Annotated in this window: 44 protein-coding genes and 1 tRNA gene (1 of these 45 cut by a window edge); 16 read left to right on the top strand and 29 right to left on the bottom strand. The window is 65.7% G+C overall.

Going from position 1 to position 57,671, the window contains the following annotated elements:
• From V5B60_RS11390 to V5B60_RS11375, 4 genes are all read right to left on the bottom strand, one after another.
• Positions 1-1,277: the 5' portion of a fused MFS/spermidine synthase gene (locus V5B60_RS11390; protein WP_332347108.1), read on the bottom strand. Its footprint begins 67 nt before the window's first position; the window shows 1,277 of its 1,344 coding nt (coding positions 1-1,277); the start codon lies at positions 1,275-1,277; its stop codon lies off the left edge, out of view.
• Positions 1,278-1,313: 36 nt separating this feature from the next.
• Positions 1,314-2,192 carry an HDOD domain-containing protein gene (locus tag V5B60_RS11385; protein WP_332347107.1) on the bottom strand — a complete coding sequence of 293 codons (879 nt, stop codon included), beginning with the start codon at positions 2,190-2,192 and terminating at the stop codon, positions 1,314-1,316.
• Positions 2,193-2,324: 132 nt separating this feature from the next.
• A complete protein-coding gene (locus V5B60_RS11380; protein WP_332347106.1) occupies positions 2,325-3,146 on the bottom strand; it encodes a pseudouridine synthase in 822 nt (273 codons plus the stop codon).
• A gap of 584 nt (positions 3,147-3,730) precedes the next feature.
• Complete coding sequence (locus V5B60_RS11375) at positions 3,731-4,309, bottom strand: YMGG-like glycine zipper-containing protein (RefSeq protein WP_332347105.1); 579 nt, start codon at positions 4,307-4,309, stop codon at positions 3,731-3,733.
• Positions 4,310-4,770: 461 nt separating this feature from the next.
• On the opposite strand from V5B60_RS11375, the gene V5B60_RS11370 reads away from it, so the two are divergent.
• A complete protein-coding gene (locus V5B60_RS11370; RefSeq protein WP_332347104.1) occupies positions 4,771-6,672 on the top strand; it encodes a flagellar assembly protein A in 1,902 nt (633 codons plus the stop codon).
• Positions 6,673-6,711: 39 nt separating this feature from the next.
• Here V5B60_RS11370 and cphA (V5B60_RS11365) read toward each other — a convergent pair whose 3' ends face one another.
• From cphA (V5B60_RS11365) to V5B60_RS11325, 9 genes are all read right to left on the bottom strand, one after another.
• Entirely contained in the window at positions 6,712-9,294 is a 2,583-nt protein-coding gene (gene cphA / locus V5B60_RS11365) for a cyanophycin synthetase (RefSeq protein ID WP_332347103.1), read from the bottom strand.
• 78 nt (positions 9,295-9,372) lie between these two features.
• Positions 9,373-11,544 (bottom strand): cyanophycin synthetase, encoded by a 2,172-nt coding sequence (cphA, locus tag V5B60_RS11360; RefSeq protein ID WP_434735326.1) that lies wholly within the window; start codon positions 11,542-11,544, stop codon positions 9,373-9,375.
• Positions 11,545-11,707: 163 nt separating this feature from the next.
• Complete coding sequence (locus tag V5B60_RS11355; protein WP_332347102.1) at positions 11,708-12,181, bottom strand: DUF1854 domain-containing protein; 474 nt, start codon at positions 12,179-12,181, stop codon at positions 11,708-11,710.
• Positions 12,178-14,502: an ABC transporter ATP-binding protein gene (locus V5B60_RS11350; protein ID WP_332347101.1), complete on the bottom strand. Its 2,325-nt coding sequence runs from the start codon at positions 14,500-14,502 to the stop codon at positions 12,178-12,180. Before V5B60_RS11350 ends, V5B60_RS11355 begins: the two co-directional genes overlap by 4 nt.
• A gap of 61 nt (positions 14,503-14,563) precedes the next feature.
• Complete coding sequence (locus V5B60_RS11345; protein ID WP_332347100.1) at positions 14,564-15,319, bottom strand: fused MFS/spermidine synthase; 756 nt, start codon at positions 15,317-15,319, stop codon at positions 14,564-14,566.
• Positions 15,320-15,637: 318 nt separating this feature from the next.
• Positions 15,638-16,138, bottom strand: coding sequence for a TPM domain-containing protein (locus V5B60_RS11340; protein WP_332347099.1), 501 nt, complete (start codon positions 16,136-16,138; stop codon positions 15,638-15,640).
• 5 nt (positions 16,139-16,143) lie between these two features.
• Positions 16,144-17,241, bottom strand: a complete 1,098-nt coding sequence (locus tag V5B60_RS11335; RefSeq protein ID WP_332347098.1) for a TPM domain-containing protein — start codon at positions 17,239-17,241, stop codon at positions 16,144-16,146.
• Positions 17,242-17,274: 33 nt separating this feature from the next.
• Positions 17,275-17,895: a LemA family protein gene (locus V5B60_RS11330; protein ID WP_332347097.1), complete on the bottom strand. Its 621-nt coding sequence runs from the start codon at positions 17,893-17,895 to the stop codon at positions 17,275-17,277.
• Positions 17,896-18,115: 220 nt separating this feature from the next.
• Entirely contained in the window at positions 18,116-19,168 is a 1,053-nt protein-coding gene (locus V5B60_RS11325; RefSeq protein WP_332347096.1) for a helix-turn-helix transcriptional regulator, read from the bottom strand.
• Between the two features lie 240 nt (positions 19,169-19,408).
• Here V5B60_RS11325 and V5B60_RS11320 point away from each other — a divergent pair, with 240 nt between their 5' ends.
• The 5 genes from V5B60_RS11320 to V5B60_RS11300 all read left to right on the top strand — a co-directional run bounded on the left by V5B60_RS11320 (position 19,409) and on the right by V5B60_RS11300 (position 28,201).
• Positions 19,409-25,213 carry a beta strand repeat-containing protein gene (locus V5B60_RS11320; RefSeq protein ID WP_332347095.1) on the top strand — a complete coding sequence of 1,935 codons (5,805 nt, stop codon included), beginning with the start codon at positions 19,409-19,411 and terminating at the stop codon, positions 25,211-25,213.
• Positions 25,214-25,281: 68 nt separating this feature from the next.
• On the top strand, positions 25,282-25,566 hold the full coding sequence (locus tag V5B60_RS11315) for a hypothetical protein (protein WP_332347094.1): 285 nt from the start codon (positions 25,282-25,284) through the stop codon (positions 25,564-25,566).
• 5 nt (positions 25,567-25,571) lie between these two features.
• Positions 25,572-25,883 (top strand): hypothetical protein, encoded by a 312-nt coding sequence (locus V5B60_RS11310; RefSeq protein ID WP_332347093.1) that lies wholly within the window; start codon positions 25,572-25,574, stop codon positions 25,881-25,883.
• 127 nt (positions 25,884-26,010) lie between these two features.
• Positions 26,011-27,549: a murein biosynthesis integral membrane protein MurJ gene (gene murJ / locus V5B60_RS11305; protein WP_332347092.1), complete on the top strand. Its 1,539-nt coding sequence runs from the start codon at positions 26,011-26,013 to the stop codon at positions 27,547-27,549.
• Positions 27,550-27,571: 22 nt separating this feature from the next.
• Positions 27,572-28,201 (top strand): YbhB/YbcL family Raf kinase inhibitor-like protein, encoded by a 630-nt coding sequence (locus tag V5B60_RS11300; RefSeq protein ID WP_332347091.1) that lies wholly within the window; start codon positions 27,572-27,574, stop codon positions 28,199-28,201.
• Between the two features lie 116 nt (positions 28,202-28,317).
• On the opposite strand, the gene V5B60_RS11295 is transcribed toward V5B60_RS11300, so the two are convergent.
• The 7 genes from V5B60_RS11295 to V5B60_RS11265 all read right to left on the bottom strand — a co-directional run bounded on the left by V5B60_RS11295 (position 28,318) and on the right by V5B60_RS11265 (position 34,818).
• Positions 28,318-30,738 carry a sodium-translocating pyrophosphatase gene (locus V5B60_RS11295; RefSeq protein WP_332347090.1) on the bottom strand — a complete coding sequence of 807 codons (2,421 nt, stop codon included), beginning with the start codon at positions 30,736-30,738 and terminating at the stop codon, positions 28,318-28,320.
• A gap of 263 nt (positions 30,739-31,001) precedes the next feature.
• Complete coding sequence (adk, locus tag V5B60_RS11290) at positions 31,002-31,655, bottom strand: adenylate kinase (protein WP_332347089.1); 654 nt, start codon at positions 31,653-31,655, stop codon at positions 31,002-31,004.
• 131 nt (positions 31,656-31,786) lie between these two features.
• On the bottom strand, positions 31,787-32,551 hold the full coding sequence (kdsB, locus tag V5B60_RS11285; protein WP_332347088.1) for a 3-deoxy-manno-octulosonate cytidylyltransferase: 765 nt from the start codon (positions 32,549-32,551) through the stop codon (positions 31,787-31,789).
• Positions 32,552-32,574: 23 nt separating this feature from the next.
• Complete coding sequence (locus tag V5B60_RS11280; protein ID WP_332347087.1) at positions 32,575-32,751, bottom strand: Trm112 family protein; 177 nt, start codon at positions 32,749-32,751, stop codon at positions 32,575-32,577.
• A complete protein-coding gene (gene lpxK, locus V5B60_RS11275; RefSeq protein ID WP_332347086.1) occupies positions 32,732-33,778 on the bottom strand; it encodes a tetraacyldisaccharide 4'-kinase in 1,047 nt (348 codons plus the stop codon). The genes V5B60_RS11280 and lpxK overlap by 20 nt, the downstream gene beginning before the upstream one ends.
• Entirely contained in the window at positions 33,778-34,194 is a 417-nt protein-coding gene (locus V5B60_RS11270; protein WP_332347085.1) for an ExbD/TolR family protein, read from the bottom strand. Before V5B60_RS11270 ends, lpxK begins: the two co-directional genes overlap by 1 nt.
• A gap of 15 nt (positions 34,195-34,209) precedes the next feature.
• Positions 34,210-34,818, bottom strand: coding sequence for a MotA/TolQ/ExbB proton channel family protein (locus tag V5B60_RS11265; RefSeq protein WP_332347084.1), 609 nt, complete (start codon positions 34,816-34,818; stop codon positions 34,210-34,212).
• A gap of 294 nt (positions 34,819-35,112) precedes the next feature.
• On the opposite strand from V5B60_RS11265, the gene xseA reads away from it, so the two are divergent.
• Together xseA and V5B60_RS11255 are read left to right on the top strand one after the other, a co-directional pair.
• Entirely contained in the window at positions 35,113-36,483 is a 1,371-nt protein-coding gene (xseA, locus tag V5B60_RS11260; RefSeq protein ID WP_434735325.1) for an exodeoxyribonuclease VII large subunit, read from the top strand.
• Between the two features lie 233 nt (positions 36,484-36,716).
• Positions 36,717-37,304: a Fe-Mn family superoxide dismutase gene (locus tag V5B60_RS11255; RefSeq protein WP_332347082.1), complete on the top strand. Its 588-nt coding sequence runs from the start codon at positions 36,717-36,719 to the stop codon at positions 37,302-37,304.
• A 120-nt stretch (positions 37,305-37,424) separates the two neighbouring features.
• Here V5B60_RS11255 and ssb read toward each other — a convergent pair whose 3' ends face one another.
• Together ssb and V5B60_RS11245 are read right to left on the bottom strand one after the other, a co-directional pair.
• On the bottom strand, positions 37,425-37,901 hold the full coding sequence (gene ssb, locus V5B60_RS11250; RefSeq protein WP_332347081.1) for a single-stranded DNA-binding protein: 477 nt from the start codon (positions 37,899-37,901) through the stop codon (positions 37,425-37,427).
• A 49-nt stretch (positions 37,902-37,950) separates the two neighbouring features.
• Positions 37,951-39,132: an MFS transporter gene (locus tag V5B60_RS11245; protein ID WP_332347080.1), complete on the bottom strand. Its 1,182-nt coding sequence runs from the start codon at positions 39,130-39,132 to the stop codon at positions 37,951-37,953.
• Positions 39,133-39,227: 95 nt separating this feature from the next.
• Between V5B60_RS11245 and uvrA the strand changes: the two genes are divergently transcribed.
• A complete protein-coding gene (gene uvrA, locus V5B60_RS11240) occupies positions 39,228-42,131 on the top strand; it encodes an excinuclease ABC subunit UvrA (RefSeq protein WP_332347079.1) in 2,904 nt (967 codons plus the stop codon).
• 238 nt (positions 42,132-42,369) lie between these two features.
• Complete coding sequence (locus tag V5B60_RS11235; RefSeq protein WP_332347078.1) at positions 42,370-42,654, top strand: HU family DNA-binding protein; 285 nt, start codon at positions 42,370-42,372, stop codon at positions 42,652-42,654.
• A 214-nt stretch (positions 42,655-42,868) separates the two neighbouring features.
• Here the strand turns inward: V5B60_RS11235 and V5B60_RS11230 are convergent, their stop codons facing one another.
• Entirely contained in the window at positions 42,869-44,161 is a 1,293-nt protein-coding gene (locus V5B60_RS11230; protein WP_434735324.1) for an ISNCY family transposase, read from the bottom strand.
• 219 nt (positions 44,162-44,380) lie between these two features.
• Between V5B60_RS11230 and V5B60_RS11225 the strand changes: the two genes are divergently transcribed.
• Entirely contained in the window at positions 44,381-44,980 is a 600-nt protein-coding gene (locus V5B60_RS11225) for a hypothetical protein (RefSeq protein ID WP_332347077.1), read from the top strand.
• A 69-nt stretch (positions 44,981-45,049) separates the two neighbouring features.
• On the opposite strand, the gene V5B60_RS11220 is transcribed toward V5B60_RS11225, so the two are convergent.
• Together V5B60_RS11220 and V5B60_RS11215 are read right to left on the bottom strand one after the other, a co-directional pair.
• Positions 45,050-46,018 (bottom strand): ISKra4 family transposase, encoded by a 969-nt coding sequence (locus V5B60_RS11220; protein WP_332347076.1) that lies wholly within the window; start codon positions 46,016-46,018, stop codon positions 45,050-45,052.
• Positions 45,972-46,406 (bottom strand): hypothetical protein, encoded by a 435-nt coding sequence (locus tag V5B60_RS11215; protein ID WP_332345299.1) that lies wholly within the window; start codon positions 46,404-46,406, stop codon positions 45,972-45,974. Before V5B60_RS11215 ends, V5B60_RS11220 begins: the two co-directional genes overlap by 47 nt.
• 168 nt (positions 46,407-46,574) lie before the next feature.
• Here V5B60_RS11215 and V5B60_RS11210 point away from each other — a divergent pair.
• Positions 46,575-46,650 (top strand) — tRNA-Ala (locus tag V5B60_RS11210).
• A gap of 218 nt (positions 46,651-46,868) precedes the next feature.
• On the opposite strand, the gene V5B60_RS11205 is transcribed toward V5B60_RS11210, so the two are convergent.
• From V5B60_RS11205 to V5B60_RS11190, 4 genes are all read right to left on the bottom strand, one after another.
• Positions 46,869-47,222 carry a hypothetical protein gene (locus tag V5B60_RS11205; protein ID WP_332347075.1) on the bottom strand — a complete coding sequence of 118 codons (354 nt, stop codon included), beginning with the start codon at positions 47,220-47,222 and terminating at the stop codon, positions 46,869-46,871.
• Between the two features lie 68 nt (positions 47,223-47,290).
• The gene (locus tag V5B60_RS11200) at positions 47,291-47,551 is read right to left on the bottom strand and encodes a hypothetical protein (protein WP_332347074.1); all 261 of its coding nucleotides are present in this window, start codon (positions 47,549-47,551) and stop codon (positions 47,291-47,293) included.
• Positions 47,548-47,892, bottom strand: a complete 345-nt coding sequence (locus V5B60_RS11195) for a hypothetical protein (protein ID WP_332347073.1) — start codon at positions 47,890-47,892, stop codon at positions 47,548-47,550. The genes V5B60_RS11200 and V5B60_RS11195 overlap by 4 nt, the downstream gene beginning before the upstream one ends.
• 190 nt (positions 47,893-48,082) lie before the next feature.
• A complete protein-coding gene (locus tag V5B60_RS11190; protein WP_332347072.1) occupies positions 48,083-48,517 on the bottom strand; it encodes a DUF5681 domain-containing protein in 435 nt (144 codons plus the stop codon).
• 723 nt (positions 48,518-49,240) lie between these two features.
• Between V5B60_RS11190 and V5B60_RS11185 the strand changes: the two genes are divergently transcribed.
• From V5B60_RS11185 to pglX, 4 genes are read left to right on the top strand one after another with little or no spacing between them, the layout of a single operon-like run.
• On the top strand, positions 49,241-49,837 hold the full coding sequence (locus tag V5B60_RS11185; protein WP_332347071.1) for a DUF1819 family protein: 597 nt from the start codon (positions 49,241-49,243) through the stop codon (positions 49,835-49,837).
• Positions 49,834-50,412 carry a DUF1788 domain-containing protein gene (locus V5B60_RS11180; RefSeq protein WP_332347070.1) on the top strand — a complete coding sequence of 193 codons (579 nt, stop codon included), beginning with the start codon at positions 49,834-49,836 and terminating at the stop codon, positions 50,410-50,412. Before V5B60_RS11185 ends, V5B60_RS11180 begins: the two co-directional genes overlap by 4 nt.
• Positions 50,413-50,437: 25 nt before the next feature.
• The gene (brxC, locus tag V5B60_RS11175; RefSeq protein WP_332347069.1) at positions 50,438-54,052 is read left to right on the top strand and encodes a BREX system P-loop protein BrxC; all 3,615 of its coding nucleotides are present in this window, start codon (positions 50,438-50,440) and stop codon (positions 54,050-54,052) included.
• 9 nt (positions 54,053-54,061) lie between these two features.
• On the top strand, positions 54,062-57,658 hold the full coding sequence (gene pglX / locus V5B60_RS11170) for a BREX-1 system adenine-specific DNA-methyltransferase PglX (RefSeq protein WP_332347068.1): 3,597 nt from the start codon (positions 54,062-54,064) through the stop codon (positions 57,656-57,658).
• Positions 57,659-57,671: the final 13 nt, after the last annotated feature.

Genomic DNA, 57,671 nt, shown 5'->3' with positions numbered 1-57,671 from the left:
GGCTCGTCGCCATTGCGACAGGTGACGATGACATTGGCCAGCACCTGCCGCTTCTGCAGCACCTCGACCGCGCAGCGACCGTACACGCTCTCGATCGTCGCCAGAAGGTTGCGCGCATAGGGGGTGGCGAGCGCGCTGTCGAGAATCAGGTTGGCGATCAGCAGACCCTGCGGGTCGAGAATGCGGCGCGTCGCCTGCCAGAACTCGCGGGTCACCAGATGCCCCGGGATCGATGAGTGGGCGCCGTAGACGTCGACGATGACGGCGGCGAAGCGCTGCTCGCTGCGGACGACGAAGCGGCGCGCGTCGTCGGCGACGAAGTCGCCGTTTGCCTTCTCGCGCAGGAAGTGCTTCTCGGCAATCTCGCGCACCGCCGGGTCGATATCGACATAGGTGTAGTGATTGGCCGGCTCGCCGTGCGAGACGGTGAAGCCACCGGCACCGAGGACCAGGATCCGGCGCCCGCGAAACTGCAGGTCGTCGAGGAGCATGCCGCGGATATGCCTGATGTAGCGCGCGTAGCGCGGCGGCTCGGACTCGTCGATCAGCGAGGCAAAGGAGTTGTTGTTGCGCAGCGCACGACCATCGATGGCGCCCTCGTAGGCTGCGGGCTCGACCAGATAGCTGGCGTAGGCCGTCTCGATCTGCGGCCGCAGCCAGGCGTTGGCCGTCACCGCCGCGACTCCGACCAGCAGCGCGACGAGCGCTGCCGACCAGGCGCGCGCGCACAGCAGGGCGTGCCCGGCGAGCAGCAGCAGCGCACAGAATGCGACCGCAGCCGAGACGCCCAGCCACTGCATCAACACCAGCGACAACGACAGCGAGCCGAGAAAGGAGCCAAGCGTCGAGTAATAGAGCGCCTCGCCACTCGCCTCGCCAACGCGCTCGTGCTGCAACAGGTTGCTGAGGATCGGCACTGTCTGCCCAAGCAACCAGGCCACCGGACAGAGTACGCCAGTGATCAGCAGGAGATAGGCGATCTCCGGCGGGTTGATCGCGGTGAAGACGAGGTCTACGGCGGCGCCCGACAGCCCGACGCCGATCAGCAGGGCGGCCAGCAGGAAGTTCCTCGCGACGACGGCGCGGTAGCCGGCGGCGACGCGGCCGCCGGCGTGATAACCGAGGGCAAGCGCGAGGAGGAAGAAGCCGATCGTCGGCGCGGTGACGACGATCGAACTGCCCATGTGCGGGATGATCTGGCGCAAGGCGATGACTTCGGCGCCGAGCGAGCAGAATCCTTCGATGAAGACGACGGCAAACAGCAGGAAGCGGGGCATCGGCAACTCACCGCGTTGCCGGACGGAGTTCGCCAACTAGAGCCCCGATCCGCCTGGCCCGCGTTCGTCTTCGAGGAAACGCGGCACCACATCCGGTGGCAGTTGCAGGCGATGCAGCAGCGTCTCGCGGCTGATGTGCAGCAGATGCTGCACGGCGTCCAGGTCATCCGCGATCGCCGGGTCGCCCCAGCCATCGGCCGTGTGGCGGGCGAGATCGACCGCCAGCTTGACGTTGCGCACGCGCGGCAGGTGCGCGTTGCCGTCGTCCATTATGGTGAGCAGCAACTCCGGCAGCCGCCAGGCGTGACAGAGCGCGAGTTGCAGTTCGGCCAGAGGAAAACCGAGTACGGCCTGCTGCACCGCGCCGCTGCGCAGGCTGCGGTCGGCCTGCTGCCGCTGGCGCATCGTGATCGCCAATTCGGGTGCGGTGCACCAGACGAGGATCTCCGCGGTGTCGTGCAGCAGCGCCGCGAGGGCGACCTCCTCGACGTTCATGTCATGGCGGGCGAAAGCCCATTCATGGGCATAGCGCGCCGCCCGCTGTGCGCGCAGGACGACCTGCAGGACGCCGAGCAGGGCAGCCGGCTGCGCGCCAAGCCTGTTCTCGAGCGTCTGCGGTCGGTCGAAGGCGCGAAAGAACGGCTCGACACCGAGCATCATCACCGCGCCGGCAATGTTGGTGATGTCGCCACGCAGGCGGCGGCTGCCGACCGACTGGATGTAGGCGAGAACACGCGCAGCCAGCAGCGGATCCTGCAGCACGATGTCGGTGATTTCGCGACCGCCGACGCGCTCGCGGTTCTGTCGCGCCTCGTCGAGCCGGCGGACGGTCTGCCGTAGCACGGGTATCTCCTGGCTGGCGATCAGACTGAGCCAAGCTGCGAGATCACGGGGGGGGCGCTTGTCGAGCATCATGGCTGCCTCCAAGTCCTGACGACTTGCTGCGAAAGGGTGCTGCCGAACGGGCGACGGCGCGATGGCCCGGATGGTAGCCGCAGCCGCCGCGGCTCGCAAGCGCGGCGGCGTCCGCCATCGCTGGCGTACGGATCAGAAGCGCTCGTCGGCGCGCAGGTAGCGCCAAGCGCCCGGCGGCAGCCTACCGAGCGAGACGCTGCCGATGCGCACGCAGCGAAGTTCGCGCACGCGCAGTCCGAGCAGCGCGCACATGCGCGGGATCTGCCGCGGCAGGCTCTGGCGCAGGACGATGCGCAGGCGGTTCTCGGCGAGCCAAGAGACGTCAGCCGGCCGCAGGCGGATGCCGTCCAGCACCAGCCCATGCCGCAGGCGCTCGATCCCGCCCGCTGCCAGCGCGCCCTCGACCAGCACGTGGTACTCCTTCTCGACGCGGGCATCGCCGCCGGCCAGGCGCCGCGCCACGCTGCCCTCCTGGGTGAACACCAGCATTCCGCCGGCGCTGGCGTCGAGCGCGCCAGCCGGCGCCAACCCGCGCAGGTGGGCAAGGACGAAACGCTGCGCAGGGTCGTCTTCGACCCACCGATTGTCGCCACGGATGCGGCCAACAGCGGTCTCGCGCCCCGTCGGCGCCGGTGCATCGCCGGCAGGAGTCGGCTTGTGGAACAGGATGCTGACGCTCGCGCTGCGGTGCTTGCTCGCCGCGTCCCTGATCTCGATTGCCGCTTTCGGGCTGACGCGGGCGCCAAGGCGGTCGATCACCACGCCATCGACGCTGATCCAGCCGTTCTCGATCCATTCGTCGGCCTCGCGGCGTGAACATCCAGTCAGTTCGCTGACCAGCCGGGACAGCCGCGGCGGCTCCTTGGCCAAGCCGGGGCGAACCGATGCCACCGCCGGCTGGCTCGGCGGCGGCTCGGCGGCAGGTTCCGTCAGTCTCGTCCCCGGTTCAGCCATGCCGCCGCTGGCTGCCGCCGCCGAAGCCGCAGGCCGCGACGGTGGGCAGGCGCGTGCGCCGGTGCTGCGCGCCACGCCGCGTGGCGGATGCTGCTTCCTCGGTGCGTCCGGCTGTGGTCCAGCCGGCCGCCCGCCAGCCGCCGCGCCGCCGCTTGGCTGACTGCTGCTCGCGCCGCCTGCGTCACGCCCTTCTGGCGGCGATGCGCCGGCGCCACGTCCGGCGCTTGGCGGCAGCGCGCGAGCGTCGTTCGCCTTGCCAGGGAACGCCACACCTCGCGCCATATCCGGACGCTCCGGCTGCGTCCTCGGCGAGCGCCGGGGCGAAGCCGTCACCGGTTCCGGCCGCGGCAGGGGCTGGCTGGCCGCTGCCGGCGGCGCATCGGATTCGGAGCGCCGCCGGCCAGCATGCTTGGCCACCGCCCCCTGCCCACGGATCGGCCGCCGGGGACGGCCGCTCGCTTCGCCGGCAGCGACATCGGCAGCAGTCTTTGCGGGCAGCTTGAGGGTCGAGCGGGACATGGCTGGAGCTTTCGTGGCGACGAGTGCTCCAGTTTACGCCAGAAGTCTCCCAGCGTCGTGCGGCTTCAACGTGCCGGGGGGGGTGCCGGTGGCGCGCCGCGCGGCGGCAGTGGCGCGGCTGCCGCTGGCGGGGGCGGCGGCGCTCCACGCGGCGGCGGTGGCGGCGGCGGCAGGGCCACGGCCGGCGGACCGCCAGCGCCGGGCCGCAGCGGGTAGCCACCGACGACCGGAACCCTGTGGCCACGACCATACATGCACTGCACATAGCTCTGGTCGTAACGCCGCTGCAGCTCGTAGGCCGATGCATTCGCGGCAGCGGCACCGGTAACGCTGCCGGCGAGCAGGCCGACACCCGCTCCAACCGCGGCGCCGCTGGAGCCGTCGATCGCAGCCCCGACGGCGGCGCCGATTGCCGTTCCCAGGACGGCGCTTCCGACCGCCGAGTCGGCGGCCGCGCCTTCCGGTGTCTGCGGACCGATCGAGCGCCCGGCGTAGGCCCTGCAGAGCTGGTCGTCAATACGGAACTGCTCGAAAGTCCGCCCGGATCCCGGCAGCGCCATGACCGCCGGCCCTTCGGGCGGCAGGCTGACGCAGGCGCCGAGAAGCAGCGCTGAAAGCAGTGGAGCGCAACGGCAGCAATGCATGATCGCAGGCGTGATGGTGGCGAGTCAGGGAGCGCTGCCCGTCTTGCTCTCACCGGCACGGACACGCTCGACAACCTGCATAACGCGGGTCGAGTGCAATGGCTGACATGCCTCCCCCAGGGATCGCCGTCCGTCGGCGGACTGCTGCCAGGCTCCGGCTGGCAGCTGCGGTCTGGAGCCCGTCGGGTGCCGGCAGGAATGCGGCGGGAGGTGCTGCAAACCGCTGCCGCCGGACGGCATGTAGCCGACGGCGCTTTCTGGTACGCTAGGGGCAACGGTTCGGACGACAGGCAGTCCGCACAGTCGTGCCCCGAACCGCGATGCTCGCCATCGATGAACCGCTCGTCCTCCACCCTCTGCGAAGAATGGCGTGCAGGCAAGCGGCAGCGGGTGGCACCGTGCATGCAGGAGCAGGCGCCCGCATTGCGGCGCAGCGAATTGACCGGGATCTGACTGCCAGAATGCCACAACATCCGGAAAGTGCCATCGGCAACCTCGCCGACCTGGAGGCCGGGCAGATTGCCCTGTCGCGCTTCATCGCCCAGCGCGCCGACGGGCTTTACGTGCAGCCGAACCGACTCGACTCGGCAGCAGACTTTGCCGACTTCGTCAATCGCGTCTTCGACACCGGACTCTATTTCCGTGGTCTGGACTACGCCCATTTCGCGTGGCTGCTCTACGGTATCGCCAGCGGCCTCGACCGCGAACCGGTGGAAGAGGTGCTGCTGGCTGCCGACATCACCTTCTTCCGACCGGAACGCCGCGCACTCTACAGCGCAATGCTGATCGACGGCGACGAGGCTGCCTATCTATTCGAGCCGCTCTACCGCGACGCGGGCGACGGCGAAACGGTGGCCGAAACCCGCATTCGGCTGGATATCGACGAGTTCATCGCCACGGCCTGGACGCAGGGGGTGCGTTTCGGCATCGACATCGCCGCGACCTGCGCCGGGTTCGAGGTAGACAAGGCCGAGCGCCGGGTGATCGCCCACAGCCTGCCCTTCGTACCGGGCAAGGACGCAGAGGTGTGCGAGCTGGCGCCGGGACTGCACCGCAACAACGCACCCCGCCGCCTGTTCGGCGACCGGGTCGATCTGCGCCAGTTCGAGACGCGCTATCCGCAGGTCGCCGCCGGTCTGCGCCTGGTGCGGAAGAACCCGCGCGTTGCGGGCGTCGATGGCCGCAGGCTCGATGGCGAGGTGCTGCCGGCGCCGATGCCAAAGGACTTCGATCTCGCGACCCTGGCCGGACCTGGCACCCGCATCAGCCACGAGGACGGCGCCGAATACCTGCTGGCGACTGTCTGCGGCTTCCTCAGCATCGACCGCCAGAGCAACCAGTTTTCCGTGACCGACAAGATCGTCAGCCACGAGGGCGTCAGCGTCCGCACCACCGGTGACCTTCTGCTGACTGGCGAGGAGTACGAACAGCACGGCGAGATTCAGGAGAAACGCGTCGTCCAGTGTCGCAGCATCACTGCCTACGCCGACGTATACGGCAGAATCATCTCCAGCGGCGGCGTCGTGCGGCTGAAGCGCAACCTCGTCGGCGGCAGTGCGAGCAACGAGGACGGGGACATCACCGTCGAGGGCATGGCTTCCGGCGCCACCCTGACCGCGCTGGCCGGCTGCATCAACGTCAAGCGGGCAGACAACTGCGTCCTTGCCGCTCGCCAGGTGGTCGTCGGACAGGCGACGAACTGCCACATCGTCGCCGAAGAACTGACGGTCGAGGTCGCCGAAGCGAGCGCCCTGGCGGCCCGGACGGCAAGCCTCGGCGCTGCGCGGGCACGACGCGAACTCGATACCGTGCTGCTGATGCTGCTGCCCGACCTGAGCACCTTCGATGCCACGCTGGCCGGCCTGCGCGGCAGGCGGCTGGCGACGGAGAAGGCGATCACCGCGCACCGCGCCCGCATGGATGCCCTACGCAGCGACAAGGAGGTCGCCAATTACCTGGCGCTCGCGCAGCGGCTGCGCAATCACGAGGCGACGCTGACCGCCGAACAGCAGGTGGGCTGGCGCCGGCTGTCGGCACTGGTCGCCCCGACCCTGCGCTCGCTGTCGCAGTTGTCCGATCTGGTGAAGGAACTGGCCACCGAGTCGGACGCCTGCGGCAAACAGATCGATGCCGTGCTGGCGGCCCGGGAAGAGGCGTGCAGCAAGGTCAACTGCACGATCGCCCAAGTCGAAGGAGAAACCCGTGTCAGTGCGCTGCTGCCGCGACCTGCCGAACCGCACCTGCATGCCCTGCCGGTCAAGGAACTGAAGGCGCGCATGCGCCGCACCGATGCGGCAACCCGGCTGCTGTTCGCCGGCCATACCGGCCCGTTCTCGTGGAGCTACCGCAGCCGTCCCACCTGAGGCGCAACGCCCCCCGGCGGCAGGCGCGGCATGCCTCGCCTAGCCTTCCCGCAACCGCTGCTTGATGTGCTCGAGGGCTTCCTCGATCTGGTCGATCAGGATCAGGCAGAGATCACCGGCGGCAAGCTCCGCCAGTGCGCTGTCGATCGCCAGGAATTCGCCATGAATCTCCCGGATGTGCCTGGTTCGCGTCGCCTGCTGCAGGCCGGCACGCAACAGCGCCAGCACTTCACCATCGGCACGGCCACGCTGGCACTGATCCTGGTAGAGAATGACGCGATCGAAGGCACCGCCGAGAATCTCCGTCTGCTGGCGAATGTCCTCGTCACGCCGGTCACCGGCGCCGCTGATGACGACCGAACGCTTGCTGCCCGGCGCTGAAGGCATGTTGTCGACGGCGTCGACGAGAGCCTGGATGGCGTCCGGATTGTGCCCGTAGTCGGCGATCAGCTTCGCCCCGCGGTAGTCGAAGAGGTTGAAGCGTCCGGGAGCGGTCTGCACGTCGCTGACGAAACTCGCCAGACCGCGTTCGATCGTCTGCCAGTCGAGTCCCAGCGCCCAGGCGGCGGCGATTGCCGCCATCGCGTTCTGCACCTGGAAGCCGATGGCTCCGTCCTGCGTCAGCGGGATCCGGGCGAGCGCGATGCGATGTTCCATGCCGCCGCCCGAGGCGACGAGAGACGCACCGTCGCGGTAGACCACCCGCTTGCGCTGTGCGCGGTGCATCGCCATCACCGGATGATTGCGGTCGTTGGCGAAGAAGCTGACGCTGCCCGGGCAGGAGTCGGCCATGCGCGCCACCATTGGGTCGGCGGCGTTGAGTACGGCGACGCCGCGTCCCGGTCTGACGTTCTGCACGATCACCCGCTTGACGACCGACAGCTCCTCGACGCTGCTGATGTAGGATAGGCCGAGGTGATCGCCCAGCCCGATGTTCGTCACCACCGCCACATCGCAGCGATCGAAGCCGAGACCCTCGCGCAGGACACCACCACGTGCCGTCTCCAGGACCGCTGCATCGACGCGCGGATGGAAGAGCACATTGCGCGCGCTCTTCGGACCGGAGCAGTCGCCGGTGTCGATCCGCCGCCCCTCGACGTAGACGCCGTCGGTCGTCGTCATGCCGATGCGCAGACCCTGCTGCGCCAGAATGTGGGCAATCAGGCGAACGGTGGTCGTCTTGCCATTGGTGCCGGCAACGGCGACCACCGGGATGCGCCCGTCCTCGCCAGGGGCGAACAGGTTGGCGATGATCGCCTCACCAACCGGACGTCCCTTGCCGAAGGACGGCTGCAGGTGCATGCGCAGCCCCGGCGCGGCGTTGACTTCGACGATGCCGCCACCCTGCTCCTCGAGCGGCCGCAGGACGCTGTCGCAGACGACGTCTACACCGGCGATGTCGAGGCCGATGGTCTGCGCCGCGGCGACCGCCTGCGCGGCAAATTCGGGATGCACGTCGTCGGTGACATCGGTCGCCGTGCCACCGGTTGACAGGTTCGCATTGTTGCGCAGAACGACGCGCTTGCCGCGCGGCGGGACCGAATCGGGAGTCAGTCCCGCCTTCGTCAGGCGGGCGATCGCCAGGTCGTCGAGGCGGATCCGGGTCAGCGACGTCGCGTGCCCGTCGCTGCGGCGCGGGTCGCTGTTGACCCGATCGACCAACTGCCGGACGCTGTGCACGCCGTCACCGATGACCAGCGGCGGATCGCGTCGGGCAGCGGCGATCATCCGGTCGCCGACGACCAGCAGCCGGTAGTCATGGCCGGGCAGGAAGCGCTCGACGAGTACCTCGTCGCTGATCGCGCTGGCAATCTCGTAAGCGTCCTCGATCTCCTCGCGGCGCGTCAGGTTGACCGCCACGCCCTTGCCCTGATTGCCGTCCTGTGGCTTGACGACGACCGGCCCGCCGATTTCGCAGGCGGCGGCCCAGGCATCCTCGGCGCCGAGAACCGGCCGGCCGAAGGGAACCGGGACACCGGCGGCATGCAGGAGAACCTTGCTCAGTTCCTTGTCCTGGGCGATCGACTCGGCAACGGCGCTGGTCCTGTCGGTTTCCGCGGCCTGAATCCGGCGCTGCCGGCTGCCCCAGCCGAACTGCACCATGCTGCCTTCGGTGAGTCGACGGTACGGTATGTTGCGCGCCACGGCCGCGTAAACGATGGCGCCGGTGCTCGGACCCAGGCGGACGTCCTCGTCAAGCTCGCGCAGGCGCTGCAGCGCGCCGTCGAGCGCGAAATGACGATCTTCGACGGCAGCGCGGCAGAGATCCTCGGCCAGCTCGAAGGCGAGACGGCCCACCGCTTCTTCACTGTACTCGACGACGACCTGGTAGGTGCCGGCTTCGACCGTCTCGGTGGTCCGGCTGAAGGTGACCGGGCAGCCCGCCTGCGCCTGCAGGCCGAGGGCGGCAAATTCGAGCGCCTGCGCCATCGATACCGCCTCGTCGTGGCCGAGCGGCCGCAGCATGTCCAGCTCGGGAAAGCGCTCGCGCAGGCGGTTCTCGAAGGCCGGCATGTCGTCGATGTTGCGCTCGCCGTCGGCACAACGGACGATCGCCTCGATCGCCGTGTGCCGGCTCCACAGGTTGGGACCGCGCAGGGCGCGGAGACGCGAGACTTCCATGAATGACTCCCTTCGAGAAATTGCCTGTCAGAAGTGCTGCGGCGGAGTACCGGTTCGCTGCCGTCCCACCGCCGCTGCTCAACCAGCGGTCGCCGTTTCGAGAGCGGTGCGGACGATCTCGGGAGCGATGCCGAGAGCCCAGGCAGCCGCCGCAGCCGCGAGCACGTGGTCCACCTGCGGCGCGCTGCGTCCGGCATCCGTGAGCGGGATCAACCGCAGGCTGGTGATCACGGTGTCGCGCTCGCGGCTGCCGAAAACCACCTCGCCAGCACGCACGAAGACCGCCCGGCCACCCCGCCCGCGGTGCTCGACGACCGCCGGCAGGTCGCCGTCAGGAGCAAAGAAGATCACTTCCCCATCACACAGTGGCGCCATGTCGACGAGCATCGGCTGGCTGGCATTGAGAACGGCTGCACCGCCGGGCAGGACGACATCCACCTGCGTGCGCAGGATGGTGAAGACTTGTTCGGCGGTGGCCACATCGTGGTGGCCGAAGTGCCGCTCGGGTTCGACGTTGGTGACGATGCCGACCTGACAGCGGTCGTAGGCCAGCCCGTCGTCGAGAATGGCGTCACAGCCGTTCTCGACGATGGCAGCTTCCACCGTGCGGTTCATCAGGATCCGGTTGGCCGATCCCCAGTTGGCGGCATCGCCCGGATCGATGCAACGGCGGCCGACGAACAGGCCGCTGCTGCACGCCAGCCCGGTGTTCCTGCCGCTGAGGCCGACGATGGCAGCGAGCAGACGGGAGACCGCGGTCTTGCCGGTGCTGCCGCTGACACCGACCACGGGAATGCGACCGTCGTCACCGTTCGGGAACAGTTCGTCGACGATGGCCCGTCCGACCGGGCGCGGCTGGCCATTCGCCGGTTTCAGATGCATCAGCAGACCCGGGCCGGCGTTGACTTCGACGATCGCACCGCGCTGCTCGTCGAGCGGGCGCGAGATGTCCTCGCAGACGAGGTCGACGCCGCAGATGTCGAGACCGACGATGCGCGCGGCGAGCGCGGCGGTCGCTGCCGTCTCGGGATGGACGAGATCGGTGACATCGTCGGTATGGTTGCCGCTGCGCACGATCAGGACCTCGCGGCCGGCCGCCGGCACCGAGTCGGGAGTGAAGCCCTGACGCGTCACCTCGAGGCGGGCTACCGGATTCTCGGCGAGGAGGATTACGTCGAGCGGGAATTCCTCGGCGGCACCACGCCGTGGATCGGAGTTGATCTGCAGGTCGATCAGTTCGTCGATCGTCGACCGACCGTCACCGACCACCGTTGCCGTCTCACCACGCGCGGCGGCGGCGAGCTTGCCCCCGATCACCAGCAGACGGTGCTCGGAACCCCGCACGTAGCGCTCGACGATGACCCCGCTGCCCTCCTCGACGGCAGCGGCGTAGGCCGATTCCACCTCTGCGCGCGCCATCAGGTTGGTGAACACGCCGCGGGCGTGGTTGCCGTCCGACGGCTTGACGACCACCGGCAGGCCGATCTCCTCGGCGGCGTCCCAGGCGTCAGTGGCGCTCTCCACCAGACGCCCCTCGGGTACCGGCACACCACAGGCGCCGAGCAGGGTCTTCGCCAGGTCCTTGTCACGTGAGATGCCCTCGGCGATGGCGCTCGTCCGGTCGGTCTCCGCCGTCCAGATGCGCCGGCTGCGGGCGCCGTAACCGAGTTGCACCAGGTTGCCCGTCGGCAGCAGGCGGATGAACGGAATCCGCCGGTCCTTGGCCGTTGCCGCCTCGACGATGCACCCGGTGCTCGGTCCGAGCAGCCGACGCTCGGCGAGGTCGGCCAGGCGCTCGACGGTGCCGGCGACATCGAAGGCTTCGTCATGGATCGCCGCCAGCAGCAGTTCGCGACCGGCGTACAGGCAGCTGCGCGTCACCTCCTCATGCCAGGCGCGGACGACCACCTTGTACACCCCGCGCGTCGAGGTTTCCCGCGCCTTGCCGAAGCCACCCGGCATGCCGGCCAGATTCTGCAGCTCGAGCGTCACGTGCTCGAGGATGTGGGCCGGCCAGGTGCCCTCCTGCAGCCGCCGCAGGAAACCGCCCGGCTCGCCGTAGCTGCAGCGGTGGTCGGCGAGGGAAGGCAGAAAGCCCGCCAGTCGCTCGGGAAAGCCGGGGATCCTGTTGGAGGGAAAGTCCTCCAGGTCGCCGATATCGACCAGCGCTTCGATCACCGGACGGTAGGTCCAGATGTTCGGACCGCGCAGATGGCGGATTTCGAGAAACTTGATGTCTTTGCTTTTCATGGCGTCGGTCCAGGGACGAAAGGGTTGGCGCGCGCTGGCGCGGACGGGATGGCAAGCCGGCACAGCGGACCGTCGCACCGGTACGATCCGCCGGGCATCGCGGTATCAACGCGGGACGCGACGATCGGCTGACCCGCGGCACGGGCAACGGGCATCGCCCGGCTCACAGGAAGCGATCGAGGATCCGCCGGCTGTGCTGGTCGAGCGCATGGCGGTCGCGGATGAGGAAGTGGATGCCGTGACTGTCGGCGATCAGCAGGGCCGGCGACGCCAGGCGACGGATGTCCTCCTCGCCCTTGAGGACGAAGCTCGTGCGGCCGCGATCGGTCTCGACCTCCCAGGTGCTCGGTGTCGCAAAGCTGCCGACACCGACGATGCGCTGGATCACCGGCATGAATTCACGCCCCGCCAGTTCGTCTGCGAGCAACAGCCGCAGGTCGTCCGGCAGGTCGTCGAGGCGGTCGATCCAGATCAGCTCGTGGCCATAGGGATCGACCAGGGCGAGGCCGTCGTCGGGCGCGGTGATCGGGAAGGCGCGTACCGGTGCGACGCCTTCATGGATCTGGCCATCGGCCGTGCGCAGTTCGAGGCGCCCGAAGGAATTGCGCTGCAACTGGTAATCCGGGCACGGCTTCATTCGCGATCTCCCTCGTCCTCGCGGTCGATTTCCAGCCGCCGCAGTTCTTCTTCGGTATCGACGTTGCGCGCCTGTGCCTGGTAGAGGCGGTAGTAGTGTCCCTCAGATGCCATCAGCTCGTCGTGGCTGCCAACCTCGACGACGCTGCCGCGATCGAGTACCACCAGCCGGTTCGCGTCGCGCAGCGTCGACAGGCGGTGCGCGATGGCGATCGTCGTCCGGCCGCGGACCAGGTTGTCGAGCGCTTTCTGGATTTCCTTCTCGGTCGTCGTATCGACCGAAGAGGTCGCCTCGTCAAGGATCAGGATGCGCGGGTCGATGAGCAGCGCACGGGCGATCGAAATCCGCTGTCGCTCGCCACCCGAGAGCGCCTGCCCGCGTTCACCGACGAGCGAGTCGTAGCCGTGCGGCAGGCGCAGGATGAACTCGTGCGCGTGCGCCGCGCGCGCGGCGGCGACGATCTCGGCACGCGTCGCCTCGGGCTTGCCGTAGGCGATGTTCTCGGCAATCGTGCCGAAGAAGAGGAACGGCTCCTGCAGCACCAGTCCGATGTGCCGGCGGTATTCGGCAACCGGCAGCGACCGGATGTCGACGCCGTCGATCAGGATCGCCCCTTCGCTGACGTCGTAGAAGCGGCAGATGAGATTCACCAGGGTGCTCTTGCCGGAGCCACTGTGGCCGACCAGGCCGACCATCTCGCCGGGCTCGATGGCGATGCTGATGTCCCGGGTCACGCTGCGCGTGCCATAGCGGAAGCCGACGCCGCGCAGCTCGATGCGGCCGGAAACCTGCGGCAGGTGTACCGGGCTGGTCGGCTCGGGGACGCTCGAGACGTGATCAAGAATGTCGAAGATGCGCTTCGCTCCCACCGCGGCCTTCTGCGTCACCGAGACGATGCGGCTCATCGAATCGAGGCGCAGATAGAAGCGGCTGATGTAGGCAAGGAATGCCGTCAGCACGCCAACCGTGATCCGGTCGCCGGCGATCTGCCAGATGCCGAATGCCCAGACGATCAGCAGGCCGAACTCGGTCAACAGGGTGACCGTCGGCGAGAAGACCGACCAGACGCGGTTGACGCGGTCGTTGACATCCAGGTTGCGAACGTTGGCGGCGCGGAAGCGCGCCGCCTCGCGCGCCTCCTGGGCGAAAGCCTTGACGACGCGGATGCCGGGGATCGTGTCGGCGAGGACGTTGGTCACTTCTGCCCAGACGCGGTCGACGCGCTCGAAACCGGTACGCAGGCGCTCGCGAACGACGTGGATCAGCCAGGCGATGACCGGCAGCGGCAGCAGGGTCACCGCCGCCAGCCAGGGGTCGATCGAAACCAGGATCACCGTCGTCATGGCGATCATCAGCACATCGGTGGCGAAATCGAGCAGGTGCAGCGAGAGGAAGATGTTGATGCGGTCGGTCTCCGAGCCGATGCGCGCCATCAGGTCGCCGGTCCGCTTGCCGCCGAAGTACTCCTGCGACAGCTTCAGCAGGTGCTCATAGGTTGCCGTGCGCAGATCCGAGCCGATGCGCTCGGAGACCAGCGCCAGGATGTAGGTGCGTCCCCAGCCAAGCACCCAGGCGAGGAGCGACGATCCGAGCAGGCCCGAGAGGTAGAGCAGCACCAGCCCGGGATCGATCGGCTGCCCGTTCTGGTAGGGGATCAGCACCTTGTCCATCAGCGGCATGGTCAGGTACGGTGCCACCAGCGTCGCGGCCGTTGTCAGCAGCGACAGGATGAAGGCGCCGAGCAGCTGCTTGCGGTATGGCCGTGCGAAGCGGCCGAGGCGGAGCAGGGTCCAGGTCGACGGTGGTTCGTGAATCTCGCGGCTGCAGGCCGGGCACTCCTCCTGTCCGGCAAGCAGCGGCGTCTCGCACTTCGGACAGAGGGTGACACCCGCCGGCGGCGGCAGTTCGCCGGTCAGCCGGAAGCTGAGCTGGCGCATGAAACGCTCGACCAGCCGGCCGGCCGCGACGTCGCTACCGAGCGTGTAGCGCCAGTGTGCGAGCCGTCCCGCGGTGTCGCACAACTCGAGCGTCCCGACGCCGGAATGGTCGCGCCGCGAGAGCAGCAGACCGCCGCGATAGGCCCAGCTCTGCCAGTCCTGCTCGCCGGCCGGACTGGCCAGCAGGCGCTCACTGCTGACGACGACCAGACCATGGGCAAAATGCAGTGCGCCGTCGAGATCGATCTCGAGCCAAGCGAGCACCTGCTCGCCGGGGGCCAACTGTGTCGCCAGGCGCTGCGACCAGACGGGCGGCAGAACAGGCCCCGACGGGCCGGTCGGCGCCGTGGCATCGGCAGGGAGCGTGCGATTGGCTGCGGACATGACGAAGACCGGGAGCGGGCAAGGGCGCAAGTATAGCGCCCTTGCCCGCTCCCGGCTGAGCTCAGAGCAACAGGCGATCGCGTTGCAGCCGGCCGGCCTGGCGCAGACGGGCGATCGTCGGCAGCAGGTTGAGGCCACTCGCCGCCTGCCAGTGCTCGGCACGGCTGAGGAGCTCGTCGGCGGCGACGTCGACGGGCTCGCCGGCGGTGGCGAAGACGATCGTGTTGCCGCGGTCGCACGACGGGAAGACCAGCGAGCGACCGTCGAAGGCCTGCCCGATGCGCTCGGCGCTGGCGGCGAAGCCGCGCTCGCGGCCGAGCAGGTTGACCACCAGCAGGCCGCTTTCGCTCAGCCGCGCCCGGCACGCCTGGTAGAACGGCAAAGTTTCGAGCGCACCGGCACGCGCCTGGCCATCGAAGCCGTCGACCAGGATGCAGTCATGCCGGCTGGCGTCCTGCAGCATGTAGTCGGCGCCATCGGCGATCAGCACGCGCAGCCGACGCGGGTCATCCGGCAGCCGGAAGTGGAGGCGGGCCACCGTTTCGACCTGCGGATCGATCTCGATGACGGTGATGCGCGTCGCCGGCAGGTGATGGTAGATGAACTTCGCCAGCGATCCCGCGCCGAGACCGATCAGCAGCGCGTCGCGCGGCCACGGGACGGCACGCAGCAGCAGCCCGGCCATCATCTCGCGCGTGTACGACAACTCGAGTGCGTTGGGGTGCTGGATGCGCATCGCCCCCTGCACCCAGGCGGACGAGAAGTGGAGGTAGCGCACCCCCGCCTTCTCGCTGACTTCGATCGACTGGCGAGCCATCAGCGGCGGCGACCTGGGGGCAGGCGCTCGGCTGCGCTGCGCGGCATGCGGGCGGGCGCCTGCCGCCCGCCGCTCATTGCGCGCAAGTCGCTGCTCCAGGCTGGCCAGCGCTGGCGCTGCGAGGCATCGCAGGACGGTGACGCTTCGCGCAGCAGGCCGCGCCGATCAACCACTGGGAGACTCGACCAGGTCAACCGACCAGCTGCCTCGGCGGCAGAACCGCGACTGCAGTCAGGGCGCCGGCAGCACCAGGCCGGTGTGCCGCTTGCCAAGTGCACTGCAACGGCCGAGCACAGCACCGTAGTTGCCCGGGGAACACTACTCGATGATCGCCGGGCGATCGGGCAACTCGTCGGGATTGGCATCGCCCGCCGGAAAATGCTGCGCGAGCAGCTGAGTGATCGCGTCGACGGCGGCGAGGGTGCCGCCCACGAAGTCGCCGGCACGGAACGCCGCCTCCATGCGACGGCAGACGGCATCCCACTGGGCTTGCGCAACCAGGCGCGCGATGCCGCGGTCGGCCACGATCTCGATCCGGCGGTCCACCAGCTGCAGGTAGACGAGGACACCGCTGTTCTCCTCCGTGTCCCAGACGCGGAGGGCGGCGAAGAGCTGCAGCGCACGATCGCGCGGCGTCATGCCGCGCAGCACGTGCACCGGCTCCATGCCCGCTTCGAGCGCGAATCGCAGCTCGCCGCGATGCGTCCGCTCCGAACATCCGATCGCCTGCTCGATGCGATCGAGCGTGGCCGCAGGAAACGCCTTCAAGGCGACGAAGTCCGGGGTGCAGAGGTGCTTCAACGCTCGCTTGAGCTGCATGGCCGTCACCAGCTTCCCGAGGCGCCGCCGCCCCCGCCCGAACCGCCGCCTCCGGACCAATCGCCGGTCGCATCCGAGGCGCCGCCGCCCCCGCCCGAACCGACATCTCCCGAACCGACATCTCCCGAACCGCCACCTCCGGACCAACCGCCGCCTCCGGACCAGCCGCCGGTCGCATCCAAGGCGCCGCCGCCCCCGCCCGAACCGCCACCTCCGGACCAAACGCCGCCTGCCGACCAGACGCCGGTCGCACCCCAGGATTCACCGCCCCAGGAACCGCCATGGCGGCGACCGCGACGCAACGAGCTTGCACTGCCGAGTCCAATGGCGGCGGCGAAGAAGAACACGATCAGCGTCACCTCCGCGGCCGCGATCGCGGATCCCGCGATGAACCACGCCGCGATGCCCCCGATGCCGCCCGTGACAAGGGCACCAGCGTACCGGCCGAACATCGATCGCAGCACGACACCGACCCCGAACAACAGGGCCACGCCGACCGCCAACAGCGGTTCGGTGATCGACCCGTGCCGCGACGACGCCGCTTCCGGGCGCAAGGCGGCCGACGGCGCTGGCAGCGGCTCGCCCTCGACCACGGCGATCATACGCTCCACGCCAGCCGAAACGCCGCCGTAGAAATCCTGCTGCTTGAAGCGTGGCGCGATGACCTCGTCGCAGATGCGCTTCGCCGTCGCATCCGGCAGCGGCCCCTCCAGGCCATACTGCACCTCGATGCGCAGCTCGCGGTCCTGCGTCGCAACGACGAGCAGCGCGCCGTCGTCAACGCCCTGGCGGCCGAGCTTCCACTGGTCCAGCACGCGACGGGCATACTGTTCGATCGTCTCGGGCTGGGTGGTCGGCACGATGAGGACCGCGATCTGCGCGCCCTTGCGCGCCTCGAACTGCGCCAATCGCGTCTCCAGCGCCTGACGCTGATCGTTCCCGAGCGTGCCGGTGAGGTCGGTGACCCGGGCCGTCAACTTCGGCACCGGCACCTCCGCGATGGCAGCGAAGGCCCAGCCTGCGAGCCACGCAAGCGCGAAGAGTCGCGCCAGCAACGCGCAGCGCGCGGATCGTGTAGCCGACGCTGTCGAGATCGCGCCCAAGCCGGTACCGTTCCGAGGCGGCTGCGCGCTACGTCACTTGGCCGGCACAGCGGCCGGCGCCGCCGAGCCGAAATCCACCTTCGGCGGTTCGGCGACCGTGCGCTCGTCCTCGACCGTAAAGGACGGTTTGGTCTGGTAGCCAAACAGCATCGCCGTCAGGTTGCTCGGGAAGGATCGCACGGTGACGTTGTACTCCTGCACCGCCTTGATATGGCGCTGGCGCGCCACGGTGATGCGGTTCTCGGTTCCCTCGAGCTGCGCCTGCAGGTCGCGGAAGTTCTGATCGGCCTTCAATTGCGGATAGTTCTCGGCCACGACGAGGAGCCTGGAGAGCGCGGACGACATTTCTCGCTGCGCCGCCATGTACTTCGCGAAGGACTCGGGATTCTCGCCGAGTTCGGGACTCGCCTGTACGGACCCGACCCTGGCACGTGCGTTGGTCACGCCGAGGAGCACCTGCTGTTCATGCGCCGCATAGGCCTGCACGGTATTCACGAGGTTCGGGATCAGGTCCGCACGACGCTTGTACTGGTTGAGCACCTCCGCCCAGGATGACTTGATCTGCTCGTCGGTGGTCTGGAGCGTGTTGTAGCCGCATCCCGACAACGTCAACGTGGCAAGCAGGGCCATCAGGTGCAGGCGGACGACGTGCATGTTCCTTCCTCCGTTCAACGACAAGACGCTATGCAGGTGAGCGGATTGTAGTCCAATCGAGCGCAGACCGTCGCCGGCGGGACACCGATGGAAGCCGCACTCGGGCGCCTCCCCTGACGAGAATCGTACTCTCCACAGCCCGCCAGTGCCGGCTCACGACAGAAGAAATCGACCGCCAGCATTGTGCGCAAAGGGACGCCTCCGACCTGCTGGGTCAAGCTCATTCCGCCATTCCCGTCGGCAACCGTGGCGCGCCTGCCTCGAGGCGCAGGGCCAGCTCCACCTTGTTGCCGACGCCAAGCTTGCGAAAGCAATGTGCGACGTGGTTGCGTACCGTCGCCGGCGACAGCGACAGCGTGCGGGCAATCGCCGAATGCGTCTCGCCGCTGGCGTAGCGCCGGGCAATCTCGCGTTCGCGCACGGACAGCTGCGCCAACGCGCCGGTCGAACGCGCCAGGACGAAGCGATACTCGCCGCAGTCGCTGACGTCCAGGCGCCACGCGCCGACGACATGCGCATCGCCCGCCTGCACACTGGCCGCCAGCGCTTCAGGCAGGATGCTGCCGCCGCCCGCTGGCCAGTGCTGGCGCAGCAAGGCGACGAAGGACGGTGACGCTTCGCGCAACAGGCCTCGTCGGTCAACCACCGCCCACGCCTGCTTGACATGGCCCGGCAGACGCAGGAAGTGCCTGAGCCAGGCTGCACGGTGCGTCGCCGCCAGATGCGGCATCAAGAGTTCCTTGAACTGGCGCTCGGTCTCGGAAAAAGGCAGCCAGGGATCGTGTCGCCAAAGCGTCAGGAACTCGTTGAGCGAAGTCGTGCGCTCGATCAAGAGCGTGCCGAGCGCCCACTCGATCTTGAATCGGCGTCCGAACTTGCGGTAGAGCGGGCTGCGCAGATAGGTCTCGCGCGCCGCGAGATCGCCGAGGTTGATCGCCGTTCCCGGATCGGCGAGCAGCGCGGCACGGAAGAAATCGTGCCCGCTGCAACGTGCGTACGCCTCGACGATGCCCTGCTCGCAATGGTGCAGGTGCATCTCGTGCAGCGCCGGTGGTTCAGTCGACGCGCTTCCCCAGCACGCCGAATCGAAGCCGATCACGGCAGCCACCTGCTCCAGCGCCCATGCGCGATAGCGGCTGAGCGGCACCTCCCGGCCTTCCCGATACAGGGAAAGGATCACTCCGTTGAGCGCCCGCGCATCAGCCATCTCCATGGCTGAATTGTGCACCAGCCGCAGCCGTGCCGCCAGTAACGGCGGCTCGCAGCGCGGCATGGTGCAAATGAATCATTTCCATCCTTTACAGCGCCCTTCCGGCCGCGGCAGCGAAACCGGCGACGACCCGGACCGAGATTGGCCGGACCCCGTCATGTCATCGATTTAAATGATCACTGACGCCTGCCCGAATCTCATCGCCCAGGTCAGGCACGAAATGTGCTTCCGCTCATCGTCAGAACAACCGTCGCGACCGGCACTCTGCCGCGCAGCCGTCCGCCACCACAAGAGGAGAACAACATGGCCAGCAAAGCGCCCCGTTTCGTCATCAAGCCCAGCCTTCTGGCCATTCTGCTCGCCTTCCCGGCACAGCAGGCGCTGGCCGCCAACTGCACCTGGAATCCGGCGGCCGGCAACTGGGCGACCGCCGGTGACTGGAACTGCGGCCTCGTTCCGGGTGCTGCCGACAACGCGACGATCGCGGTCGGCAAGACTGTCACGGTCAACACGGCGCAGTCGGTCCTCAACCTCGGCAATGCGGGCAGCGTCAACCTCGACGCCTTCCTGCTGACGCTGGCCGGCGGCGGCGATACCACCAACACCGGCACGATCAACGTCGGCGCCGGTGCGATCCCGAACAACGCGGCGCTGCAGGTCGCCGGCGGGCACAACATCGACAACACCGGCGGGGTGATCAACGTCAGCGCCGACAGCGTGATCAACCAGTTCGGCAGCACGATCACCGGCGGCACGATCAACACGACCGGTACCGGCAAGCTGGTCGCCTTCAACAGTGGCGGCAACTTCCTCTCCGGCGTGAGCCTCAACGGCACGCTCGATCTCGCATCGGGTACCGGCATCGAGCGCGTCGGCAACGGCCTGACGCTGAACGGTACGATCAACATCGGCAACAACAGCATCTTCGCGCCGCAGGGCAACCAGACCATCGGCGGCACCGGCACGATCAACTTCGTCGACGCCGGTGGCAGCAACCGGTTCAACGTCGAGGCCGGCAACCTGGTGCTCGGCCCCGGCATCACGGTGCGCGGCGGCAACGGCGCCATCGGCGGCCAGAGCTTCGTCGGTGGTGCGGCGACGCTGACCAACCAGGGCTTGATCTCGGCGGATGTCGCCGGTCGCACCATCAGCATCGGCGTCAATGGACAAGTCATCAACCAGGGCACGATGCGGGCCGAGAACGGCGGCACGCTGCAACTGAACACCGGCGGCGGCTACGACAACAACGCCGGCACGCTGCTCGCCGACAACGGCAGCACCGTGCTCTTTCAGGGCGCGACGCTGACCGGCGGCGTACTGAACACCAGTGGCAGCGGCGTGTTCAAGGCGACCAACAGCGGCAGCAACGTCCTCAACGGCGTGACGCTCAATGGCACGCTCGACCTGGCCAGCGCCACGTCGATCGAGCGCATCGGCGCCGGCGGCATGGTCCTCAACGGAACGATCAGCATCGGCAACGGCAGCATTCTCGCCCCGCAGGGCAACCAGACGATCAGTGGCTCCGGTGCGATCGTCTTTACCGACGGCAGCTCGTCCAATCGCCTCAACGTCGAGGCCGGCAACCTCGTCATCGACAGCGGCGTGACCGTGCGTGGGCAGAGCGGCACCATCGGCCAGCAGTCCTTCGTCGGCGGCGCCGCCACGCTGACCAACAACGGCACCATCCAGGCCGACGTCGCAGGCGGCACGATCGTCCTGACGGTCAACGGCCTGACCACCAACAACGGCACGCTGGCGGCGCTCAATGGCGGCACGCTGCAACTCAACTCCAACGTTGCCGGTGGCGTCGGCAGCCAAATCCTCGCCGGTGCCGGCAGCACCGTCCTGCAGAACGGCGTGACGGTCAGCGGAGTGATCAACACCGCCGGCAGCGGCTCGTTCCGCGCCAGCAACAGCGGCGCCAACTTCCTCGACGCAGTGAGCCTTGCCGGTACACTCGACCTGGCTTCGGCCACCGGGATCGAGCGCCTCACCAACGGCCTGACGCTCTCCGGCAGTACGATCAACATCGGCAGTGGCAGCGTTCTCGCGCCGCAAGGGAACCAGACGATCAGTGGCACCGGGACGATCGTCTTTGCCGACGGCAGCGGCTCGAATCGCCTCAACGTCGAAGCCGGCAACCTCGTCATCGGCTCCGGCGTGACCGTGCGCGGCCAGACCGGCAGCATCGGCCAGCAGAGCTTCGTCGGCGGCGCCGCCACGCTGAGCAACAACGGCACCATCCAGGCCGACGTCGCAGGCGGCACGGTCAGCCTGGCGGTCAATGGCCTGACGACCAACAACGGCACGCTGGCAGCGCTCAATGGCGGTACGCTGAACCTCAACTCCGCCGTACACGGCAACACCGGCAGCCAGATTCTCGCCGGCACCGGCAGCGTGGTCAACCAGAACGGCGTCACGATCAGCGGCGACATGAATCTGACCGGCGCCGGCTCGTTCCGCGCCAACAACAGCGGCAACAACTTCCTCTCCGGAGTGACGCTGTCCGGCACGCTCGACCTCGCTTCAGCGACGGGTATCGAGCGCGTTGCCGGCGGCCTGACGCTCAACGGCGCCGCGATCAACATCGGCAACGGCAGCGTTCTTGCACCGCAGGGCAACCAGACGATCGGCGGCACGGGCACCATCAGTTTTGTCGATGCCAATGGCAGCAACCGACTCAATGTCGAGGCGGGCAATCTGACGCTGGCATCGGGGATTACCGTGCGTGGCGGCAATGGCATCATCGGGCAGCAAGCTTTCGTCGGCGGCGCGGCGACGCTGACCAACCAGGGCTTGATCTCGGCGGATGTCGCCGGTCGCACCATCAGCCTCGGCGTCAATGGACAGGTCATCAACCAGGGTACGATGCGAGCGCAGAACGGCGGTACGCTGCAACTGAACACCGGCGGCGGCTACGACAACAACGCCGGCACGCTGCTCGCCGACAACGGCAGCACCGTGGTCTTTCAGGGCGCGACGGTGACGGGCGGCGTACTGAACACCAGCGGCAGCGGCGTGTTCAAGGCGACCAACAGCGGCAACAACGTCCTCAACGGGGTGACGCTCAATGGCACGCTCGACCTGGCCAGCGCCACGTCGATCGAGCGCATCAGTGCCGGCGGCATGGTCCTCGACGGCACGATCCGGATTGGCAGCGGCAGCGTCCTCGCGCCGCAGGGCAACCAGACGATCAGCGGCGGCGGCACGATCGTCTTCGCCGACGGCAACGCCTCGAACCGACTGAACGTCGAAGCCGGCAACCTGGTGATCGACAGCGGCGTGACCGTGCGCGGCCAGAGCGGCACCATCGGCCAGCAGTCCTTCGTCGGCGGCGCCGCCACGCTGACCAACAACGGTACGATCAATGCCGACGCCGGCGGTACGATCACCATCAACGTCAACGGATCGACGACCAACAACGGCACGCTGCGTGCGCAGAACGGCACGTTGGTCGTGCAGGACAACCTGACTGGCACCGGCACGCTGCAGGTGGACCCGGCTGGCGCGATGACGCTGGCCAACGGCGGCAACACGCAGGGACGCTTGGTCATGGGTTCGGCCGGAGCGGCCATCAACATCGGCAACGGCCACCTGATCATCAACAGCGACTACACCAATGCCGGTGCCGGCAGCGGCAACGGCTTCGACCGGCGCGCGGGAGTGAGCGGCAGCGGGCAGGTCCGGGCCGGCGGCGACGTGGCGCAGGTGATCAGCGGCGCCGGCGTCAGCAACGGCAACACGGCGAACGCGACGCTGACGATCGGCAACATGCGCGTCGGCAGCAACACCTTCAACTACCAGATCGGCAATTCCGGCACCACCGGTCCGACGCTGCGCGGCGCCGTCCAGACCGCCGCCAACGGCGGCAACATCAGCGACGCGCGGCTCTCGGGCAGCGGCGTCACCGCCGCCAACTACAACGCCGGCGGCCCGGGAGCCAACAGCGGGGATCTGGCGGTGGTCTTCAACGCGGCCGCGGCTGGCGCGCTGGCCCCACTCGCCGGGCAGGTCGTCAATCTACGCAGCAACTTCGAAAACATTCCCGACCAGAAGCTCAACATCGTCCTCGCGGGTGGTGCTGCGGCCTACAACGCCGCCATCGGCAATGCCGGGACGCCGGTCACGGTAGCCAACCAGCGCGTTGGCGGCAGCAATGCCGCCGCCATCACGGTCAGCAACGCCGCCGCTGCCGGTCCGTTCAGCGAAGACCTGAACGCCAGTTTCTCCGGCTCGAGCGGCCAGGCGGCGATCAGTGGTGGCAACATCCTCGGTCTGCTGGCCGGACAGAGCAACGACACGACCATGGGCGCCCGCGTCGACACCGGCTCGGCCGGTGCCAAGGCGGGCACGGTGTCTCTCGCCTACGAGACCACCGGCAAGGTCGGCGGCGTCAGCAATGGCCTCGGCACTGCCAGCGCCGGCAGCCAGGTCGTCGCCGTCAGCGGCAATGTCTACCAGCTGGCTGCCGGCTCGCTGCAGACCGGGCCGCTGAACTTCGGCACGCTGCAGGTTGGCCAGCAGGTCAGCCAGAACCTCGTGGTGCGCAACACGGCCAGCGGAGCGAGCGGCTTCGTCGAGGATCTCAACGCCTCGTTCGGTGCCTCGGGCAACAGCCAGATCAGCGGCAGCGGCGCCCTCAACGGCATCCTCGCCGGCACCAACAGCACGGCCGCCAACGGCGTGATGACCGTCACAGTCACCGGCGGGACGGCCGGCGCGCTGAACAGTTCGATCGCCGTCAATTACACCAGCGCCGGTGCGGTGAACAATGTCAGCAACGGCCTGGGCGTACTCGCCGTCGGGAGTGAGAACTTCGCGGTCAATGGCTCCATCACGGCCGCGGGGAATGTCATCAACCAGGCCAACCCGCAGATCAACAACCCGACGATCAACCTCGCGGCCCGCCGGGTCGGCGATGCGGCGGCGACGGCGAACGTCAGCGTCAGCAACGTGGCGGGCGCGCCGCCGCAGGCCGCCCTGAACGCCAGCATCGGCAGCGGTGGCGTGCCGGTCGTCGCCAGCGGCGGGTTCACCCTGCTCAACCCGGGCCAGACCGACAGCAGCAGCCTGCAAGTCCGCCTGAACACCGCCGTCGCCGGCAACTACACGGGCGCCAACGCCGGCAGCGCGACGATCGCGCTGATCTCCGACGCGAGCAACGTCGGCAACTGCGCGCCGAACTGCCAGCTCAACCTGGCGCCGCAGACAGTCAGCGTCTCCGGCAAGGTATACACTGCGGCGGTCGGGCAGTCGACGACATCGGTGGTCGACTTCGGCATCGTTCGCGTCGGCGACAGCGTCGCCGGCAGGAACGTCGACATCCAGAACGCCGCCGCCGTCAGTGGCCTGAACGACACCCTGCGCGCCAGCCTGAACGGCGCCAGCGGGCCGTTCGCCGCCGACCCTGCCGCGAGTGGCATCGTCGCCCAGGGCAACGGGCAGATCGCCGTCGGGCTGGCGACGGCAACGGCGGGTGTGTTCAGCCAGAACGCCAGCGTCGCCTTCCTCAGCCAGAACCCCGACATGGCTGACATCAGCGCCGGCGCCGATGCGGCGGTGCTCCTGCAGGCACAGGTGAACCATATCGCCAATGCCGCCCTCAGCAAGTTCTCCGGCCTCGGTACGCTGAGCGTCATTGGCAACGCCTACACGCTCGATCTGGGCAACGTCGTGCTTGGCACGATGGGCATCAGTGGCTCGCTGCAGCTGGCGAACGCGATCAGCGGACCGGCCGATTTCCTGAGCGGGACATTCGACCTCAGCGCCACGGGCGACGCCGACGGCTTCAGCTTCACCGGCTGGGGCCCCTTCGGAACGGTAGCCGGGGACCCCTTCGGACTGGCAGCCGGCCAGAGCATCGGCGGCCTCGACTACGTCTTCGACGCCACGACCCTGGGTGTGCTTGACGACCTGATCCGGCTCGATGCGCTCAGCCAGAACGGATCCGGTCCCGACCTCGGACAGCAGCGGACGCTGCGCATCGTCGCCAACGTCATCGACCAGCAGGGTGGCGGCGGTACGGTTCCCGAGCCGGCGACGATGATGTTGCTCGCCATCGCGCTCGCCACCCTGCTTCTGCAGCGTCGGCGCGGCATGGTACACTGATCGCCAGGGAGGTCGCTGCGAAGGGAGGCCACCCGCTCGACCGGCCCCCTTCGCAGGAGAGCATACGTTTGAACACGCTACAATATCGCATCCTGATGCTGCTCGGCATACTGGCGCTGCTGCTGTCAGTGGTCAACGCGCTGATGTTCAGCAGCAACCGGCAAGCCCAGAACGAACTGAGCGGACGCGCCCAGTACATCCAGCAGAGCCTGCAGCTCGAGCCACTGTACCAGTCCTTGGTCAAGTCGCTTGCCGACCTGGCGGCGCGGGAGGGCGACACGCAATTGGGTGAGCTGCTGGCGACCCAGGGAATCAGCTTCAGTGCGGCGCCGCCGGCCACTCCAGCCCGGTGAGCGGGATGGACGCGATGAACGAGCAGCAGTCCGGAAACGTCTTCGTGCCGATCTGCCTGCTGGCGGTGGCGATGGTCGTCTGGTCAGGCTTCCAGGCAAGCCAGCTCTACCAGGAGCGGAGCAGCCTGGCCAACCTGCGCAGCAATCAGGAAACGACCTTCCGCAACGCCGAGAAGATGCGGGCGCAGCTCGAGGCCCTCGCGAGTGGCACGCAAAAGCTCGCCACTGCCGGCAACCGGAACGCTCAGGCGGTGGTCAGCGCCCTGCAGCAGCGCGGCATCACGATCAATCCTGAAGCGCAGAAGACGCAGCAATAGGCGCGGCCGCTTGGCCTTGCCGGCGACGGTCACCCGAGCGTCCGGCGAATCACCGGGCTGAGGACCCTGCCACGCCCTGGTCGACGCGAGCGCGCTCGTCGCCGGCCGCATCCCTCGCGAAGCGACCATGAATCTTCTGAAGACTCTCGCCGCCGTCAGCAGCATGACCATGCTGTCAAGGATTCTCGGCTTCGTCCGTGACTTCGTGGTGGCACGCACCTTTGGTGCAGGCATGCTGACCGACGCCTTCTTCGTCGCTTTCAAGCTGCCCAACCTGTTGCGCCGCCTGTTCGCCGAAGGAGCGTTTTCGCAGGCCTTCGTGCCGATCCTTGGCGAATACCGAAGCAAGCGCGGCAACGAGGCAACCCGGCAGCTGGTCGACCGCGTCGCCAGCCTGCTCTTCCTGATCGTGCTGCTGGTCACCGTGCTCGGCATGGCCGGAGCGCCGCTGCTCGTCTACCTGTCGGCACCGGGCTTCACCGACAATCCGGAGAAGTTCGCGTTGACCGTCGACCTGACGCGCATCACCTTCCCGTACATCCTCTTCATGTCGCTGGTCGCACTCGCCGGCGGCATCCTCAACACCTGGAGCCGCTTTGCCATCCCGGCCTTCACGCCGGTACTGCTCAATGTCTCGTTCATCCTCATGGCGCTCTTCGCCGCTCCCCACTTCGCCCCGCCGGTGACGGCGCTGGCCTGGGCGGTGTTCATCGGCGGCGCGCTGCAACTCGCCCTGCAGCTTCCCTTCCTCAGGCGAATCGGCATGCTGCCGCGCTATTCACTGTCGCTGCGCGACGAAGGCGTACGGCGCATCTTCCGCCTGATGGCACCGGCGATCCTCGGTGTCTCGGTGGCGCAGGTGAGTCTGCTGCTGAACAACATCTTCGCCTCGTTTCTCGCCACCGGCAGCGTCTCCTGGCTCTACTACGCCGATCGCCTGATGGAGTTCCCGGCCGGCCTGCTCGGTGCCGCACTCGGCACCATCCTCCTGCCCTCACTGGCGCGCTGCCACGCAGCGGGCCAGACGGACGAATATTCGCGACTGCTCGACTGGGGACTGCGCCTGGCCTTCCTGCTCGCTGCTCCGGCGGCGCTCGCCCTCGCCATTCTCGCCGTTCCGCTGATCAGCAGCCTCTTCCACTACGGCGCGTTCACCAGCAACGATGTCCTGCAGACGCGTCACGCACTCGTCGCCTACAGCCTCGGCCTGCTGGCGCTGATCCTGGTCAAGATCCTGGCACCCGGCTTCTACGCCCGGCAGAATGTTCGCACGCCGGTGCGCATCGCCATTCTCACCCTGTGCGTGACACAGTTGCTCAATCTGGCGCTCGTCGGCTGGCTCGCCCATGCCGGGCTGGCACTGGCGATCGGTCTCGCCGCCACCCTGAATGCCGGCCTGCTCTACCGCGGGTTGCGCCGACAGGGTGTGTATGCGCCACAGCCCGGCTGGCCGATCTTCTACACCCGGCTCGCCTGTGCTCTGGCTACGATGGGCAGCGCACTCTGGTTCGCTGCGGGCGACGCCGGCGACTGGCTCGGCTGGAGCCTCGGCCAGCGCTTGTGGCGCCTTTCTCTCGTCGTCGGCTTCGGCGCTGGCGTCTATTTCGCTACACTATGGGTCGCCGGCTTTCGCCTTCGTGACTTCAAACGCAGCGCGGCAGAATAACCCTTGAGGAGGAACAGACATCATGCAATTGACCAGCAGCAGTTTCCGGGATGGAGAACGGATCCCGGGCGATTTCGCCTTCTGCATCCCGGACCCGGCACATCATGTGTGCCTCGGCAGCAACCGCAATCCGCAACTCGCTTGGCGGGAAGTGCCGCCAGGCACCCGCTCCTTCGCCCTCATCTGCCACGACCCGGACGTCCCGAGCAAGGGTGACGACGTCAATCAGGAGGGACGAACGGTCCCGGCCTCGCTGCCGCGGGTCGACTTCTTCCACTGGCTGCTGATCGACCTGCCAGCGGACCTGCGGCAGATCGGCGAGGGGGAGTTCTCTGATGACGTGACCCCACGCGGCAAGGCCGGCCCACACGCAGCGCATGGCGCGCGCCAGGGGATCAACGACTACACGGCATGGTTTGCCAGCGACAACGACATGCGCGGCGACTACTACGGCTATGATGGGCCCTGCCCGCCGTGGAACGACGAGATCGTGCACCACTACGTGTTCACGCTCTTTGCCCTCGATGTCGAGCGCCTCGACGTGGACGGCAGGCTCGGCGGGCCGCAGCTACGCGCCGCGCTGCAGGGGCACGTGCTGGCCGAAGCACGGATCACTGGAACATACTCCCTGAATCCGGCGGTCAACGCCTGAGGCTGCGCGCCGACGCCTCACCCGCAAATGGCAAGGCCGCCCACGGGCGGCCTTGCCATTTCTGCCGGGCAGCCCCGTTTCGCGAGCTACCCGCTTCCTTCTGCTGCGTCAGCCACCTACTGCACGCTGACCTCGACCCGGCGCGCCTCGGCCGGGTCACCGCTACCGGTGGTGACGACGGGCTTGCGCATCTCGATGCGCTGCTCGTCGACACCCACGTTCTTCAGCGCGTCACGCACGGCGACGGCGCGATTCTTCGCCACTTCCTCATTGGCAGCCTGATTTCCGCTCGGATCGTGGTAACCCGAGATGGCGATGCGCGCACCAGGATTGGCCTTGGCGTGGGCGACGATCGCCGCCAGGGTCTGCGCCAGGTCGGCCGGTACGTCGGCCGAATTGACCGCGAAGAACACCTTGGCGACCGGCACCGCGACCACGGCAACCACCGGTCCGGGCGCGGCGGCGGCTGGCTTGGCAGCCGGGACGGGCGCCATCAGCGGGACGATCATCAGGGCGACGATGTTGATGATCTTGATCAGCGGGTTGACCGCCGGGCCGGCCGTGTCCTTGTAGGGGTCGCCAACGGTGTCACCGGTGACGGCCGACTTGTGCGCATCCGAACCCTTGCCGCCGAAATGGCCGTCCTCGATGTACTTCTTGGCATTGTCCCAGGCACCACCACCGGTGGTCATCGAGATCGCAACGAAGAGACCGGTGATGATCGTACCCATCAGCAGACCACCGAGCGCCTTCGGACCGAGCAACAGGCCGACGAGAACCGGCACCAGGACCGGCAACAGCGACGGTACGATCATCTCCTTGATCGCCGCCGCGGTCAGCATGCCGACGGCGCGCGAGTAGTCGGGCTTGGCCTTGCCCTCCATGATGCCCTTGATCTCCTTGAACTGCCGGCGCACCTCGATGACCACCGCGCCCGCCGCGCGGCCGACGGCCTCCATCGCCATGGCAGCAAAGAGGTAGGGAATCAAGCCGCCGAGGAAGAGGCCGATGATCACCATGTGGTCCGACAGGTCGAAGCGCAGGCTGCCGCCGAAGTTGACTTCCAGGGCATGCGTGTAGTCGGCGAACAGCACGAGTGCCGCCAGACCGGCGGAACCGATCGCGTATCCCTTGGTGACCGCCTTGGTCGTGTTGCCGACGGCGTCCAGCGGATCGGTGACATCGCGCACGGATTTCGGCAGGCCGGACATCTCGGCGATACCGCCAGCGTTGTCGGTGATCGGTCCGTAGGCGTCGAGGGCGACGATGATGCCGGTCATCGACAGCATCGAGGTGGCGGCGATGGCGATTCCGTAGAGGCCTGCCAGCGCATAGGTGAGGTAGATCGACGCGCAGACGGCGAGTACCGGCAAGGCGCAGGCTTTCATCGACACCGCCAGACCGGCGATGATGTTGGTTCCATGACCCGTCGTCGAGGCTTCGGCCACACGCTTGACCGGCGAGAAGTCGGTCCCGGTGTAATACTCGGTGATCCAGACGAGGACGCCGGTCAGAATGAGGCCGATGGCTGCACACCAGAAGATGTTCATCGAGGTGATCATCGTGCCGTCAGCCAGTGTGACGCCAGCACCGAGCATCGTCGTCGTGATCGGGTAGTAGGCGACGAGGGCAAGAATGCCCGCCACCGCGAGCCCGCGATAGAGGGCGTTCATGATCTTGCCGCCATCGTTCGACTTGACGAAGAAGCAGCCGATGATCGACGCGATGATCGACACGCCGCCGAGGACCAACGGGTAGACCACCAGGCCATCGCTGGCACCGACGACGCCCTTGAGCATCATCGCGCTGAGGACCATCGTCGCCACCACGGTCACGGCGTAGGTCTCGAACAGGTCGGCAGCCATGCCGGCACAGTCCCCGACGTTGTCGCCGACGTTGTCGGCGATGACCGCCGGGTTGCGCGGATCATCCTCCGGAATGCCGGCCTCGACCTTGCCGACGAGGTCGGCGCCGACATCCGCACCCTTGGTGAAGATGCCGCCACCGAGACGGGCGAAGATCGAAATCAGCGATCCTCCGAAGGCCAGCCCGACCAGCGGGTGGACGGCATGCTCGAGATCGGCGCCGGTGCCGCGGAGAACCGCGTAGTAGCCGGCAACACCGAGCAGACCGAGACCGACCACCAGCATGCCGGTGATCGCGCCGCCCTTGAAGGCGACGTCGAGTGCCGCAGCAATGCCGTTGCGCGCCGCTTCGGCGGTCCGCACGTTGGCACGCACCGACACGTTCATGCCGATGAAGCCGGTCGCGCCCGAAAGCACGGCGCCGATCAGGAAGCCGATCGCCATCGCCTTGCCGAGCGCCAGCCAGATCAGCACGAAGAGCACCGCACCGACCAGCGCGATCGTCGTGTACTGCTTCGCGAGATACGCGGAAGCCCCCTCCTGCACGGCCTTGGCGATCTCCTGCATACGCGGGTTGCCAGCCGGCAACGAGAGAATCCATTTCGTCATTGCTGCGCCGTAGAGCACCGCAAGGACCGCGCAGATGAGCGCGAACATCAACCCTGTCGACATAAACCACCTCCCTCTTTAGATTACCCTGCCCGCAGGATGGTCCCCGCGGATCCAACTTCCCCACACCCAGGAAATGCGCGTGCCGTGTCCCGGATCACGTGCATTCGAGCCAGCAACGCGATACCGGAGCGCAGGCGGCCACCGGCACGGGCCAGTTGCGGGCGCCACCGCCGACCGCCACCGCATCTGACGTGGTCGCGGCACGCACGCCCACTGGACACGCTCGCGAATTCAGCCGTCGCTTGTCGATCATCGCCCGGCGCCTAGCGCAGCGCCTCGAAAACCGCCTGCCGGATGTCCTCGACACTGCCCACACCGGCGATCCTGCGGCACTGCGGCGCCTTCGGGTCGCCGCTGGCGGCCCAGGCACGGTAATAGTCCAGCAACGGCTTGGTCTGCCCATGGTAGACCTCGAGCCGCTTGCGAACCGTCTCCTCCTGGTCGTCGTCGCGCTGGATGAGATCCTCGCCGGTGACGTCATCCTTGCCGGCGGCACGTGGCGGGTTGAAGCGGACATGGTAGGTGCGCCCCGACGCGAGGTGCACGCGACGGCCACTCATCCGCTCGATGATCTCGGAATCCGCCACATCGATCTCGAGCACGTAATCGATCGCCACATCGGCGAGTTTCATCGCTTCAGCCTGCGGCAGGGTCCGCGGAAAACCGTCGAACAGGTAGCCCGCGCGGCAGTCATCCTGTCGCAACCGATCGCTGACCAGACCGATGATGATCTCGTCCGATACCAGCCCACCGGCATCCATGACCTTCTTCGCCTCGATTCCCAGCGGCGTTCCGGCCTTGACCGCAGCACGCAGCATGTCGCCGGTGGAGATCTGTGGAATGCCGAACTTCTCCCGGATGAACTGGGCCTGAGTGCCCTTGCCGGCGCCTGGAGCGCCCAGCAGGATGAGTTTCATGCTTCGCCTTCCTAGCCAAAACAAACGGTGACTTGATCCATCATTTCAATCACTTGCGTCATGACAAGCGGGCCACTGCAACACGTTGTCGTGACCGACAGGCGGAAACTTACCCGCAAACGGGCGCACGGTCAAACCTTTTTGAACCATTCCTGCATGCGGCGTGCGTCCTCCGGAGTATCGACGCCGGCCACCGGGAGGTGGTCGACGATCGCCACGCTGATGCGAAAGCCATGCCAGAGTGCGCGCAACTGCTCGAGCGCTTCGATCCCCTCCAGCGGTGACGGCGCCAATTGGTTGTAGGTGCGCAGGAAGTGCGCGCGGTAGGCGTAGAGGCCGACGTGACGGTAGGCGAGCATGGCGGGAGGCAAGGTCTCGCCACCTGCCTCACGGGCAAAGTGGTCCCTGGCGTAGGGAATCGGCGCGCGGGAGAAATACAGGGCGTCGCCGCACGCCGAGACGACGACCTTGACGATATTGGGATTGAAGAAATCGGCTGCGTCAGTCACCGGATGCGCGACGGTGGCGATGTCGGCACCGCTGGCGGCGAGGCACGACACCGTGCGGACGATCAGCGCCGGGTCGATCAGCGGTTCGTCGCCCTGGACATTGACGACGAGTTCGTCTTCGCTCCAGCCGGACAGCGCGACCACTTCCGCCAGTCGATCCGTGCCGCTGGCATGATCGGGACTGGTCAGCAGCGCGTGCAGACCGTGCCGCCCGACGACCTCGAGCACCAGCGGGTGGTCGGTGGCGACCACCACCTCGTCGGCCCCCGCGAGCAACGCCCTTTCGGCGACACGCACGACCATCGGTTTGCCGCCGAGATCGAGCAGCGGCTTGCCCGGCAGGCGGGTGGAAGCATGGCGGGCGGGAATGACGACCTTGAAGCGCATGGCGATGTCGCCCGGCCGCGCCGTCAGACCTCGTCGCTGCACAGCGGCCGCGCTTCGTCGGCGAGCATGATCGGAATGCCGTCGCGCACCGGGAAAGCCAGCCGACAGGGCTTGCAGAGGAGTTCCTCGTCGGCCTTGCGATACTCGAGATTGGCCTTGCAGACGGGGCAGACCAGAATATCAAGCAGGCGCGCGTCCATTGAGTTTCTCCAAAATTGTCTCGAGCAGGCCGGGCCAGCCGGGGCGGGCACCAAGCACGGCTTCGACCGGCAGGACCCAGGCTTCTCCGGGCGCCAACCCGGCGCATTTTACCGCATCTTTCTCGGTCATCAGCAGCACGCCATCGGCGGCGAAGGAAAGGTCCGCCGCGCAATAGGAATGGTGGTCCGGGAACGGATGCTCCTCGAAGTCGAGATCGAGAGCCCTGAGCTGCGCGAAGAAGCGTCGCGGATCGCCGATGCCGGCGATCGCATGCAACCGTCGTCCGCGCAGCGAAGCCGCGCTGCAACTGCGCGCCGGGCCAGCGGCGGCGACGAAACGCTCGCCGGCGAGGTGCATCACCGCCTGCGGCAAGGCCGCTGCGAGCTGCTCGACGCGCTGCTCCGGGTCGCCATGCCAGACGACCGCGTCCGCTGCACGCAGACGTCGCAGGGGCTCGCGCAGAGGACCGGCCGGCAGCAGCCGTCCGTTGCCCGCGCCGCGCCCATCGAAGACCACCACTTCCATTGAGCGCTGCAGGCGATAGTGCTGCAGGCCATCGTCGGAGACGATCACGTCGCAATCGGGATGTGCTGCCAGCAAAGCGTTCCCGGCAGCAAGCCGATCGGCACCGATGAACACCGGCGCAGCGCTGCGGCGCGCCAGCAGAAGGGGTTCGTCGCCGACCACTGACGGCGGCGAATCGGCGGCAACCGGGAGCGCCGTACGCGCCGAGCCCCCGTGCCCGCGGCTGATGATTCCCGGCCGCCAACCAGCCGCCCGCAGCTGGCGCACGATCCAGAGAACCAGCGGGGTCTTGCCGCTGCCACCGACGGTCAGGTTACCGACGACGACCACGGGCACCGGCAGGCAGGAGGCACTCAGCACACCCCAGCGATAAAGCCGGCGCCGCAGCGCCACCAGCCCAGCGAACAGCCAGGAAAGCGGCAGCAGCGGCCAGAGAGCGGGCAGCAGACGGCGCTCATACCACCATGCGGGCAGCCGCCGCAGCAGGCCCGCGGCGGCCATCAGTGCGGCGACTGGGTGGCGAACGATATCCGCGGATAGCCCGCCGTCTGCGCCGCCTGCATGATGTCGATGACGCTCTGGTAGTTGGCCTTGGCGTCGGCGTTGATCACGACCACAGGTTCCTTGAGGTCGCCGGCAGCGCGCCGCAGCGCCTCACTGATCGATTGCACGCTGGCTGACGCCAGCGGCGCCTTGTTGACCAGCACCTGACCGGCAGCGGTCAGGGTCACGTTTATCTCCTTCGGCGGCTCGTCCGGCTTGCTCGCCTCCGCCGTCGGCAGGTTGATCTCGAGCCCGGAGAACTTCGAGTAGGTGGTGGTCAACATGAGGAAGATGATGATCACCAGCAGCACGTCGATCAGCGGAATCAGGTTGATCTCGGGAACGTCGCTCGTCCGGCCGCGTCGGAAGTTCATCGCCAGCCCCTTCCGTCAAGCCCTGCGTTCACCGTGCAGTACCTCGACCAGACGGACCGCCTGCTGCTGCATCTCGACGACATAGCCGTCCACCAGCGCCCTGAAATGGCGCCAGAAGATCATCCCGGGAATGGCGATCAGCAGCCCGAAACCCGTGTTGTAGAGCGCGATCGAGATCCCGTGCGCCAACTGGATCGGGTTGCTGCCGCCGGGCGCCTGCGAACCGAAGATCTCGATCATACCGACGACGGTCCCGAAGAGACCCATCAACGGGCTGATCGAGGCAATCGTGCCGAGCGTCGTCAGGTAGCGCTCCAGGTCGTGCAGGACGACCGCACCGGTTTCCTCGATCGTTTCCCGCATCACCTCGCGCGAACTGCCGACGTTGCGCAGGCCGGCGGCGAGGATGCGACCGAGCGGGGAATGCGTCTCCAGGTTGCCAACCAGTGCCGCGCTCGCGCCGTTCTGCCGGTACTCGGCGACGACCCGTTGCAACAGCCCGGCGGGGACGACCTTGCTGCGCCGCAAAGCCGCCAGGCGCTCGATGATCAACGCCACGGCAATGATTGACGCCAACAGCAAGGGCCAGATCGGCCAGCCAGCAGCCTGAATGATGGAAAACACCCGTTCGCTCCGCAAGATGGGGACAGGCGGTCACTTTAGCCTGCGACGAAGCCTGCGGCAAGCCCCGTCCGCGGCAGCAGGCGACGACGGCACTTGCCGGCAGCGCAGACTCGTCCCCATCATCGGTGCTCAGATCATCCGAGAACCTGTTGGTGAGGAAGACCAGTGCCGATCGAGGAAGATCGCTGCCGTCTGCCGGAGAAGCGGGCAAGCGCAGCGCTGCAGCCGCTGCCGGAACCTCTGCGCGGCGGCGCTGGCGAGCGCGAGCCGGATGCGGCGATGTAGAATCCGGCCATGGAAGATTTTCCGTCAGGCCGAGCCACCTGCGAGCCGCCCGCAGCGGTGATCCCCGTGTCCGTACTCAACCGCTTGGCGCGCGAGCGCCTCGAAGCCGCCTTCCCGCTGTGTTGGGTCGCCGGTGAAGTGTCGAACCTGAGTTATGCCGCTTCCGGACACGTCTATTTCTCGCTCAAGGACAGCGCGGCGCAGGTCCGCTGCGTGATGTTCCGCAACCGGGCGCAACTGCTCGGCTGGCGTCTCGAGAACGGCCAGCACGTCGAGGCACGGGTGCTGGTCACCCTCTACGAGGCGCGTGGAGATTTCCAGCTCAACATCGAGGCGGCGCGCCGTGCGGGCCAGGGGAACCTCTACGAGAGCTTTCTTCGCCTGAAGGAAAGACTCGCCCGCGAGGGACTTTTCGACAGCGCACTCAAGCGCTCCCTGCCGGCCTTTCCCCGGCGCATCGGCATCGTCACCTCGCCGCAGGCAGCAGCCCTGCGCGACGTCCTCAGCACGCTCGGCCGGCGGGCCGGCCAAGTGGGGATCGTCGTCTATCCGACACCCGTCCAGGGTGACGGCGCTGCGGCGCTGATCGCCGATGCCATTCGCCGTGCCGGCGAGCGCGACGAATGCGACCTGCTGATCCTCTGCCGCGGTGGCGGCAGCCTGGAAGACCTCCAGGCGTTCAACGACGAGACTGTCGCCCGCGCCATCCGCGCCTGTCCGCTGCCCGTCGTCAGCGGCATCGGTCACGAGACCGACTTCACGATTGCCGACTTTGCCGCCGATCGGCGCGCGGCAACGCCGACCGCGGCAGCCGAAATGGCCGCCCCGGAACGCAGTGCCTTACTGGCGCGGTTGTTCGCAGACCACCTCGCGCTGCGTCGCCAAGCGACACAGGCGTTCAACCAGCGCGCCCAGCAGCTCGACTGGCTGGCCCGCCGCCTGCAGCACCCGGGGCAATCCCTCGCGCGCCAGCGGGAAGCGCTGCACAACCAGCGGCGCCGCCTCGCCGCCGGCCTCCTGTTGGGCAGCACGCGGGCACGCGGAACGCTGGCCAAGCTCGAGCATCGCCTGCACCAGAACCGCCCCGACCTGGCGCAACAGAGGCTGCGACTGCAGTCGCTGGCGTCGCATCTCGAACGGGCGGGGCGGCAGACCCTCGACGGCAGAATGGCCGAACTGGGCCGCCTGCAGGCCGGCCTGTCGCAGCTCGACCCGCGGGCGGTTCTGGCTCGCGGCTACAGCATCGTCACCAACGGCCAGCAGCAGATCGTCCATGCCAGCTCGATGCTGGAACCTGGCGAGGAGATCGCTGTCTTCCTGCACGATGGACGAGCGGACGCGATGGTGCTGGCCGTCTCTGGCAACGATGGCCGACTGTAGGCGGCCGGCATCCGTCCGGACCGACAACGTCCGTCAACAACGACCGCTCGCCAGCGATCTTCCCCGGATCAGGGGGGAGATGCCGCGCTTCCCCGTGCGCTGCGTCGTGCGACCATGCGCCGGCAGCTTCATTTGCCAGCAAGGCAGGGCCGGCATAGAATCCCGGCCGAGCACGGAACAGGGGTCCTGCCCGCCACACCTTTTGCTACAGACAATACTTACGGAGAACACGGATGGAACACAAGCTGCCGCCACTGCCTTTCGCCATGGACGCACTGGCACCACACATGTCGCAGGAAACCCTGGAGTATCACTACGGCAAGCACCACCAGGCCTATGTCACCAACCTCAACAACCTGATCAAGGGAACCGAGTACGAGGAACTGGACCTTGAAGCGATCGTCCGCAAGGCCCCGGCAGGCGGCATCTACAACAACTCGGCCCAAGTCTGGAACCACAGCTTCTTCTGGAACTGCCTGCGGGCCAACGGCGGTGGCGCTCCGGGCGGCGCGCTGGCAGCAGCGATCGACGCCCGCTGGGGCTCCTTTGCGGAGTTTGCGAAGGCGTTCCAGGCATCGGCGGTGGGCAACTTCGGGTCGGCATGGACCTGGCTGGTGCGCAAGCCGGACGGCACGGTCGATATCGTCAATACGGGTGCCGCCGGTACGCCGCTGACGACCGCCGACAAGGCACTGCTGTGCATCGACGTCTGGGAGCATGCCTACTACATCGATTACCGCAACCTGCGACCGAAGTTCGTCGAGACTTTCCTCGGCAACCTCGTCAACTGGCACTTCGCCGAGCAGAACTACGCCGCCTGAGCGACAGAGCGAGTCATTCGGCGTCACCCGCAGGTGAAAGCAAACGGGGTCCGCAGCGCGGACCCCGTTTCTCTTGCAGCAACCGCCCGCGAACGGTGACGGCGCTGCGCGGCCGTTCGATCAGAATGGGATGTCGTCGTCCATGTCTTCGAAGCCCGGCGTCTTCCTGGCTGGCGGATTGCGCGCCGGGCCGGCAGCCTGGCCGCCTGCCGATGGCATGCTGCCCCCGTACTCGGCCTCGCCGGCAGGTGCGCCCATGCCCTCGCGGCTGCCCAGCATCTTCATCTCGTTGGCAACGATCTCGGTCGTGTAGCGCTCGTTGCCTTCCTTGTCCTGCCACTTGTTGGTCCGGATGCGCCCTTCGACATACACCTGGCGCCCCTTCTTGAGGTATTGGCCGGCCGTCTCGGCCAGCTTGCCGAAGAAGACCACGCGGTGCCACTCGGTGTACTCCTTCAATTCGCCCGACACCTTGTCGCGCGACCGATCGGTGGTCGCCATCCTGATGTTGCAGACGGCGTCGCCACTCGGCAGATAACGGGTCTCCGGATCGGCTCCGAGATTGCCCACCAGGATCACTTTGTTGACCGAAGCCATGTCGCCTCCCTGAACGGTATTGGAAAAATCGCCACGATTGCAGGCACTCTCAGGCTGCCGCCGGCCGCTGGCGCGCTGCCGGCATGACCATCGTGAGGCCGAGCATCAGCCACACCAGTGTCAGCAGCACACCACCCGCCCAGACGGCACCAGGACCGGCGTACTTGGCGAGGACACCGCCCAGCACGCCGCCCAGGAACAACCCGAGGGCCTGGGTGGTATTGTAAACCCCGAGCGCCGCACCTTTGGCATGTGGCGGCGCGATGCGCGAAATCAGCGACGGCTGCGTCGCTTCGAGGATGTTGAAGGCGACGAAGAACAGCATCAGCCAGAAGGCCAGGCCGAAAAGGCCGCCGGCAAACAGCCCGAAGCCCGCCTGGACGCAGAGCAAGAGCACAATCGCGGCGTTGAAGACCAGCTTCAAGCGCGCGAAGCGTTCGGCGACGATGATCGCCGGCACCATGATGACGAAGGAGATGAGCAGCGCCGGCAGGTAGACCTTCCAGTGCTCGGCGACCGGCAGACCGCCCGTCTTCACCAGTTCGGTCGGCAACAGCACCCACATCGCGGTCAGCATCAGGTGGAGGGCGAAGACGCCAAAATTGAGTCGCAGCAGTTGCTGGTGCGACAGCACTTCGACAAAGCTCTGCCAGGCCGGCTGCCGCGGCATCATCGGCGCCGTCGGCACCACCCGCAGGACGACGAAGATCGCCAGCAGAGCCAGCCCGCCGGTCAGCGCGAAGATGCCCGGCATGCCGATCGCCGCATAGAGCAGCGGCGCGCCGACCATCGACACGGCAAACATCAGCCCGATCGACGAACCGATCATCGCCATCACCTTGGTCAGGTGCTGCTCGCGCGTAAGGTCGGCGGCAAGCGCCGTGACCGCCGCCGAGATCGCGCCCGCACCCTGCAGAACGCGGCCAACGATGACGAGATAGATGTCGTCGGCGAGGGCAGCGACGAAGCTGCCGATGCCGAACAGCAGCAAGCCGAAGACGATCACCGGCTTGCGGCCGAAGTGGTCGGAAGCCGCGCCGTAGGCGATCTGCAGACAGGCCTGCGTCAGGCCGTAGGCACCGAGCGCCACCCCGACGAGCACCATGTCCCTGCCCGACGGCAATTCGCTGGCGTAGAGCGCGAAGACCGGCAGGATCAGGAACAGGCCAAGCATGCGCAACGCGAAGACCGCCGCCAGGCTGATGCCGGCGAGCCTTTCTTCACTGCTCATGCGATCGTTGCTCGAGGCGGACATGTGGTTTGCTGCCAAACTGCGAAATTGCGTATATTAGCAGGTTTGCCCCGGTGCCCGAGGCCAGCTCCCCGATGGACGAACCCAGCCAGACCCACAGCCAACTGCGAATCCGTGGTGCGCGCACGCACAATCTGAAGAACATCAACCTCGACCTGCCGCGCAACCGCCTGATCGTCATCACCGGGCTGTCGGGATCAGGCAAGTCGTCCCTCGCCTTCGACACCCTCTACGCCGAAGGGCAGCGGCGCTACGTCGAGTCCTTGTCGGCCTATGCCAGGCAGTTCCTGCAGCGCATGGAGAAACCCGACGTAGACCTCATCGAGGGACTTTCGCCGGCGATCTCGATCGAACAGAAGGCGACCAGCCACAATCCGCGCTCGACGGTCGGCACCGTCACCGAGATCCACGACTACCTGCGCCTCCTCTTCGCCCGTGCCGGCACGCCCTACTGCGCCGAGCACCAGTTGCCGCTGGCCGCGCAGACCGTCTCGCAGATGGTCGATCATGTCCTGGCGCTACCCGAAGGCAGCCGGCTGATGATCCTCGCGCCGGTGGTCGCCGACCGCAAGGGCGAGCAGGTCGAGCTGTTCGCCGAGCTGCGCGCGCAAGGCTTTGCCCGCCTGCGCGTCGACGGACAGATTCACGAGATCGACGCCCTGCCCCGGCTTTCCCGGACACACAAGCACTCGATCGACGTCGTGGTCGACCGCCTGAAGGTGCGCGAGGACATCCGCCAGCGCCTCGCCGAATCCTTCGAAACGGCGCTGCGCTGCGCCGATGGCCGCGCCATCGCGTGCGAGATGGACGGCGGACGCGAGCATTTCTTCTCGGCGCGGTTCGCCTGCCCAGTCTGTTCCTACGCGATCCAGGAGCTGGAGCCCCGGCTCTTCTCGTTCAACAGCCCGATGGGCGCCTGCCCGAAGTGCGACGGGCTCGGCGTCATCCAGTTCTTCGATCCGCAGCGCGTCGTCGCCCGCCCCGATCTGTCGCTCGCTGCCGGCGCGATCCGCGGCTGGGACAAGCGCAACCCCTTCTACCATCAGCTGCTCCGCTCGCTCGCCGAACACTACGGCTTCCAGCTCGACACCCCTTTCCGGGATCTGCCGGACCAGCTGCGGCAGATCATCCTCTACGGCTCCGGCCGCGAGACGCTGCGTTTCGGCTACCTCAACGAGCGCGGGCGAGTGAGCATCCGCGAGCACGCTTTCGAAGGCATCATCGTCAATCTCGAACGACGCTACAAGGAAACCGACTCGCTGGCGGTGCGCGAGGAACTGGCACGCCTAATCAGCAACCGCACCTGCCCCGCCTGCCAAGGCAGCCGCCTGCGTGAGGAAGCGCGCAACGTGCGCATCGGCAGCCAGGACAGCGCGCGCACCCTGCACGAGATCAATCGCCTGCCCCTCGCCGCGGCACGCGACTACTTCGTTTCGCTGCAGCTCCCCGGCAACAGGGCACAGGTGGCCGAAAAGGTGCTCAAGGAGATCGTCGGTCGCCTGCAGTTCCTGATCAACGTCGGCCTCGACTACCTGTCGCTCGAGCGTTCAGCGGAGACCCTTTCCGGCGGCGAGGCGCAGCGCATCCGCCTCGCCTCGCAGATCGGCTCCGGTCTGACCGGCGTCATGTACGTCCTCGACGAGCCATCGATCGGCCTGCATCAGCGCGACAACGAGCGCCTGTTGCAGACGCTGCGACAACTGCGCGACATCGGCAATACGGTGATCGTCGTCGAGCATGACGAGGAAGCCATCCGCAGCGCCGATCACGTCGTCGACCTCGGCCCCGGGGCCGGCATCCATGGCGGCCATATCGTTGCCGAGGGCTCGCCGGCAGCGATCACCGACAACCCGGACTCACTCACCGGCGACTATCTTGCCGGACGCCGCGGCATCGGGCTGCACGCCATACGCCGGCAAGCCGATCCGGGGCGCATGCTGCGCATCAGCGGCGCCCGCGGCAACAACCTCCGCAACCTCACGGCCGAAATCCCGGTCGGCCTGTTCACCTGCATCACCGGCGTCTCCGGCTCGGGCAAGTCGACACTGATCAACGACACGCTCTACCTGGCGGCAGCCAGGCAGATCTACGGCTCGACGGCGGAGCCCGCCGAGCATGACCTGATCGTCGGCCTTGACCACTTCGACAAGGTGATCAATGTCGACCAGAGCCCGATCGGTCGCACCCCACGTTCCAATCCGGCAACCTACACCGGTCTCCTGACACCGATCCGGGGGCTGTTCGCCGGCGTCCCGGAGGCGCGCGCGCGCGGCTATGGGCCCGGCCGTTTCTCGTTCAACGTCAAGGGCGGACGCTGCGAAGCCTGTCAAGGTGACGGCGTCATCAAGGTCGAGATGCATTTCCTGCCCGACGTCTACGTCGCCTGCGACGTCTGCCGCGGCAAGCGCTACAACCGCGAGACGCTGGAGGTGCTGTACAAGGGCCGGAACATCCACGACGTCCTGCAGATGACCGTCGAGATGGCGCGAGAGTTCTTCGACCCGGTGCCGGTCGTCGCACGCAAGCTGCAGACCCTGGTCGATGTCGGTCTGAGCTACATCACGCTCGGCCAGTCGGCAACCACCCTCTCCGGCGGCGAGGCGCAGCGGGTCAAGCTGGCCCTCGAACTGTCGAAGCGCGACACCGGCCGCACCCTCTACATTCTCGATGAGCCAACCACTGGGCTGCACTTCCACGACATCGAACTGCTCCTCGGCGTGCTGCACCGGCTCGCTGACCACGGCAACACAGTGGTGGTGATCGAGCACAATCTCGACGTGATCAAGACAGCCGACTGGCTGATCGACCTGGGCCCCGAAGGGGGTGCCGGTGGCGGCACGATCATCGGCACGGGCACGCCGGAACAGCTCGCCGACGTCACCGCCAGCCACAGCGGACGTTTTCTGCGCGCCCTGCTTGCCCGGCACCATCGCGCCTCGGATGCCGGCCCGGCAGCGCCGGCCGCATGCGCCGGCTAGACATGGGCTGGCACCGCGGCCCCTGGGCTGTTGGTGGGGGGCCCTTGCCAAGCGACTGCCAGAACGCTGCCGGCAAGCAACAACCGGCCTTCCCGGGGCAAAAAAATTTGCTTGCGCGAAGCTGATCCATGCCAGAATTGTTGCCTTTGAATTGCTGACAGGATCACCTGGCGCCGCCGTGGTGGACGACAGCATGCCTGCCCGAGAAGGACCCTTCCAACCATCCGAGGAGCCTAATATGAACAAGTCCGAAATGATCGACGCCATCGCCGCCCGCAGCGAGCTCTCCAAGGCTGCATCGGCGAAAGCCCTCGACGCCGTCCTCGAAACCATCATCGACGCCGTTGCCCGCGGGGACACGATCACGCTGGTCGGCTTCGGTTCCTTCAAGGCCAGCGAACGCGCGGCCCGTGAAGGAAAGAACCCGAAATCCGGCGCCAAGATCGTCATCCCGCAGACAACCGTCCCGAAATTCGCTGCCGGCGCCGGATTCAAGGCCCGCGTCGCCAGCCGCGGCGAGTAAGGACCCCTGGACCCTGAACCGCACGATCTGCGACACCGCCCGGACCTTGCCGTGACAGGGCCCGCAGCCGTCGCCCCCCATCGACCGATTCCCCAGCTTCCGGAGTATCGCATGCCCATCCGCACCATCATCGCCACAGCTGCATTGCCAGCAGTTCTCATTTCAAAATTCATGGCAGGGGTTGGTGAGGTTCGGAACTGTTGGATGGGGCAAGTCAGCTGGTGTCTGGGGCGTTGGGAGCAAGGCGCTGCTGCATGAAGCGCATGAGGTGATCCCAGTCATCGAAGGGCAGGTACTGTAGCAAGGCGCGCAGGTGTTCGAAGAAGGTTCGGCGGGAGGGCAGCAGGGCGCGCACCTTGGCGTAACGGGTGTCCATCCAGTCGAGGGCGGTATGGACCAAGAAGGCCAACAAGATCAGGGTGGCGAAGAGGTTGGCCAAGAACTGTTTGCCGTGTCCGAAGTTGTGGTCGAAATGGTAGCCCTTGGTCTTGAGGGTGTTGTTGTTCTCGTTCTCGATTTTCCACCGCGCGCGCCCGGCGGAAGCCAGAGCGACGACGTTGTGGTCGGTGATGGCATGCGAGGTGGCCCAGGCGTTCTTGAAGACGATGGCACCGCTGGCATCGGTGGTGACGAGTTCCAGCCAGTTGGCGATCACGGCATCGTCCGTGTCGCGCAAGGGCACTTGATGGGCGTAGCGATAGGTGTCGGTAAAGCGCTTCTTGCCGACACGTCGCGCCTGTACGACGCGACCGAGCTGGTCGTTGCGCTCGAAATCGCCAACCCACTCGTAGAGCGTGGCATGGGATTCGGGCTTGCAGGTGAACAGGAAGTCGGCCTGTTGCGCCCGCACCCGCAGGCAATGTGACTGATGGCAGTAGAGGTCGTCACCCAGATAGGTGATGCGCCACGGGCGGTAGTGCTCGCCCCAGCGCGCCAGCCAGCGGGCCGAAGCGGCCAGTTCGCAGTCCTGCTTGTCGTGGCCGTCCTGGCGCTGCACGAACTCCGGCGGCAACGGGATGGCGTTCGCCTGGCCCGGCGCCACCAGTACCGGCGTCACGGCAGTGTGGCGATGGAGAACCCTGCCGTTCTTCAGGCGCGTCTCGCTGCAACGGGGGCAGGAAATCTTTTCCGAGGAGAAGAAATCAGTGCCGTCCAGGGCAATCAGCAAGGTGTCGTTGATCGAGCGAAATCCCGCCAGATAGCCTTGCTGGTACAGCGCATCGCCCATCTCGGCCAAGACCGGGTACAGCCTTTCCGGCGGCACCGGGTCCAGCAGATTGCGAATCTGGTTATCGCAGGGAATCTCATGCACCCCGAACAGCGAAGAGGCATTGTTCCGCCCCAACTCCTTCTGCATCCTGACCTGGCTATCGAGGAAGGACGGACTTTGCGAGAAAAACACGGCGAAGGCCGACAGGGCCGCATCCTCCATCTCATAGCGCCGGGCGTTGCTCGGCTTGCGCCCGTCGGGCAAAGCCCGGAATGCATCCCGAACCTTCTCGATCAAGGCGACGGCGGGGCTCGGCAAGGGGATGGGGGCAACGGTCGAAATGGGGTGGGCGCCTGAAAATCATCAAAACTTCGATCAAGTTCGAGGTTAACACCATAACGTACTGTTTACCAGCATTATTTTCAGAAAACCGGAGTTCCCCTCAATCTTCACCGCCCAGGCACGGCAATCCTCGTGCGCCAGCCTACGCCAACCGCCGCCTTGCGTGGGTTTGAAATGAGAACTGCTGCTGCATTGCTGCTCTCCCCGTTCGCCGTCGCTGCACAGGAGCCAGCCGCCCAGCCGGCCGTCGCTCAGGGTCTCGTCGCGGTCGCTCCCGGCCAGTTTGCTGGCATCGTCGAGGCCAGAGTCACCCTCGCCGTCGAGGCGATCGACCAAGCCGGACGTACCATCGTCCTGAAGGACACCAAGGGTGAGCAATCGAAGTTCGTGGTCGGAGACCAGGTCAAGAACTTCGCCCAGATCAAGGTCGGCGACCTGGTCGTCATCAGCTATTCCCAGGAACTGCTGATGACGCTCAGGAAGGGCGGTGGCCAGTTGCGTGAGCGCATCGACAGCGGGCAACAGGGCACGGCCGCGCCGGGCCAGATGCCGGGCGCCTTCGAGTCGAAGGAAGTGGCGTTCATCGCCGACGTACAACAGGTCGACCGCAAGAAGGGCACCGTAACCCTGCGCGGCGCGCTGCGGACCGTCACTCTGAAGATCAAGGATCCAAAACAGCTCAAGATGATCAGCAAGGGCGACCAGGTCGAGGGCGTGTTCTCCGAGGCAATGGCCGTCGCCGTCGTGCCGGCAGGAGCGAAGGCGCGGAAGTGACCACCGCGACGCGCGCGGCGGGTCGATCCGTCGGCAGCGTTGGGGTGCAATCGGAAGTGCGACTGTGGATCAGGCGGCCTGTTGACGTCTGGACTGCCAATAGCGGTCCCACTCCTGGTTGGCACGGCAGACACGCAGCGCCAGCATGTGCTTGGCGTTTTTCAGTTTCCACCAAGCGCCGGCCCGCTTGAGACGGTCCTGGATGACGTAACGGTGTGCGCTTTCGATTTCGCCGGACCCTATTGGCAGCCCGGCCACGAGCGCGTCTTGATAGTTGAACTGCCCCGGGCGATTGGTGAGATAGCGATGCGCCGCGCGCACCGGGGCGTTGGCATCGGGAACGGTGTCGTCCTCGACGAATCGCTGCAGTTCCTCGACGACGTCCTGGAGGCGGTTCTGTTTCAGCCGATCCTTCTGCGTTTCCAGCCAAGCCCTCGCCGCCGTGCCGGCGATCGTGTCCCCTGCGGCCGTCAGGTAGTCACAGACATGGTAGAAATCGACGAGAAAGTGGCCTTGCAGTCCGAATTGCTCACTCACCTGATCCGCAATCCATGCGGCGCCGTCGCTGACCGCATGGACCTTGGTCTTACGCCCCAGTCCGGCCTGAACCGCCGTGCGCAACAGCGTCTCTCCGACCTGGTCGGGCGGGCCCACGGTGGCGCCGAACACCGGGGTGACGGAGCCCGGCGCATGGACCAGACTCAAACGCGCTTCCCTCCAGCCCACCCGGCGGGTCTTGCGGCGGTCCACTTTCGCGCTCTGGTCGTCCGATTCGGCCGTCTCCACGACGGGAATCATGCTCCCATCGATCTCGCCGATCAACTGCTCTACGCCGTCTCGTGCCGGGATTTTTGCCGCCGCTTTCGGGCGCTCGTCGATCGTCGCGGCATGCCGCAAGACGATCGGCCAGCACGTACTGGCGGACACCTCGATACCGTAGTGCTCTTTCAGCTTCTGCGGAATGCGCGCCGCGGGCGCGTCCGCCCCGAAATCAACGATCGCTCGCTGCAGCGGCTCCGAGCAGCCCCGGCAGACCACCTCCGCCGAACGCGTGAATGGCCGGATCTCCGGCCCGCGCGTCCCTTGCCGGAAGACCTGCTCCGCTACTTCGATCTGTCCGTACCGGGTCTGCCAATAGACGTTTTTTTTCCTTCCGCTGCACGCCCGGTTGTTGCGCCACCTCTTCTTCCTTCCGCTGCGCTTGCCGTCGCGCCCAGCCGTGCAACGCTTCGTTGCCCAACTGCCGCAATTCCTCCGTCACCCGCCGCTCCGCCTCCGCCGCCTTCTCAACATCGCCGGCCGCATTCTCGACCACCGCCAGCAAAGACTCGATCTTGGCTTGGAGCTCGGGATGATCTCTAAACCGCTCTTCCAAACCCCGACTCGGCTTGAGTCGCCCCTCCATTTCCGACCACCTTTCTGTCATGGGTCTCGCTCCAAGGTGAAGTAACCCATCACTATTTACCCCACCTCCACCCAATTGTCTAGTGCCGAATGCCACCGCCAACCACCTCGCCCCGGCGTCAGTCGCACTTCCGATTGCACCCGCAGCGTTGACGCTGCGTGACGCGACGCATAGAATGCGTGCGGTTTCGGGGGCATAGCTCAGCTGGGAGAGCGTCTGGTTCGCAATCAGAAGGTCGGCGGTTCGATCCCGCCTGTCTCCACCAAGAAATCAAGCACTTAGGCCGCTCTCAACAGTGGCCTTTTTATTGTTTAGCCTTTATGTAGCCACCATGTAGCCGAATCAGAGCAATCTGGATCCACGTCGGCCGGCAGACTAGCGTCGACCTCGATCGATGATCAGTCGATCACAGGCATCGCCACGTCGAACTGGAGCCGATCGCAGCGACGTTGCTGCCTGATTGGCAGCAGCGCTCGCGTCAAATCAAGCGATCGCTGGCAACGTGTTCTCCTGCTCGTCGCGTTCGCTCGCAAGATGGCCAGGCGCATAGGCCCCGGCTTGCGACTTTGGTTCGAACACATTGCCGTGCAGATCCTCGAGCACGTCGCTCAGGAGGCTCTTGTTGCCCCGACGGGACGGACGCATCGACGCTGCAGCAAGCTGCGCCTCGAATTCGCTGCCGCAGTAGGTCACACCCTTCTCGGTTCGCGGCCTGTCGGTCGGCTTCATCGGCACCAGCAGGATGAGGAAATCCCCGCGGGCTGTCGCTTCATCAACCTGTCGCTGGTATTCCGCCCATGCCTCGGCCGGGGCATCGCTCGCTGGCTCGCTCAACATGCAGACCGCCGGTCTGGGCTTCGGCAGCAGAACGTCTTCCAGTCTTGCGAGGCGACGTTGCAGGGCGCTCACTGCAGTCCCTGCTCGGGCAGGAGAAGCACGCGGCACGGACGGCGCTCGGTGCGCGCCAGTGCTTCGACCTTCGCCCGTTCCACGAAGTCGTCTTCACCCTCGTCAGCACGGCGGTCGACGATCTGGTCACCGATGACCGCGCGGACAAACTCATCGCCATCGGTGCCGATGATGCGGCAGATGATAATGGCGATGGAATTCGCATCGGGGTGTGCGGCCCGTTCCAGCTTGGCCATCCGCCGTGCGAGCGGATTCATTGCAGTACCACTTTCCGGGAAGAGAGACTCGCGGGAGGGGCGCCGGTCTGTAGCGCCTCGTGCCGTTCAAGAATCGCATCCCATTTCGCCGATACCGCGCCATCGCCTTGCCACTGCCGATAGTTCGAGGATGTTGTCTGCTGCACCTCGTCTCGACGGTCGGTCGCCGCAATTCGCCCGGCCAGCCAGTCACGAAACGCGACCAAACTACCGAATTCGGCCAGCATCTCGGCGCGGCTCGTTCCCATCTTCTCAACGCATCTATCCAATCCGGTGCCAATTTCGCGACGTGCAGAAATTTCTTCGACCTTCGACAGGCGTTTGTTGAGTGCCGCGCTCATGCTTCACCCCGTGCCATGCGTCTCTCATGGATTAGGTCAGCGACACGGCTCCTGCCCGGCACGTACTCCCGCCCTGGTCGCGTGATACCGGCCTGCCGGTCGGCATACACCTGTCGTATGGCATCGGCGACGCTCGTTCCAGGATTCGCTTCCTGTTCGAGCTTCGTCAATCTTCGTCCAAGTGCTGCCGTCACTTCTTGCTCTCCAGTGCGGTGAGTCGCGCTTCAAGTTCTAGTGTCTCAACGGCCTTGCGGCGCGCTTCGACGATGCCGGCCAGAGTCGCGGCCTCGCCGGGCAGAAGGTCGCCGGCCGCCACCGCTTGCAGGATGGCGTTCTGCGCCTCGGCAATCCCGTCGGCAGAGCCCGTATCCGGCAGCGCCAGGAAGATCGGGCGCTCCTTGGCCACTGGAACCAGCCGCTCGATCACCAGCCGTGCAGCGCTCATGTCACCTTCCTTCGCCAAGTCAACCACCTTTCTGGCGATGGCCTCGGCGCCGTCCTCCATCGCGGCCAGTGCGACCAGGGTGACGCGGTTGCGGCTTCCCCTGGGCCGGCCCTTCGGATTGCCGGACTGCCCTGGCTTCCATCCGGGGCGCAGGTTTTCGGCTTTCGTCGTTTCGTTCATCCTTTGTTCCTCGACGGTGTTGTTTCAGTGCTCCGTTGTTCCGTGACATTCACGAAACCATACCGCTGGCCGATTTCTGCCCAGGCGCGTTGTGCAGAAAGCCGAGCGGATTCTGACGCTGCGACCCGTCCCAGGATGACCAGAAGAGCCCGCAATGGCGCGTTCTGTTCATCGCCGACGGCGTCCGTCGCCGCCCGGGCGTCACGCTGGCGCTGCGCGCGTTTCCGCTCGGCAGCAGTCATCGCTTGATCGCCCTGAGGGGGACGGCCACGCTTTATGCCTGCTGCCTTCTCGTTGGCGATCGTATGCTCCCGTTCTTATTCGTGATGGTCACGATAATAGCATAGCCGGAACATCCTGGTGAGGCACCTGTCAGTTGTGGATAGTCAGAAGAGCGACCGGAGTGTCTTCGCGACGCGAGACTTTGGGCGGTCGCTCGCGCCCAGGGCCAACAATGGTGTCGGCGCGCGGACCATCTCCGGGCGATTTCACTTGGACTCAGGCTCTTCCTGTGAGCCTGTTGCCGGTCATCATGCACGGGCTGCCTCGCTGGGGCAGAATCTTTCCGGTGACGGATGGTTTCTCTCGATGTGGCCGCTGAACGTGTATTTCCTCGCTGTCCCATCAGCGGGGTACGGCCACGTGTTCTGTTCCCGTACAATGGCGAGTCAAGCTATGCAAGACCATTGCCTGGGCTGAGAAACAATTCCGAATGGGAATCTAGTGGGAGTCTACAACGCGGAAATCTCTGCCGGTTCCTTGATGTTGCCCGAAAGCCGCCGGATTGCTCGTTTGCTCTTGACCGATCCTTCCCGGGAGCAGTGGTTCGATGCCCTCAAGCTCGACAATCTGCTGCAGAAGAAGACCCCGGCAACGGCCCGCCGCCAAGCGCAGTTGATCCGCAAACGCCTCGACACGCTAACGGAGGAGGGGTTGAAGCTGATCGCCACCGGTTCGCAGGAGGTCGCGACGCAGTTATTGTTCGCCGCAGCCATCAAGCACAGCCGCATCTTCGCCGACTTCTTGCTTGACGTGTATGCCGGAAAACTTCGCCGGCTCGAGCAGAACCTGTCTCCCGCCAAGGACTGGGACGCCTTCCTCGAGGAATGTGTACAGCGCGAACCCGAGCTGGCGAATCTCAGGGCTTCCACCAAAGCGAAGGTGCTACAGGTCATCGTGCGCGTTCTAGCCGAAGGCCGCTATGTGGATTCCACCAAGACATTGCGGCTGACCCCACCCCACTTACATCCCGACGTCGTGAGCTACCTCAAGCGCCACGGTGAAACTTCGGTGCTTGCGATCATGGACATGACCCGATGAGTCACGACCTCAACGAGCGGCTCAACCAGATACTGCCCAAACTGACTTCGCCTGACGTGTTGGCCAATAAGGGTTCCGGCGGCGAGATCGGATTCTGGATCTTCGACTACCCGCCCGAGGACGAGATGGCCGTGCGGACTTTCCTCCAGGAGGTCGTTTTGCCGGCACTGACCAGGCATCAGCCGACGATCCGGGTCGCGGCGGTCAATCTCTTCGACCTCGTGATCGCTCTGCTGAACGAGCGCAAGCTGCTCGACAAGGCCATCGAGATGCAACGCGCGCAAGGTGACGCCAAGACACTCGAATCGCTACGCCGTGTCCTCAAGGAGGACAAGCTCGCCGAACGGCTGGTGGCCCAGCACGACATCGCCGAACTGGACCTGCTCATTCTCTGGAACGTCGGCGCCGTTTATCCCATGCTTCGCACCCACACACTGCTCTCTGCGCTGCATGCCCACATGAAAGACAAGCCGCTGGTGATGTTCTATCCCGGACAGTACGACGGCTATTCCTTACGCCTCTTCAGCCGGCTGAAAGACGACCACTATTACCGGGCCTTCCGTCTCGTTGCCTGAACGCCTTTTCCCGGAACAACCAACAATGAAAATCAGGGATCTCTTTACCAAGCCGATCGACCGCCCGATCAATGGCGTCACCAAGGCCGACCAGCGCGACGCCGAGAGCATCTGGCAGGAACTCGACGAGTACGTCGTCACCAAGCAACTGACGGCGTATTTCCGTCGCTTTTTCGACGCCTTCCTCGCTGCCGCCGACAACCCGAAGGACCCCGTTCTCTCGGCGCGGATGGCCGTCTGGGTCTCGGGCTCCTTCGGCTCCGGCAAGTCGCACTTCATCAAGATCCTCTCCTACCTGCTGGAAAACATCGAGGCGGTCAACCCGAAGGACGGCACTACCAGGCGAGCGGCGCAGTTCTTCGACGCGCACAAGATCAAGGACGCGATGCTGCTCGCGGATGTTCAACGCGCGGTGCGGGGCAGTTCCGATGTGATCCTGTTCAACATCGACGCCAAGGCCGACAGCAAGGATGAGCGCGATGTCATCCTGCAGGTTTTTCTGCGCGTCTTCAACGAAAAGCTCGGTTACAGCGGTGACGCGCCGCATGTTGCCGAAATGGAGCGCCACCTGGTCAGCAAGGACGCCTACGAAACCTTCAAGGCTGCCTTCGCCGACCAGAACGGCTCCACCTGGGATGCCGAACGCGACGCCGTCGATTTCCTGCGTGACGACGTGGTGTATGCCCTGGCCAGGGCGCTCAAGCAAAGCGAGGACTCTGCCGCGGCGTGGTTCGACAACGCGCGCGAGACCTACCGGATCAACATCGAAGGGCTCGCCAGGCTGATTCGTGACTACCTCGCCAGCAAGCCGGCCGGGCACCGGATCGTCTTTCTGGTCGATGAAGTCGGCCAGTTCATCGGCAACAACACGCAGTTGATGCTCACCTTGCAGACCATCGCCGAGCAACTGGGGACGCTGTGCCAGGGGCGCGCGTGGGTGATCGTCACCAGTCAGGAAGACATCGACGCCGCGATCGGCGAAGCCAACAAGGCCAGGTCGCAGGACTTCTCCAAGATTCAGGGGCGTTTCCACACCCGTCTGTCACTGGCCAGTTCCAACACCGACGAGGTGATCGGCGAACGTCTCCTCGCCAAGACCGAAGCTGCCCACGTCGCCCTGCGCGACCGCTTCGAACAGAAGGGCGACATCATCAACAACCAGCTCGCCTTCGTCGGCAATTCGGTCACGATGAAGAGCTACAAGGACGCCACAGAATTCGTCGCCTGCTACCCGTTCGCGCCGTACCAGTTCGCGCTGCTGCAGAAGATCTTTGAATCGATCCGCAAGGTCGGCGCTACCGGCAGGCACCTCTCGAAAGGCGAACGTTCGTTGCTCGACGCCTTCCAGTCCGCCGCCCTTCTCAATGCGGAGCGGGGGATTGACGCGCTGGTCCCGCTCTACGACTTCTACCCCTCGATCGAGAGCTTCATCGACACCACGGCCAAGCGCTCGATCGACGAAGCGCCGGGCAACGCTGCGCTCGAGTCCTACGACGTCCATCTGCTCAAGGCGATGTTCCTGATCCGTTACATCCCGGACATCGTCAAACCCAATATCGACAACCTCGCCACCCTTTGCGTCAATGAAATCGATGCCGACAAGCTGGCCCTCAAGCGCCGCATCCAGGAAAGCCTCGCCCGGCTCGAACGGCAGCGACTCGTCAGCCGCAATGGCGACCTCTGGTTCTTCCTGACCAACGAAGAGCGTGATGTCGCCCGCGAGATCGGCCACGTCACCGTCTCTGCCAACGAAAAATGGCGGCTGCTCAGCGAGCTGATCTACGACGACCTTCTCGGCGGGCAGACCAAGGTGCGCCACAGGGACACCAAGGCCGACTACGACTTCAACCGCCTCCTCGATGGCGCCCCGTGGAAGAACGCCAGCCATCCGCTGAGCCTTGAAATCGCCACTCCGCTCGGCGACGACTACGAACTGCTCAGCGAAGCCAGGTGCATTCTGCGCAGCTCGGAATCGGGTGGCCGGGCGCTGATCCGGACCGCCGAAGGCGATCGGCTCGACATCGAGCTGACCCTCTACCTGCAGATCGAGAAGTGCATCGACAGTCCCAAGGCCAGCACCGCCGCGGCATCGCTCAAACGCATCCTCTCGGACCGCAAGGACGAAAACCGCGAGCGCCGTGGCCGCATCCTGGCGCAACTGGGCGAACTCATGGTCACCGGCGACTTCTATGCGCTCGGCCAGAAGCCGCAGATCAAGGCCGCCAGCCCGACCACGCTGCTCGACGAACTGGTCATTTATCTGATTTCCAACACCTACACCAAGCTCCCGTATCTCAAGGTACGGCAGGCTGACCCCATCGCCGAAATCAAGGCCGTGCTGGCCGTCGACACGATCGGCCAGCACGGCCTCAGCCTGAATGGTGAACAAGGCAACCCCCTCGCGATCAAGGAACTGCGCGACTACCTGCACCTCAAGGCCAGCAGCGAGCGCGTCCTGCTCTCCGATATCGTCGATCGCTTCACCGGCATCCCCTGGGGATGGAAGCCGGAATGGGAGGTGGTGCTGCTGGTCGCCCGACTGTTCATGGCTGGCGAGATCAAGCTGATGCGCGAAGGCGACGACCTCGACCCGAAGAGCGCCGTCGACCCGCTGACCAAATCGGTTCGCTTCAAGCAGGTCTCACTCCTCAAGAAGAAGGTTCCGGATGCTGCCGCGCTCAAGCGGGCGCGCGATCTCTACAAGGAAATCTTCGCCAGGATTGCCCGCGAAGACGCGGACGGGCTGGTCGCGGATTACCGCGCTGCCCTCGGTGACTGGCAGGCCGACCTCAAGGGCTGCGTCCAGACCGCCGCGATCAGGCATCATCCCGGCAAGGAGGTGATCGACACGGCCGTCACCCGCATCGGCAAGCAGCTCGCGATCCGCGACGCCTTCGAGTTCATCGAGACCATGTTGAGCGCGAAGAGCGACTGGCTGGACACCAGCGAAGATATCCATGATGTCGTCAGCTTCTACAAAACGCAGCTTCCGACCTGGCGCAAGCTGCTCGACGCGCTGACCGGCTTTGCCGAAAACCGGGACGTCCTGCTCAAGCTTCCTGCCGTCGCCACCTCACTCGCCGACCTGGAGTCGATACGCGACCATCCGGCGCCATACGACCAGATTCCGCGCATCGAAGCACTGATCAAGATCGTCGAGGGCGTCAATGAAACCGCCGCTCAAGCAAAGCGTGAACGCGCTCTCAAGTCCATTGACGCAAAGATTGCCGAAGTCCTGAAAGCTCTGGATCAGGTTCAGGCAGACGCGGACCTGCGCAACAAGGCTTTGCTGCCTTTGCAGACGCTGAAGACGAAGGTCGCAGAGCTATCCAGTATTCCGAAGATCTTCTACTTTCAGGGGCAAGCCGGCGAGCTGCTTGACGACGCGATGCACATCATCGAATCGGCCAGCCAGAAGCCCGCCACGGTGGTGGAGGATCCCGGAGGTGCGACGACACGAAACGTCTTCACGACCGGTGCCAACACGACAGCTCCGAAACCCGTGAAAGTCATTCGGGCTGCAGAGCTTTCGCCCACGACCTATCTGGAAACGGGAGCCGAGGTCGAAAGCTACATCGCCAGGCTCAAGTCCGAACTTCTCGCCGCTATCCAGGCAGGCCAGCGCGTACGCATCCAATAAGAAGAAGCCATGAACACCGCCAAGCTCAAGTCTTACGCCCCGCAAGCCCGCAAGGATTTCATCGCTGCCGTTCAGGCGCGCGCCAACCAGCTCGGACTGTCTGCGCAAGGGGGAAAGCTCGACATCGCCCCCAGCGAGAAAACCGGTGACATCGTCGTCATCGCCGGGCAGGCATGGCCCGCCGAGATGCAGCAGCAGCGCGAACGCCTGATTCAGCGCATCCACAAGGACGGCTTTGCGCACACCATCGAGGCGGTGGCCTATACCTGGTTCAACCGTTTTGCCGCGCTGCGCTACATGGAGATCCACGACTATCTGGACCACGGGTACCGGGCGCTGTCGAGCCGGGAAGGTGGCCTGCCGGAAATCCTCGCCCACGCCACCGAACTGGTCGGTGCGCTTCCGGGCCTGAACGCCGCCCAGATCGCCGACCTCAAGCTCGCCGGCAACAAGGACGGTGAGCTCTATCGGCTCTTGCTGGTCGCGCAATGCAACGCACTCTCCCGCGCCATGCCCTTCCTCTTCGAGCGCATCGACGACGAATCCGAACTGCTGCTGCCCGACAACCTCATCCGTACGGACTCGTTGATCGCTTCGCTGGTCGATGAGATTCCGGAAGGCGACTGGGCCAACATCGAGATCATCGGCTGGCTCTACCAGTTCTACATTTCGGAGAAGAAGGACCAGGTCATCGGCAAGGTGGTGGCCTCGGAGGATATTCCAGCGGCGACCCAGCTGTTCACGCCCAACTGGATCGTCAAGTACATGGTCCAGAACTCGCTCGGAGCGCAATGGCTGGCGACCTATCCCCAGTCGCCGCTCAAGGGGCAGATGGAGTACTACATCGAGCCCGCCGAGCAGACCGACGAGGTCAAGGTGCAGCTCGCTGCCATCACGCCCAGCATGCTCAACCCGGAGGAGTTGACTCTCATCGACCCGGCCAGTGGCTCTGGGCACATCTTGGTGGAGGCCTATGAGCTCTTCAAGGCCATCTACCTGGAGCGCGGCTACCGGCAAAGAGACCTCCCGCAGCTGATCCTGGAGAAGAACCTCTTCGGCCTCGACATCGACGAGCGAGCGGCGCAGCTGACGGGCTTTGCGCTGATGATGAAGGGGCGGGCGGATGACCGCCGGCTGTTTGAGCGGGGGGTGAAGCTCAATGTGATGGCGCTGGTGGATAGCGCGGGGCTCGATGCGAAGGGGCTGGCGAAGGGGGTGGAACTCGGGGGCTACGGGGTGATGCCGAGGGACCTCGCGGAGCTGAAGCGGCTGTTCCAGCACGCGACGACTTTTGGGTCGTTGATACAGGTGCCGGCGGGATTGGCGGAGAAGCTGCCGGCGCTGAAGCAGCTGAGTGGGGCGACCGGTCAGGACCTCTTTGTGTCGGAGGCGCTCAAGCGTTTGGGGCCGTTGGTGCAGCAGGCTGAGTTGCTGGCGGCGCAGTACGACGCGGTGGTGGCCAATCCCCCGTATATCGGCAGCAAATACCACACGCCATTTCTGAAGAATTTATTAAAGGAACACTACAGTGGCTACGAGAAGGACCTTTTCTCAGCGTTCGTGGTTCGATGTTCAGCGATGGGCGCATCTAATGCCCGCATAGGAATGATGAGTCCGAACGTATGGATGTATATTTCATCTCACGAGCCACTCCGCGAGCTGGTTTTGTCGACACGGATGCTTGTAAACCTGGTTGAACTCCCGCTGTCTGGGTTCAAAGGCGCAACGGTTCAGATCTGCTCGTTTGTCTTCAGAAATGCCCACGTGTCGAATTCGAAGGGTGGTTTCATTCGGCTGGTTGAATTCGCTGGTGGCGATGCTGAAATGGCTGCCTACACGAAGCAGTCTATTCAGAACAGTGACTGTGGATGGTACTTCGAGGCTACTCAAGATGAGTTTAGGAAGATCCCTGGCCGTCCAATAGCCTACTTCGCGACTGAGAAACTCTTTTCTGCATTCACTCGAAACAGGCCCTTAGAAGAATACGGCTTAGTCCGCCAGGGGGCTGCAACCTCTGATAACGATCGTTTTCTCAGGCTTTGGTGGGAAGTGGCAACGCCTGATATTGGCTTTGGGTTTATTAGTCTGGAAGAGGCAAACGGATCTGGCAAGAAGTGGTTTCCCTACAATAAGGGTGGTCCGTACAGGAAGTGGTACGGGAATCACGAGTTTTTGATCAACTATCAAAGCGATGGACAAGAGCTAAAGCAATTCCAGTCAACACTAAATCAAGGCTGGATGGTCCGTCTAAAGAGTCGCGAATACTATTTCGGTGAGTCTGTGAGTTGGCCAAAAATTTCTTCGGGATCTTTTTCCGCGCGATACTACCCGAATGGATTTATCTTCGATGTCGCAGGATGTTGCTATTTTCCAAAACATCATGGCTCTAAGAAAGCTGTAGTGGCTTTTCTTAATTCGAATGTAGTTGCCTCCTGCTTACATATACTTTCGCCAACGCTTAATTTCGAAATCGAGCAGGTAAAGAAAGTCCCATTTATTGAATTGCCCCAAGATGATCTCGAGTTTCTTGAAGGAATATTTGCGGTCTCCTATTCAGATTGGAACGTCTACGAACGCTCCTGGGACTTCCAATCCATCCCCCTCCTAACGGCCCACTCCGACGCGGCCTCCACTCTCGAATCCAGCTACACCGCCTGGATCACCCAGAACCGAGACACCATCGCCGAGATGAAGCGCCTCGAAGAGGAGAACAACCGCCTCTTCATCGACGCATACGGCCTGGCGGACGAGCTCACCCCCGACGTCCCTTTGTCGCAGATCACCCTCACGGCGAACCCCGCCTACCGCTACGGCCGCAAGCTCACCGAAGAGGAGCAATGGACCCGCTTCCGCCAAGACACCATTCAGGAGCTGGTCTCCTACGCCATTGGCTGCATGATGGGTCGCTACAGCCTGGACGCGCCCGGCCTGATCTACGCCCACGCCGGCAACGTCGGTTTCGACGCCACGCGCTACAAGACCTTCCCGGCCGACGCCGACGGCATCGTGCCCGTTACCGACGAACTCTGGTTCGACGACGACGCCGCCAACCGTGTATGTGAGTTCCTGCGCGCCACCTGGGGTGCCGAGAAGCTCGATCAGAACATGGCCTGGCTCGCCGGCAATCTCGGTGCGAAAGCCAGCGAAACGCCCATCGAGGCGATCCGCCGCTACCTCGCCGACAAGTTCTTCAAGGACCACTGCTCCACCTACAAAAAGCGCCCGATCTACTGGCTCTTCAGCAGCGGCAAGCAAGGCGCCTTCCAGGCGCTGGTCTATCTGCACCGTTACCACGAAGGCACACTGGCCCGCGTGCGCGCCGAGTACGTCGTCCCGCTCACCGGCAAAATGCAGTCGCGCATCGAAATGCTGGAAAAGGACAAGGATGCTGCCACCTCCTCCACCGCTCGGAACAAGATCGCCAAGCAGATCGAATCGCTGAAGAAAAAGCACGTCGAACTGCTTGCCTACGACGAAAAGCTGCGCCACTACGCCGATAGGCGCATCAGTCTCGATCTCGATGATGGGGTGAAGGTGAACTACGGAAAATTCGGGGATTTGTTGGCTGAAGTGAAGGCGGTGACGGGGGGCGCAAGTGATGATTGATGTTTTGCTGCCC

Origin of the sequence: Accumulibacter sp., assembly GCF_036625195.1 — a bacterium.
Taxonomy (GTDB): Bacteria; Pseudomonadota; Gammaproteobacteria; order Burkholderiales; family Rhodocyclaceae; genus Accumulibacter.
The sequence above is the reverse complement of the archived record's forward strand: the minus strand, read 5'-3'. Positions and strand labels throughout refer to the sequence as shown.

Bases quoted from the DNA above. Each gene is read 5' to 3' on its own strand.
- V5B60_RS11385 (WP_332347107.1), bottom strand. From the start codon at position 2,192: ATGATGCTCGACAAGCGCCCCCCCCGTGATCTCGCAGCTTGGCTCAGT.
- V5B60_RS11380 (WP_332347106.1), bottom strand. From the start codon at position 3,146: ATGGCTGAACCGGGGACGAGACTGACGGAACCTGCCGCCGAGCCGCCG.
- V5B60_RS11375 (WP_332347105.1), bottom strand. From the start codon at position 4,309: ATGCATTGCTGCCGTTGCGCTCCACTGCTTTCAGCGCTGCTTCTCGGC.
- V5B60_RS11370 (WP_332347104.1), top strand. From the start codon at position 4,771: ATGCCACAACATCCGGAAAGTGCCATCGGCAACCTCGCCGACCTGGAG.
- cphA (WP_332347103.1), bottom strand. From the start codon at position 9,294: ATGGAAGTCTCGCGTCTCCGCGCCCTGCGCGGTCCCAACCTGTGGAGC.
- cphA (WP_434735326.1), bottom strand. From the start codon at position 11,544: ATGAAAAGCAAAGACATCAAGTTTCTCGAAATCCGCCATCTGCGCGGT.
- V5B60_RS11355 (WP_332347102.1), bottom strand. From the start codon at position 12,181: ATGAAGCCGTGCCCGGATTACCAGTTGCAGCGCAATTCCTTCGGGCGC.
- V5B60_RS11350 (WP_332347101.1), bottom strand. From the start codon at position 14,502: ATGTCCGCAGCCAATCGCACGCTCCCTGCCGATGCCACGGCGCCGACC.
- V5B60_RS11345 (WP_332347100.1), bottom strand. From the start codon at position 15,319: ATGGCTCGCCAGTCGATCGAAGTCAGCGAGAAGGCGGGGGTGCGCTAC.
- V5B60_RS11340 (WP_332347099.1), bottom strand. From the start codon at position 16,138: ATGCAGCTCAAGCGAGCGTTGAAGCACCTCTGCACCCCGGACTTCGTC.
- V5B60_RS11330 (WP_332347097.1), bottom strand. From the start codon at position 17,895: ATGCACGTCGTCCGCCTGCACCTGATGGCCCTGCTTGCCACGTTGACG.
- V5B60_RS11325 (WP_332347096.1), bottom strand. From the start codon at position 19,168: ATGCCGCGCTGCGAGCCGCCGTTACTGGCGGCACGGCTGCGGCTGGTG.
- V5B60_RS11320 (WP_332347095.1), top strand. From the start codon at position 19,409: ATGGCCAGCAAAGCGCCCCGTTTCGTCATCAAGCCCAGCCTTCTGGCC.
- V5B60_RS11310 (WP_332347093.1), top strand. From the start codon at position 25,572: ATGGACGCGATGAACGAGCAGCAGTCCGGAAACGTCTTCGTGCCGATC.
- murJ (WP_332347092.1), top strand. From the start codon at position 26,011: ATGAATCTTCTGAAGACTCTCGCCGCCGTCAGCAGCATGACCATGCTG.
- V5B60_RS11300 (WP_332347091.1), top strand. From the start codon at position 27,572: ATGCAATTGACCAGCAGCAGTTTCCGGGATGGAGAACGGATCCCGGGC.
- V5B60_RS11295 (WP_332347090.1), bottom strand. From the start codon at position 30,738: ATGTCGACAGGGTTGATGTTCGCGCTCATCTGCGCGGTCCTTGCGGTG.
- adk (WP_332347089.1), bottom strand. From the start codon at position 31,655: ATGAAACTCATCCTGCTGGGCGCTCCAGGCGCCGGCAAGGGCACTCAG.
- kdsB (WP_332347088.1), bottom strand. From the start codon at position 32,551: ATGCGCTTCAAGGTCGTCATTCCCGCCCGCCATGCTTCCACCCGCCTG.
- V5B60_RS11280 (WP_332347087.1), bottom strand. From the start codon at position 32,751: ATGGACGCGCGCCTGCTTGATATTCTGGTCTGCCCCGTCTGCAAGGCC.
- lpxK (WP_332347086.1), bottom strand. From the start codon at position 33,778: ATGGCCGCCGCGGGCCTGCTGCGGCGGCTGCCCGCATGGTGGTATGAG.
- V5B60_RS11270 (WP_332347085.1), bottom strand. From the start codon at position 34,194: ATGAACTTCCGACGCGGCCGGACGAGCGACGTTCCCGAGATCAACCTG.
- xseA (WP_434735325.1), top strand. From the start codon at position 35,113: ATGGAAGATTTTCCGTCAGGCCGAGCCACCTGCGAGCCGCCCGCAGCG.
- V5B60_RS11255 (WP_332347082.1), top strand. From the start codon at position 36,717: ATGGAACACAAGCTGCCGCCACTGCCTTTCGCCATGGACGCACTGGCA.
- ssb (WP_332347081.1), bottom strand. From the start codon at position 37,901: ATGGCTTCGGTCAACAAAGTGATCCTGGTGGGCAATCTCGGAGCCGAT.
- V5B60_RS11245 (WP_332347080.1), bottom strand. From the start codon at position 39,132: ATGAGCAGTGAAGAAAGGCTCGCCGGCATCAGCCTGGCGGCGGTCTTC.
- uvrA (WP_332347079.1), top strand. From the start codon at position 39,228: ATGGACGAACCCAGCCAGACCCACAGCCAACTGCGAATCCGTGGTGCG.
- V5B60_RS11235 (WP_332347078.1), top strand. From the start codon at position 42,370: ATGAACAAGTCCGAAATGATCGACGCCATCGCCGCCCGCAGCGAGCTC.
- V5B60_RS11225 (WP_332347077.1), top strand. From the start codon at position 44,381: ATGAGAACTGCTGCTGCATTGCTGCTCTCCCCGTTCGCCGTCGCTGCA.
- V5B60_RS11215 (WP_332345299.1), bottom strand. From the start codon at position 46,406: ATGACAGAAAGGTGGTCGGAAATGGAGGGGCGACTCAAGCCGAGTCGG.
- V5B60_RS11205 (WP_332347075.1), bottom strand. From the start codon at position 47,222: ATGTTGAGCGAGCCAGCGAGCGATGCCCCGGCCGAGGCATGGGCGGAA.
- V5B60_RS11200 (WP_332347074.1), bottom strand. From the start codon at position 47,551: ATGAATCCGCTCGCACGGCGGATGGCCAAGCTGGAACGGGCCGCACAC.
- V5B60_RS11195 (WP_332347073.1), bottom strand. From the start codon at position 47,892: ATGAGCGCGGCACTCAACAAACGCCTGTCGAAGGTCGAAGAAATTTCT.
- V5B60_RS11190 (WP_332347072.1), bottom strand. From the start codon at position 48,517: ATGAACGAAACGACGAAAGCCGAAAACCTGCGCCCCGGATGGAAGCCA.
- V5B60_RS11180 (WP_332347070.1), top strand. From the start codon at position 49,834: ATGAGTCACGACCTCAACGAGCGGCTCAACCAGATACTGCCCAAACTG.
- brxC (WP_332347069.1), top strand. From the start codon at position 50,438: ATGAAAATCAGGGATCTCTTTACCAAGCCGATCGACCGCCCGATCAAT.
- pglX (WP_332347068.1), top strand. From the start codon at position 54,062: ATGAACACCGCCAAGCTCAAGTCTTACGCCCCGCAAGCCCGCAAGGAT.